We start from the raw sequence: 42610 nt of genomic DNA on the forward strand, positions 1-42610 counted from the left end.
AGTCGATGAGGCTGCGTGTAATGCTGGCTTTTCCTGTTTTCCTTATATATACTCATTCGATCCTAGTACTTCTGTTACGATCGTCTTCGGAGATACTGGCCTAAGGCAAAATAGTTAAATAGTGTTCTATAGTACAGACTTAAAAAGTGGTTTTATGAGTCAACAAGGCAATGAACCTTCAAAGGAGCCTTCAAAGGTGCAAAAGGGGGGACGGACAAAGTGGATAGCCGTAGCTGTTGTAATTGTGGTCATCGTTGCGGCTGGCGGAGTTGCAGCCTATTATCTCACTTTACCAAAGAAGACTACGACCACCACCGTGACCGTAGCAGCACCTATCTATGGTTCCAGTGCTACAGTGTGGGAAAACTGGATCAATAACGCAACTGTCGCCTGGAAAGCTGATCATCCGGGTGTAAAAATCAAGTTTGTCGGTCCGTTTGGTGCAAGCAATGAAGGTGATTATTATACGAAATTGGATCTTATGACGTCATCGCCTTCGACGGCACCCAGTGTGATGCTGGAAGATATGTTTTATACTGCGACTTATGCAAGTTCGCATGTTCTTCTTCCGCTCAACAGCTATGTTAACAGCAGCGTAATTTCAAATGAATTCCCTTCAGCCCTTAACCAGATGTCAATAAACAATACCTACTACGGGCTCCCTGCTCAGGTTACTGACACGCTGATATATTACAACATGACACTTTTCAAGGAAGCTGGTTTGCCGGTTCCTTGGCAACCCACCAACTGGTCGGACATAATCAGTGCTGCGGAGACAATACACTCCCTTTCCAATATGTCGTCCGTCATTCCGCTGAACGCATATGAGGGCATCAAGGCCGATGAAGCATCGTCTTTTACCGGTTTTGAGGGTCTTCTCTACGGAACAGGCTGGGGACTTTACAATTTCACTGCGCACAAGTGGTATGGAGAAAACCCAGGTCTGCTTCAAACGCTTGATTTCTATCAGCAGGCATTTGTCAACAAAAGCCTTGCCTCCGCCTCTTTAAGCGCTGTTCCATATGTGACAGTCGGTCAGTATCTGCAGGAAGGCAAACTTGCAATTGCGATCGATGGCAGCTGGATGTATGGATATCAGTGGGGACCAGGCGCACAGCATCCGGTAACAAATTTCCCTAGCTACATCGGTGTTGCAAAGATACCGACAGAATTCGGCCAGTCGCCAGGTTACTCTACCATGGTCGGTGGATGGGGATGGGCCGTCTATAATCATACCTCCAATCCCTCTCTGGCTGTTTCATTCGCTGAAGCTCTGGCAAACACAACTAATTCGATTACAATAAATCTTCCGGGCAGTGCTCTTGCAGGAGGTCTTCCGACAACAAAGACTGCAGTAAACAATCCTCTTTTCGCCAAACTCATGCCAACCGATCCGTCGCTGGATGCGTTTTACACCAACCTTCTCCAGTACGGTAATTACAGGCCACCCGTTGCGGGATACCCAAAAGTTTCATACCAGCTCGATGTAGCGATGTCCGCAGTAGTCCATTCTACAGCATCACCAGCCGCAGCTCTGTCTGCCTATAACAGCGCTTTGATATCCACTTTCGGCTCGTCGGATGTTCAGGCAATTTCATCTGTTGCCGGCGTCTCTGTCGCCCACAACATTGTAAATTTAAACGGCATTCAGGTTGTTTCAGACTTTGGCCTCAGCGGCACTTCACACTACTCTTCTCTGCTGTCCTACGGTTTTATGGAGCAATCTTTAAGTGAACTGTCCGCCGTTCCTCTAAGCAGACTCTGATGGATTTTTCCTGGCATCCTGTTGCAGAAAACCATCGCAGGAAAAAATGACCGTATTCCATGGATGGCTGTTCAGGGGACATGCGTTGTTTCGGGAAACCGGTAAAACCTTTTTGTTTTCTTCAAATTGCGTTTCTAATAATTTATTTAACATCGCCTGAAATATGAGGGTATGTTGCTGTAACTGAAGATGACGGTCCTGTTTATGAAAATCAAAGCGCGCAGTGAAGGAAACTCAAATTTATTCATCCATGTTTATCTCATAGCATCTTTCGGTTTTCTCGCGGCCTTTTTTATTTTCCCTATTGCCCTCTCAATATATTACTCATTCACGAATCTCAGTCTCTACAACATATATCAGTTTTCATTTGTTGGACTCAGAAACTATATTTCGCTTTTTACCAGCAGATCGTTCCTGAACTCGTTTTACATAACCATGCTCTTCCTGTTTCTATCCGCAATTGTTGGTCAGGCAATGCTAGGCCTCGTGCTCGCATATATGCTTAACACTGTCAGATCCTACTTTCGCACCGTTGTAACAACCTCGCTTCTGCTTGCATGGGCAACCCCGCAGGTGACAGCAGGCATACTCTGGTACACAACATTAAGCATACAACCGCCTGGTGTTGTCAATCTGATTCTCTCCTCATTTGGTCTGCATGCAGTGAATTTTCTCGGAATCCGATATGCCATATTTTCGATAATTGTGGCAAACATATGGCTCGGTCTTGCCTTCTCTGTGCTGATTTATATGGCAGGCATTCAGAATATTAATCCGTCAACTATAAAATCATCAATAGTAGACGGTGCCGGACCGGTGAGCAGATTCATTCATATTGTGGTTCCGCAGCTTAAAAACAGCATATTGATGGATGTCATACTCATCACCCTCTTTACTCTTGGCACATTTACGATGGTTTTCACACTTACTGGAGGGGGACCCGCCGAGACTACCAACCTTCTGACAATCTATCAGTATTACACAGCATTCTCTTTTTTTGATATCGGATTGGGCAGTGCCATTGGAACGATCGTGATATGTGTTGCAATAGTACTCTCGTTCCTCTACATCCGCATTATGAGGGTGGGAGTATGAAGATACTCGCAGCTGCCAATTACGTAATACTCGCCGCAATAGCTGTCCTTTTTGTTGTGCCCTTTACCTGGCTGGTCGTGGAGAGTTTCAGCCCGCTGAATAATATTGGCGTAACTGCTCCCCCCTATCTCACGCTCAATAACTTTGTGGCCGTTACGGCCAACGGCTCGTTCGTGCTTTCCATACTTAATGGCCTGTTACTGTCTCTGGGAGGCACAGCGATATCGCTGCTGTTTGCCATTGGCCCGGCATATGTTTTCTCACGAAGGAAGTTCAGATTGAGGAACGGTCTCCTGCTCGCGATCCTCTTTCTGACCGGTTTTCCCACATTCGCTCTTCTTGTTCCCACATATGCGTACTTCATCCACATCGGGCTGTACAATTCCATCGGGGGTGTGATTCTCTTTCTGGCAGCACTCAATCTTCCCATTACGATATGGATATTGAAAAATGCGTTCGATCAGATACCCCTGAATGTGGAGAAGGCTGCAATGGTTGACGGTTCGTCAACTGCTCAGACAATTCTGCATATATTCCTGCCACTGGCATTTCCGAGCATTGCAGTTGTCGTCATACTTAACTTTGTGCTTAACTGGGGTAATTTCTATGTACCCTTTATATTAATCAGCTCTGGCAATGAGCTTCCGATTGCTGTTAAAATATACTCATTTTTCGGCGCATACAATGTGAAATATAATGAACTGGCGGCATTATCCTTCGTTTATACAGTCCCTGCGATCGTGATGTATATATTTGCACAAAAGTACCTGATAAAGGCGTTTTCCTTCGGCGGGAGCAAGGGGTGATTGCAAACGGCAAGCATAAGTGTGAGAAATCTGAGCAGAACCTTTGGGACCGTAAAGGCTCTCAACGATGTCAATTTTGACATCGCCGATGGTGAATTCTGCGTCATACTTGGCGCTTCGGGCTCTGGAAAAACAACACTTCTTAATCTTCTTGCCGGCCTTGAAAAACAGACAACCGGCGATGTCCTGATTGACGGCAAAGTAGTCAATGATAAAGATCCGAAGAGCAGGGGGATAGCGATGGTTTTCCAAGACTACGCACTCTATCCGCACATGACGGTCTATGGCAATATGGCATTCCCGCTGAAAATGGCCAGGATGCAGAAAAACGTCATTGACTCCAAAGTCAAAAATGTCGCGAGCCAGTTGTCGATTGAGCAACTTCTCCAGAGAAAACCGCGTGAACTTTCCGGTGGGCAGGCCCAGAGAGTCGCTGTCGGCAGAGCTCTGGTGCGTGATCCTTCCGTCTTCCTGATGGATGAACCACTCAGTAACCTTGATGCCAAGATAAGATCGCAGGTGAGAACAGACCTGAAGGTCCTCCACAGGGAGCTGAAGAAGACATTTGTGTACGTCACTCACGACCAGCAGGAAGCGATGTCACTGTCGGACAAAATTATACTTATAGACAATGGCAGTGTTTCGCAGATAGGAAGCCCTCTTGATGTATATAATTCGCCAGCGAACATAACTGTCGCCACATTCCTCGGCGATCCTCCAACCAACATATTCAAAGCACATGCTGAAAAAGGTGTTTTTATCAGCGATCTTTCCCCGCTTAAAATAGCTACAGACAGGGAACGTATCAAGATAGGCATCAGGCCGGAGGCATTTCAGCTTGAGGGAGGCCCTAACTGCGCCTATGCCGATCTCAGCGTGATAACAGTTGAGTCGTTCGGTTCCCATATGATTGTCACTTGCGAAACTGAAAGCAAAGCCACCGTGAAAATAAGGATTTCGAATAGACCCTTCAAGGAAAACAGATTAAGGGTATATGTTCAACCGCCATTCATGCATCTGTTTGATGACAGCGACGGAAAGAGACTTCTGGACGTCGATATAACACCGGCAGCAGCCCCCCGGTAGTCTGGTGGTCGGTTGCGTTCAGTGAAGTTTATATCTGTTTTGCTGACACTGGTTGTAGTGTCGGTTGCGGTTGCATCTATAAGTGCGAGCAGGCATACAGAGGAAGCAAAAGTCACAATAACGAATCTTGAAATCGGTTTCTTCGGAATATCTCCTGCCACGAACATTTCCTATCCACGCAGTGTCCTGGCCAATTCATCTTTCAGTATTTCCATGAATGTCGTTGAAAATGTCACGCGGGTGTATATAACAACTCCAGGGTTTGAAGTCATCAACTGGCATCTTTCGTATACCGATCTGACGGTTTCCGTAATTTACAGGCAGGCTGCATATATCGGTATTCTATCAATGCATGTCGTGGGCAATATTCCCTTTCCGGTAATATACTGAGGTGAGTTAATGAATTCTGTCGATGGCATTTATGAGACTGTTCGGGAATTGAAGAAGAGGGCGTCATATTTCATACTTGCCAGTGTAGTAGAACCAGAGCAAATTCGGAACTGGAAAAGAAAAAAGATGCCCCTTGAGGAAGCCGAAGCATTCAGATGTGATTACTATTCGCTTGAAAGCGAATATTCAACCGAAGGAGAATCCTTCGTCTATTTTGGCGTTCCGGGAAGTGCGATGATGCTTATCGACGGAAAGGTATACTTCGGCATCGATGCCTTCCATAGAATCGTGGATGTCCCGGAAGGAAGCCATCAAATTCGACTGGAAGCAACACATAGAGGACTTTTTGGAAACAAAACTTTTTCTTCCATACCATTCAACGCAGTGCTGTTCAAAAAAAATATTCTTTATGAAAAGATATACTACAAACTGATTACGCTGCTCGATTTCATACTGATTTCCCGGGATGAAACTAAACTGAACACTCTTCTGGAAATGTACGAAAGTTTCCCCCTTCTAAATGTCAGCGCTCTCGCTTACATCGTGCATGGAGACCTTTTTTCAGACGACTTCACATTTTCTGATGCGGCCTTAAAGATTCTGAAACTGAAAGAGAGGAACGAGAGCATCCTGGAAGATGTAAAATCGGCGAACAAACTGTCCGAGGAAATAGACATCCTCCTTCGTGACTGCCGCCTGTCTGTGGAATGCACCATTATGCCTCTGGGGCATGCACACACAGATCTCGCATGGTTGTGGCCTGTAGCCGAAACCACCAGAAAATCATTGCGCACTTTTGCCAGTGTGCTTCATCTGCTGGAGAAATTTGATTTTTTGTTTGTCCAGTCCATGGCATGGCATTACAAGCTTGTGGAAGATGCCGGATCTGATTATGCTATCGACATCTTTGACCGAATAAGGAAAATGGTGTCACAGGGGAAATGGGTGCCAATTGGAGGCATGATGGTTGAACCGGACTGCAACCTTACATCAGGTGAGTCGATTGTGAGGCAGGCGCTGTATGGCCAGCTTTATTTCCAGGAAAAATTTGGAACAAAGAGCAGCATTGCTTGGCTTCCGGACACATTTGGCTTCTCCCCGCAGCTGCCGCAAATTCTTCGGCTTTCCGGTTTCGACCTTTTTCTGACAACAAAACTCTCCTGGAACGACACAAACAGATTCCCGCATGATATGTTCACTTGGACTGGTATTGATGGAACAGCAATAGCTGCTCATTCCCACATGAGAACTTACAACTCAGATCTCTCTCCCGTTGATCTTGCAGAATCGCTTGAACTCCATCCGGAGACGAAAATAACAGGAATTATGCCGGTAATCTTTGGAAAGGGAGATGGCGGCGGCGGTCCAACAGGTGAAATGCTGGAACAGCTGGATGTTATTCGAAAGACAAAAAGCGCCGTAACAACCGGGAATACACTCTATGCCTGGCTGGAATCGATTAAGCACAATATGGAGAAGCTGCCACGCTTTAACGGCGAACTGTATCTGGAATACCATAGAGGCACCTATACGACGCATGCGGACATCAAGAAACTGAACAGGAAGACAGAAAGCCTTCTTTTCCTCGCGGAGGCTCATGCTGTTGCGGCGTCGGTACATTCTCGCAGCACACCCAGCAGATTCAGAGCGGAATGGGAAGTATTGCTTAAAAATCAGTTTCATGACATCCTTCCTGGCTCATCCGTCAGGCAGGTCTACATCGACTCAGTATCGGAGCTTTCCGAACTGGATGAAAAACTCAACCGCCTGATAGCGGATAATACCGGGGAAGCTGAAAATTTTTCAATCTTCTGTCCCTATTCGTGGCCGACTTCATACTTGATGGAACTCGGAGATAAATTTTCAGATGGCGATATCCTTGTATCGGAAAGCGGCACATGGTATCCTGTTTTTACTGCTTGTCACAGAAAGTTTGTCGAACTGAAATTTGAAGAAGGCATGGGTTTTTATGGATACACGAAGAAAAAGGGCAGTCAAACCCGGCCTGCTGTCATTCACCGGAAGGATTTTGTTGCAGGGAATTGGCATGTCCGTATAGAAAAGAACAGAATTTGCAGTCTCTCATTCTCTGACAGGGAGATGCCGCCTCCCGATTTCCGTCTGTTTCAGGATTTCCCGTCGGCATTCGACGCGTGGGAACTCGACAGGAAAAAAATTGAAAGCGGCCGCAGTCTCGATCCCCATGATATCAGAATCTCGGCTCCGGAAAACGGCTGCGTGGCGATCAGGCAACGTTATGATCTATTTCCCGGATCAATGACGGTTGAATATCTGTTTTTCTCTGATGGATTATGCAGAATGTTTTTCAACGTCGATTGGAGGGGAAACAACCGGCTCCTTCGCATGTATTTCAAAACTGGCGGCAACCGCTGTCACGGTGAGGTTGCCTACGGGCACGTGGTAAGGAAATCAGAAGGGGCAGTTTTTGAGTTCCCTGCCCAACGTTTTATCTGTGTGGAAACTGCCGCAGGCCTGTTTGCACTTTTCAACGATGGAAAATACGGTAACTCCTTTGAGGATGGAATGCTGGGAACGAGTCTTCTTCGTTCTCCTGTTTATCCGGACATTCATTCAGATCGCGGTAATAACCTTTTTTCATTTGCATTTGGTTTCATTGGAGACTTGCAACAGTGCCATCAGGAAGGTTTCAAGTTTAACGTGCCCCCATCCGTCTGCTCGCACACCGGCAGATCCAAATTCCGACTGGAAGGAGCGATGCTCGGTGCTCTGAAGGCTGCGGAACACGATAACACAATAATTGCAAGACTCTACAACCCTTCGGAGAAAACGATGAAGTTCAGGCTTGCAGTTCCATTCGAACTGTCTGACTGCCGCATGTGTGATCTGCTTGAAAACAACCGTGAAGGGACCTCACTGGAAATTGCCGGCACCGAGATAAAGGGAAGCATTCATAAGTTTGGAATAATCACACTCAAGTTAACACCAAAATAAGCTCTGCGGTTGTGTTTTTGTCAGAGCCTTGCTGCCGTATCGGTTTTGTTTATACGGGATCACCGCCTGTCAATGACGGTTTTTTCCTACATGGCCCTCATACTGAAAACAGAGTAGCCCCGGGCAGATTCGAACTGCCGTCGCAAGATCCAGAGTCTCGCATGATTGACCGCTACACTACGGGGCTGAAACGCAACGACATGACAACGGCGATAGTAGATAAATTTAATCAGCGTCTGCAGCCGGACAAACAGACAGATATGCAGAGCACGGCGATTCAGGTGATAACGGCGTTCCGGCACTTTGAATATACGCCGAATTGAGCGAAGATTCCGATGAATCTTTAAGATATCGGCAAGCGATATACCGGCGTGGAGCGTGAGGATCTGGAAATATCGGTTGTTGACCTGGGGAGCAGAGACGGGGTTAACATAATACTGGCGCAGTCGCACTTCATAAAGACGGCAGAAGACGTATATGAAGTGCTGAAGACGGCAGTGCCCGGGATGAAATTCGGGATTGCGTTCAATGAGGCTTCGGGACCGAAGCTAGTAAGGACGGAAGGTAATGACGGCCCGCTGGTAAGCCTTGCGGCAGAGAATGCAATGAAGGTCGGCGCCGGACATCTGCTTGTCATTGCCATTAAAGACGCTTTCCCGATCAACATCCTCAATGCATTGAAGAATGTAAGCGAAATCACACACATCTACTGTGCGACTTCCAACAAACTCAGGGTTGTTGTCTGCTCGGACGGCATGGCAAGATCAGTGCTCGGCGTGATGGACGGGGAAATGCCTGAGAGAGTGGAAGGGGAGAAGGAAAAACAGGAAAGAAGGGAATTCCTGAGGCGCATAGGGTACAAACTGTAATTAACAGCGTGCCCGTCAAAAACTGTTCGGTAAATACTTCCCCCTGTTCCGGCGTTTCATGCTCCGCCGAGCATCTGAACCACGGAGTCGGAAACATTGCCGCCGGAAATTATCAGTGCGACGGACAGGGCACCTTCCGGCAGAGAGGTACGGTACCTGAGCAGCGCCGCGACGGTCGAAGCGCTCGCCGGCTCCATCAGGATTCTGGAATTGACCCACATCTCCCTGACGGCCGACAGTATCTCTTCGTCAGAAACCAGAAGAATTCGTCTCACCCTTTTTGAAAGTATTGAAACATTCATTTTCCCGGGCGTGGTTACAGCTATACCGTCTGCGACGGTTGCAGAAGGCGAAACCACCGGTTTTCCCTCTTTCAGCGACTCATACATAGATCGGGAGTTTTCGGACTGAACCCCTATCACCTCTGTTCCTGGAACACCGTCATATGAAAGGGCAATACCGGATATCAGGCCGCCGCCGCCCACGGGGCTCAGGACAAAATCGCAGCGCTGACCTGACTGCATTTCGAGACCGATTGTTCCCTGGCCGGCTATAATCTCCGGATCGTCGAAAGGCGGTATCATCCGCAGCCCCCGCGATGAGCTGATCTCCCTCGCCTTTGCCATCCGCTCGTCCGAGCTGGTTCCGCAAAAAACGACCTCTGCCCCGTAGGAACTGATTATCTTCAGCTTTGACCGGTTGACATTCTCCGGCAGCACTATTGTCGCCTTTTTGTTAAGCCGCCTCGCCATGTATGCAACGGCCATCCCGTGATTGCCTGAGGATGCTGTTATTACGCCATCCTCCCGGACGCGCAGCATCTTGTTTGCCGTCCCCCTGATTTTGAATGAACGGACTGGCTGGAATGTTTCCATCTTCAGGTACACATCGGTCCGGGTCTTCGATGAAAGATAGTAATCGTATTGCAGCGGTGTCCTGACGCAATAGCCGTATATCACACGGCCTGCATCAATGACGTTCTTCCGGCTCAACTCGCCCGCGGACATATCAGCACACTGTCCTTTCAAACATACCAGTCCACTCCTATGGTCCTTATACCGATCTTCGGAACGGGAGCAGCCCTGCGCTTATGATAGCTGGATTTTACCATAGCGGAGACGCGTTCTACAACAGCAATGTCCTCGCCGGTGAGAGATGCAATCTGTTCCTCCCGGTATCCCGTCTCCATGCAGAACAGTATCCTGTCCAGCTGATCGTAGGTAAGACCCATCTCCTCTTCATCCGTCTGCCCCTCCCAGAGGCCTGCCGTCGGTTTCTTGTCGAGGAAGGCATGCGGAAGATGGAGTGCTTCAGCGAGCTGGCGTACCTCAGTTTTGTACAGGTCGCCTATCGGAAGCAAATCTGCGGCACCGTCCCCGTACTTTGTAAAATAGCCTGTAAGCAGCTCACTCTTGTTTCCTGTTCCGGCAACGAGCAGCCTGTGGCTGTTTGCATAGCCGTAGAGGAAAATCATCCTTGTCCTTGCCTTGATGTTTCCGATGTACTTCACGCCCGTGATGCCTGCCGTGCCTGCGATGATACCCACTGCAGGCGATATCACCATTCGCCTTACCGCTGCTCCCAGGGATTGTGCATATTCCCTGGCATCGTTCTCGTCCGCCGATGTCTCCTCCCTGTCCGGAAGGAGCAGGCCCGTGACTGCCTTTGCACCAACAGCGTCGGCGCAGAGCCTGAGTGTCAGTGCGGAATCGATGCCGCCGCTCAGACCTATCACCATTCCCTTTGCACCGCTCTCCTCGAACTCCTGCCTTATGAATGATATGATTGCATCGTATGAATAGTCCCTTAATTCAATTTTCACGCGGCGCGATATGTTGAGTCAATATGTAAAATTGTCGAAACAGCGGCATGTGCCGGGCACAATCTTAACAACGGGAACCGATGAACCTGAGGAAAACAAATCAATCACGATTAAATAGAGTTTGCAGATTACAAGGCAGTCAGCCGAGGTGGCCCAGCCCGGTAAGGCGCGAGCCTGGAGAGTCATTCACCGACAGCTCGTGTCGCTCTGCGACTCGGGAGTTCAAATCTCCCCCTCGGCGTACCGGTTTCCCGGCTGTTTCATCTCGCGCCGCTGATGCTGATTTCATGTTTTGCGGCTATGGCAGCCGAGGCAGGCTTGAACTGCTTTTCGTCCAGCCTGTAATGCCTCCATCCGTCCAGTGCCTGCGCACCCATTCCGTCATAGAAGGAAATCGCTGGCTCGTTCCAGTTGAGCACCATCCACTCGATTCTTCCGCATCCCTTTTTCGCTGCAATGTCTATGATCTTCAGGAACATCCTGGAGCCCACTCCGCTTCTCCTTTCATCCGCTGAGACAAATATGTCCTCCACGTACAGTGTGGGCCGCGCAAGGAATGTGGAATATGTCATGAAATAAACGCAGTAACCTACAGCCTCCTCCCCCCTGAATGCCATCAGCAGGCTGTATCTGCGATTCTTGCCGAAACCGTCCCTGACCAGTTTCCTGGTCTCACTCACACCTGGAGGCTCAAGTTTTTCGTAGGCTGCCAGTTCCCTGACAAGATGGACAAAATACCTGGCATCCGACTTTCTGGCACTCCTCACGACGAGTTTTTCGTTCGATTTCAGTTTACCACTTTCCACCGTTCAGAACGCGCAGTATTGATCAGGAACAGCGGCATCAGGAGCGTCAGCCGTAATGATATGCTATACCCTTTCCGCCTTCCGGATAGCTCCACCGTATTGCACCTTTTCCGATGTGTCTGCACACTATGACGCATGCACCAAGCTCCATGCACCCTTCCGGATTGTAGACAAGTTTTCCATTTTCATCCAGTTTGTAGACCTTTGCGGGACAAACGTAGAGGCACGGTTTCGGCACGCACTTCTCACATATCGCGGTATCCACCCGTATGAAATCGTTGTTGCCGAAATCATACGAATCGAGGCCCGTCCTGTCCTCAACGGAAAGCGCCCGTTCCTCCTCAGCCTTTTCACCGCCCATCTGTGAAACACCCGCGCCAGAGCATTCTGATTCTCCAGAAACAACTGATTATTTAAAACTGTCAGAGTCTCCTCAGGCGATACGCCGCAAGCAGTGTTGCGACAACCGTCCAGGACATGAGTTTCTCGTCCGCAATGGATATCATGCCTGCCGTGCATTCCGATACATCTGACAGAAAGCCGCCATGCGGGAAGCCTCCGACAATCAGAGTCATGTCATTGTACTGTCCGAGGAATGAAAGTGAATAATCAGCCTTGCCCTCCTCGCTGAATGCAATTGCCGGCGGACCAAGTTCGCGAACAAGATCTCCCAGCGTCTGCCGCGACGAGGATGCAAGCCGCTGCCCGGAAGGCGAAACAAGTTCACCTTTCGAAAGAAGGTCTTCCATCAGTCCGGTGAACCTGCTGTAGTTCCTTGGAAGACGAATCTCCGGATCAAATCTCAGTACGATATTGTTTCTGGTATGCACTAACACCCTCAGTCCGTTCTTTGCACTGTTGACCGGCGAGTCCATTGCAAGAAGCAGGCAGAAGTGGACGATGTCCGGCCTTCCCCTCCTGCCTGCGTCCTGAAGAGAGTTCATCGCGGAATGATGTAGACTGGAGTCCAGCAAACACTCCTCTGCCCTTTTTCTCTTCTTCGAAGAAGTGGCGCGAACAGACGGGTGGCCTGCCAGTTTCTGTGGAATGAGTTCGAGTTCCGCGTCCGCAATAACGATATTAATCATGTTCCTGTCTTTTCCTGTCCTCCCGTCCGTTCGTGCGCTGCGATATTAATCAGGAAACTATCTCCAGCAGTCTCCCCTTCTCAAATCCGAGCTTGATCTCCTGCGCTATCCTTCTTCCGGTGGAGAGGCCAGGCTCAATCATTTCAGAATACGGCGAGCCGGCGACAAAGGGATTTGTTCCTGCCACAATCCTGGATGAGATTTCGAACACCTTGATTTCCAGCTTGTCTGTGACTATCGTCTCGAGGGCGAACGGACCAATCAGCCCGCCAAAAAGCTCCTTGGAGCGGTTGATTGTCGCTTCCCCCATTTCAAACACCTTCGGAAGCAGGCTCTCGCGCACGACAATCGAATAGTTTCCGGTGACCACAAAAGTGGGAAAGAATCCGAGACGCTTCAGCTCCTCCACGGAACCCAGCTTATAAAGTTCGTCTATGTTTGCCTCATCCCTCCGGTCGATGGAAAGCATTTCGAGCGATCCGCCGGATTTGACCCTGTAGCCCTCATCCCTGAGCGGTGAATAGAAGTAATGGAAGTAATAACGCGTTCCCAGCACGTACTCCTGGATTGTGTACTGTTTGCTGTAGTCTATACCCATTTTGAATTCCATGTAGTCCTTTGCGATGAATGCACCCCTGCCGCCCTTGGCCCCGGAGTATTTGACAAGGACCGGTCTGTCTATATTTCTGGCATCCTTGATCTCTTCAGGCATTGAGATGCCTGCGGATGTCAGCCATTTCCTCTGTGTTGAACGGTCCGATTCCCATTTCAGAACCTCCCGGTTTCCGAAGCTCGGAACATTGAATCTGCTGAAATTATCGGCACCCATGTACTCCACAAAAGAGCCATGAGGGACGATTATTGCGTTGCGGGAGACAAGCTCGTCTTCCAGATCCTTTATGTCGGCATAGCTCTTTACCTTAAGAAACTCATCCGGCTTTGCAAGTGGAAATGCATCATAAAAGCGTATATCCCTGTCAACGGCTATGCCTATTGTCCTGAGCCCTTCCTTCCTTGCACCATGAAATATCTGAAGGGAGGAATGCGAACACAGTGTTGCTACCGAAACATCCTTCGGGCTGTAGCCTTCGACAATCTTCTTTATTTTCGGGGAGACCATACGATTATATTCATAGGATAGCTTTAAACATTTCCTTGTCGCTCATTTCCACGCCGTTTCAGGATGACGGGAGTTTAAAAAACAGAGCGTTAAAGACCGGATAGTGCAGAACCGGTTCGTTCCCCAATCAGTGCAGAAATGAAAATGCGGACTCCCCGATTTGGGAACAGCTGCTGAGATTGGTCTGACTGATGCAGAACTGCATTTATGGCGTTGGCAAAATGACTGATCAAAAGTTTGTGCTATATTTATCGGCAAATCATACTCCACTATTATCTCAACGGAAAATATCAGATGCGTTTCAAACTCCATCGCCTTCCAGAATTCAGCGAAGGAGCCATTGTTTGAACATGCGACAGAGCGGGGATTTGGAATACAAACAGGTTACAGGATTGCTTCAAAACAGAAAGTCAGCAGACATAACACTGTCAGAAGTTTCAATTGGGCAGACAGCCTGCCACGCAAAGCATCTGAACTTAGGCAACTCACTTCAGCTGCTGCCTGCACATAGTCCCTATCCATGTCATAGCCGGAGGCTCGACATCCTGCTGCCAGAGAGCACCAATTATTTCACCGAGATGATGCGCCTCTTCCAATGTTGTCTGCATGAGTGCGTCTGAAAGAACATAATCTCCACGCATCCAGAATGCATGGACAGGCCTAGACATGTCCTTCTCCCTGAGACTGTCAATGAAAGTGCCGACTGATGACCACACATGTCTCGAGTAGACGCCGAAATCGCGCCAGTCTTCCGGATGGCGTCGCCTGTCGCTGAAAAGCTTGTCCAGCTCACTGTCCGAGTTCCGTCCCTGGAGGATGTAACATATCCAGACCTCATGAACATTGAGAATGTGGATGAGCGTTTCAAACAGCGACCTGTGTCCTGTTTCCCTGTTCCTGATTGCCTCGTTCCAGCCGAGCCGGCGAATACGCCGGACGTAACGTTCGAACACGCGCCGGTTGTACTCGAACAGGCGGCGTGACTGTTCCGGAGACAGTAAAGTGTTTTTTGCACCTCTGGCTTTTCGCTGCATGGCAGGCGTCAGGCAATGCTGTGATTAAAAAATTGTTGAAGCCGGCTGTATGATATCACATCCTAAAGGCCGAGGATGTGTGGCAGGCAGCCTGCAGTTGTGTGCCGTCGTCCGCCTTTATCTGTAGAAGCACCGTAAAACCGTAAAGCGTCTTAAATACACAAAACCAATTCAGTTGCGAGAGATGCGGATGCCGAACAGGTCGAAACCAAAGGATGAAGACTGGTTCAAAGCGCTGGAAGCGGAACTTGACAGGGAAGCTTCTTCGATAAAGGATGATATCGTCGAACTCAACACACTGAAATCGGGCATAAACAGGGAAGTGCTGCAGGACTTCTGGAGGATCTGGCTGCGTTTCAACAAATCAAACATACACTTTTCACTGCAGCCGGAGTACAGCGAGTATCTGCGATTCACCGAATTTCCGGACAGCTGGTCCCTCAGGGATGATTTCAGATATACATCTGTGAATGCGATCGAGCTCATTGACAGAACAAGCGACGAGGGGAGGATGGGTGACAGGCTCAAACTCTTCTATTACACACAGGACGGAAAGCACTATGTCAGGATGACATTCGAATACTTTGAGGGCGAACACTATTACAAATATTCAGGCTGGAAAAGACTGTTCGGGCAGTACGTGCTGTATGACGTTCCTGTGAAATCCTTCGACGCGAAGAAATTCCACGAAATAATCGGCGACATAGTAAAGTCATGGTTCGAATCGCACATGAGGAAGAGCAGGGACAGTTTCCTGGAACATCTGAAAGCACACTATCCCGCCGGTAACTCGTACAGCGAATAGATGCTTTCGGCCATCCTCCAGTCCCATTTAAATAACTAATTTGCCTTTTCAGCACAAAGGAGTGATTTGCGTGGAATCGGATATTGAAAAACATGTCGAAGACATGTACGGCGTGCTTGGCGGGAAGATTGAGAAGAATGTCCTGAGAAGCGACTTGGAACTTTATGTGAACCAGTACCGTGTCTCCATCCCCTCCGCGAAGAGAAGCATTGTGAAGAGATATGGGGGCGACCCTGATGCCCTTTCCGTCGGCGTCGAAAAGAGTATAGCTGAAATCGCAGCCGGCGAGAACGGCATAGACACCACCGGAAGGGTAGTTTATGCGGAGAAGAGGGAGATCGAAATAGACGGAAAAAAGAGAGTGCTTCTTTCCGGTATGCTTGAGGACGCCACGGGCGGCATACCGTTCACCATATGGGATTTTGCCGGTCCAGACATAGCGAGGGGCGATCTCATTTCAGTAAGGAACGCATATGCGACAGTTTACCGCGAGAGGCCGCAGCTCAATATTTCGTCCCGTTCCAGAGTATGGGTCAGGGAGAGGATAGAGCAGTGGACAAAAGAGCCGAAGAAAATTTCAGAAGTATCCGGAAATGAAATGGATGCCGCCTTTGTCGGCAAGATCGTTTCGTGGAATCAGAAGAGGATTGTAAGCAAGGGAAAGGAGATTGAGATTGGTTACGGACTCGTGGGAGACGAGACAAAAACCGTACGCTTCACTGCCTGGAAGGATTTCGGTCTTGCGAAGGGTGATGTCATAAGTGTTTCGGGCGCCTACACGCGCGAGAGGGAAGGAGAGGTCCAGATAAACCTGAGCGAAAGGACCGAAGTGCGGAAGATGGAGGGGCACGCCATACCCAGCGTTGCACGTTTCGGCGAGCCGAGAAAGTGCACCATTTCAGAGCTCAGGGACGGAATGGGCAACGTCACCGTCAGCGGCAGAGTTGTCAGGGTTGAGAAGAAGGAGATCATGCACAACGGACAGAGTGTCACAATGTTTTCCGGTCTCCTGGCGGACGGGACAGGCAAAATAGCATTCACCGGCTGGAGGGAATTCGCATTCATCGGCGGACAGGATGTGCGCATTTCCGGCGCATATGTACGCGCGTGGAAGGGTATTCCTCAGCTCAAATTTGATGAAAAATCGGAAGTGACGGCTGCCGGGGAGGAGATAAAACTGCAGGAGGACGGCTCCGCTGCACAGGAAATAGGTGCCCTGGCGGAGAGGGGAGGTGCAATGGAGGTAAATGTGCGCTCCACTGTAATTGAGGTGAGGCAGGGAACTGGTCTTGTGTTCCGGTGCCCGCAGTGCGGCAGAACACTCAGGTCTGGAGAATGCAGGACGCACGGTGCGGTGCAGGGGATTCCAGACTTCCGGATAAGGCTGATAGTGGATGACGGTACCGGCTCAATGACAGTAAACATGCCCAGGGAAATATCGGAGAAGATTACCGGACTGACACTTGAGGAAGTGAGGAAGAGGGCCGAGGCGACGCTTAACCAGGATGCAGTCGTTGCAGATGTGTCCTCAAAGCTGCTCTTTTCAAGACTGAAACTCTCCGGAAACGTGTTTGCTGACGATTTCGGTCTGAGCATGTCGTGCAAATCTGCTGAGATGGACAGCGGTGAAATCAATGAGGAGGCGGCGGCCCTGTATCAGGGGGTGATACAATCACTGGGGATGTAAGGATGAGGGAAATGGCCCACAGGATATTTGCGGCCGAATTCAATTCTTCAAACTACGAGATCAGGGAGGGAGAGGAGAAGAGCACCGTTTATGTGGTGACACCACTCGGAGCGCGTGTCAGCAGGCTCATGATAGCCGGCGTTCTGACGGAGAAGGACGAGAACCAGGGCGAGAACTGGAAAATGTATTCGGCCCAGATAGCTGACCCGACCGGCACATTCAGAGTGACTGCGGGACAGTATCAGGAGAGTGCGTCCCGGACGCTGCAGTCGCTTGAGCCGCCAGCATTTGTGGCGGTGGTCGGAAAGGCAAAGACATTCACTACCGAGGAGGGGGCGGTATACGTTTCCGTCAGGGCAGAATCAATAGCGAAAATAGATCAGAGGCAGAGGGATATCTGGGTGTTTGAAACATGCCGTGAGACGCTGAGGAGGATTGAAGCCGTCGCCGCTGCCGCCGAACTTTCGCCTCCGACTGCCGGTGGACTGGTAAAGCTCGGCGTAAGCGCGCGATATGCCGAAGGGGCAGTCATTGCCAGGCAGCATTACGGCAGCGTGGATCTGGATGCATACAGAGGGGTGGTTGTCGAGGCACTCCGCTCAATTCCCGGCATAGAGGAAAAGACGCACGAGATCGACGGTGCTGTCATGGAGAGAGCACAGAACGGAGAAGACGAGGAACTCACCGAACTCGAGAAAACGCTGCTGATAATAATCGGTTCGCTCGACAACAACACCCCCAGGGGGGCGGAATGGAAGGACATAGAGCGGAAAGCGCAGGAGAAGAAGATGACACCCGAGCAGTTAAGCGAGGCGGTGAGCGGCCTGCTTGACAAGGGAATGGTTTACGAACCTGTGATCGGGAAAATGAAGAGAATCTGAGGTGTGCAGGCAAAGTGACCCGATATCAGCGGATCTCGGGCCGGTTTGGTCCGTTTAGCAGCACATACGGACAGTTCTGCGCAATCTATAATTAGATCGCATGGATGCAGATTTCCGGTAGATATATTGGAAAAGATACTTTTCACCGCCGGACCGGTAGAGGTTAGGCGGGAAGTGCTCAATGCAATGAGCAGGCCGATGATAACACACCGCGGAAGCGATTACAAAAAACTTCACAGCGGAATTGTCGACAAGCTGAAGGATCTCCTTGAAACAGAGAATGATGTTTTCCTCATTCCCTCCTCATCTACCGGCGCAATGGAAGCGGCTGTGAGAAGCTCCGTCAGAGAGAGCATTCTCCACATGAGCTGCGGTGCATTCGGAGACAGATGGATTGAGATTTCAAGAAGCAACGGGAAGAGGGTGAAGACAATTTCGACTGACTGGGGCAGGGGATTCACGTCCTCCGTCATCGACAGCGTTGTCGACAGCGGCGAAGAGGCGATAGCCATCACCCACAATGAGACATCCACCGGCGTCATGAATCCGCTCGCGGAAATAGCCGAACGCATCCATGGCGCCAGCGATGCGCTTCTGTTTGTGGACGCAGTCACATCGGCATTCGGGACACCCGTGGACATGAAAAGGGTGAAGCCGGACATACTTATATTCGGAACACAGAAAGCGCTCGCGCTTCCACCCGGGCTTGCGGTGGCTGTTGTCTCGGACCGGGCGCTTGAGGCGGCGAAGCGGGTTGAGAACAGGGGAAGATATCTGGATCTTGTCGAAATAAAGGAGTTCGCAGACAGGAATCTTGTTCCGACAACACCGCCCATATCGCTTATGTACGCGCTTGACTTCCAGCTCGACAGAATCGTTGAAGAGGGAATGGCGGCGAGGACCGGACGGCACAGAAAGCTCGGCGAAATGGCAAGAAAGTGGGCATCCGAATGCATGTCGGTCTTCACCGAGGACGGCTTCTACTCAGACACGGTAACGTGCGTGAGGAACACATCCGGAAAGGAGTACGGGTTCATAGATGCGGAGCTCGGAAAGCGTGGCTACCAGATTTCAGAGGGGTACGGAAAACTCAAGGGGGGGACATTCAGGATAGGTCACATGGGTGACCTGACAGCAGATGAGATGGGTGGACTTCTCGACGCACTGACGGAGGTTGTGACATGACGAAAATAATAATCACGGATGCAGTCGACGAAAAGCATGTGAACAGGCTGAAGTCGATGGCTGGATTTGAAGTCGATTTCAGGAACGGCATAAACTCCAAGGAACTCTCTGAAATCGTAGGCAACTACGAATGCATTGTGGTCAGGAGCAGGACAAAACTGACGCATGAACTGATATCGAAGGCTGAAAGGGCAAAACTCATCGTCAGGGCCGGCGTCGGCACAGACAATATAGACGTCGAGGCGGCGAGCACCTTCGGCATACCGGTCGCAAACACGCCGTGGGCCAATGTGGTTTCGGCAGCGGAACTTGCATTTGCATTGATGCTCGCACTCAGCAGGAGGGTCCACCTGGCGAACAGCTCCATGCACGAAGGGAAATGGGAAACACTGAAGTTCACCGGTTCCGAGCTGAGCGGAAAGACGCTGGGCATAATAGGGCTCGGAAGAGTGGGCAGGGAAGTCGCCAGGAGAGCAAGGGCATTCCAGATGGAAATCGTCGCCACGGACCCGTTTATCGGCAGGGATGTCGCTGAAGCTGCAGGAGTGCATCTGGTGAGCAAGGAAAAACTCCTGGCTGAGGCAGATATTGTTACACTGCATGCATCAATGATGCCCGGGAATGTGCATCTCATTGGCATGAAGGAAATGGAGCTCATGAAGAAGAATTCGCTGCTCATCAACACGGCAAGGGGCGAGATGGTCGACAGCGGTGCACTGGTGCATTTCATAAAAGAAGGAAAGATCGCGGGTGCCGGCCTCGATGTGTTCGAGAAAGAGCAGACGGTGGATCCGAGGCTTGCGGAACTCCCGAACGTTGTCATGACGCCGCACATTGGTGCGCAGACGAGGGAGGCGCAGAACAGGGTTGGCGGCGAGGTTGTTGAAGTCATAGAGGCGTTCTTCAACAGAGGGGAGATGATGAACGTGGTAAACGCGGGGCGTATTGAGAAACTGCGACAGAAATGAATCCGGCGTTGTGCGGTAAGACACAGAGCATTTCAACTATTTCTACCGCTTCCGGCATATAAGAATCGCCGGTCCGCAGTCATATCCTGTCATCTCGGGAGACAGCGGATGCTGTTGACTGACCGCGAATCGGCTTTAGCCGAAGGAAGTGAAATTCAAAAGTTATTTATTCAGGATGAAGGTCGAATCACTACCCTGAGAAGAGGAAAAACAGTTTATGAAATACCTGACCAAGGTTATTGTTGTGGCGGCGGTTGCGGCTTCCGTCGCGCTGCCTGCGGGCTATTTCGCCTATACGGCATCAGTTCCGGCTGCTCCGGCGCCTGCGGAATTTGTGCCGTCCAATGTACAGTATGTCATGAGGGCTTCATTGAACAATTCGAGCGCTTACGCATTCGTTTCAAACGGGTCTGCATCACTCGTGCTCGAATATACAATAAGCGCATTCGACGCAAGGCTCTCGGCAGCCGGGAACTTTTCCCGCGGAACCGGCTTCAAGGGAAATATCACGCCTGTTCGCTGGGGCGAATACAGGGGCTACACGATATACAGACTGGAAAACACCACTTTCAGCACGGATGCACTTCTTGGTTCTCTTGCGAATATAACCGGGCTCGGTACCTTCTTTGATTTTGGAGCGCTTAACAGCAGCGGAAGCGTGTACGTCTCGCAGGTCAGGCCGCAGATAATGGCAGTCGGCGGAACTGCCGGCATTCAGGCATCAGTGAATGCATACCTCTCGGGAAAAAATTTTGCAAAACAGGAAAAACAGCTCTTTTCGCCTGCTGCGGATCTCTCAGCCTATGTAAATTCCAGCACGACGCCGTTTGCATCGGCGACACTGAACATATTCGCTGATTCCGGCTATCTGAACCTCACATTCTCCACTACCACCTCGGCCCAGAGATTCTATTCAGTGGCTGAAAATTATTCATCCAATGTTTCTTCCGTCGCAACGCTCAGCGGGAGTTCGGTCAGCATCAGGTTTGACGCAGGGCTGACGGGTCTCGGCAGCTACGTCTACCTGCTCAGGGAAATAGAGGCGCATCTCTGAATGGGCGAAAAGACCGGGAACGGCGGAATGAGGCTGCTCGGAACAGTCACATGGTACTACTTCAGGAATTATTACAGATCAAAAAGCTTCTATTTCATGGTAGTGATAACACTTCTTGTTTCGGCCCTCCTGAGCTATTTCTCGTTCAACTACGTCAACAGGATAGGAAGCATTTTTCCCGGTGCGAACCTGACGGACATAGGTACGTTCGCCAGGGAACAGATATTCGGGTACCTGTGGTCGTTTGTTCTGCTGGATCTGCCCGTTTTTGCCTCCGTTTTCTTCGGTTCCCCCGCAATATCGTCCGAGATTGAGTCAAAGACGGCCTACCATATATTCACTCTGCCCATCGGGAGGACAAAACTGTTCGTCTCAAAGTATCTTGCGGCTGTGGCCGCAACCTTGCTGACTGTCCTGATCTACGTGGCGGTCCAGGCTGCCGTTTTCATCTCCCTTTTCCACGGACTGCTCATTTATCCTTTCTACGAATCGATCGGACTGCTCATTGTTTTCATCTTTGCAATCGTCGCATTTACCTTCCTGATAAGCGGCATATTCGACAGGAACACATATGCCTACATCACCGTCTTCCTGATATATTTCCTGGTCTTCAGCGCATTCCAGATTATTGTCGAATTTCTGTACAGGGAGACACCTTTCTATCTCCTGAATGTCGCAGCAAGCATAGTTGAACGTGTCTACATAAACATAAACCCCGATCCGTTCCGTACTTCATTCACATTTGCGCCTGCCGGGCAGGCGGACATACTCCTTTCTCTGGCTGTCATCGCCGTATACTGGATTATTTCCTTGAGCGCAGGCATAATAATGTTTGAAAGGAAGGAGGTGAAATGACGCCCTCCATCAGGCTCGAAGCCATATCCAAGGCATACGGCGGGACGCTTGCCCTGGACAGGATAGATCTCCGGGTGGATGGCCCGGTCTGCCTTGGAATCCTCGGCCCCAACGGCGCTGGGAAGACCACGATGCTGAAGATCATTACTAACATTTCCAGGCCGACCGGCGGCGTTGCGCTTGTCAACGGAATAAACGTTTCGGAGGATCCGCAGAAGGCGCTTTCAGCCGTCGGGTCACTCATCGAACAGCCCGAGTTCTATCCGTACCTCAGGGGAAGGGAGATACTCGAGTTCGTCGCGAAGGTGAGGGGGCTGGAGGAACGGGAGATTGATGCAGACATCGGAAAAATTGCCCAAAGGACAGGATGCACTGAATATCTTGACAAAAAGTCCGGCATACTCTCAAGGGGGATGAAGCAGCGCCTAGGGCTTGCGGCTGCGCTGATCGGAGATCCGGAGATACTCATCCTTGATGAGCCGACATTCGGCCTGGATCCAAGGGGCATGAGGGATATCAGAGAAATCATCAGGGAACTCAGTTCAGAGAGAAGGCGGATAATCATGCTCAGTACTCACCTCACGTACGAGGCAAGCGAAATATGTGAGCGTGTGATCATAGTGAACAGGGGGAGGATCGTCCACGATACGGGACTGAGGTCGGAGGCTGAAGAAGTAAAAGTCGTCCTGGAGGAGACGCCTGCAAATCTGGAACTGCCGCCGGCCCTCTCTTCGAATTTCAGGGTGGAGGGGAGCACCGTGATAATAAGAAAAAGTGACGGTGTGGCAAACAGCGAGCTGATTTCGTACCTTGCCGCAAGGGGTATGAGAATCAAATACATCCTTCCCGGAGACAGTGTGGAGGATATGTATGTCAGGGTTGTGGATTAAGACCTGCTCCTGCCCGGTCTGCGCGCTGAACGCTGCAGGGGTGCCGCCTTACAGGTAGATGATACGCCGGCATGCCCACAGGAATATGAGCTGCGGACCGGCAGCCTTGCCGGAAAATGCAGATTGACCTCAATTTATATATGTTACCCTGCAATGTCCATGCAGGGGTAGTTAATTGTCTTCGGGAGAAAGTTCGGGCAGTCCGCAGCCGGCCCAGAGCCATGCGACCATCGAGAGTGAAGTTGCCACGATGATAGAAACAGCAACCCATACGACTATAATAGTTGCAATAGTTCTCTTCGGCCTGGTTCTGGATTTCATTGCACAGATCATAATCGTCGTTTCGTCCGGACCCGGGACATCGGGATATTCGGCGGGACTTGTGCTTTCCATATTCGGAAATTTCATCATACTGGCGATACTCTTCATTGCCGGAATACTCAAGAGGGATGCGACTGACTATGTCAGGATAGGCTACCTCGTGGCAGCCGGCCTGGTGTTCATAGCCACGATGAGGCTTATCTGAATCACTGTGCATGGGCTGCTCAGCGCAGCCGCTCCCTTGCTTCCTGTACGATGGTCTATCTGTAATTCGGCAGCCGTCGATGAATTGATTGACAATATTTAAATACAAACAGTTCGTAGAATTAATACTGCGGTTCTGTATCCATGTACGCAGTTTGTAGCCCACCAGGAGTGTTTTAATGCCGGCAGCGAAAACCAGTGATTCGTTCAGGGCAAGGACACTGACCGTCGACCATCTGAGTCTGGCTATAAGGAACAGCATAGACAGGGAGGATATGCCTGCCGAGGAGGCCATGTCGCTTGCCCAGCATGTGATGAATTTCTTCGGCTACAGCGAACGGATCATAGACAACATGCTGGAACCTGAGGACAGGGATGCTTTTTACATGCTTGAGGACAGCGGCATCCTGACGACCGAGAGGGAGGAAACGACGCTCTATGACGGCAGGGAATGGCGTATCCACTACTGGCTCTTCCAGAAGGAAAGGATATGGGAGCTTATCAACGGCATCGAGGGAGAGGATGTTTCCGAAACGAGCGACAACTCCGTTTACGACGATGTGCCGGAAGATGTCTGGGACATGCTAAAACAGACACACAGCCGCAGATAGTGCCGCCGCCTGCCTTTCAGCCAACCCTTCAATAGTTTTTTAACCTGCAGCCGGGAATGGGATTGTCCGGCAGAGACTGGAAACACATGGAAGAGGAAGAAAACGGTGAGGGGCGCAGGGAAACCGGCGGAAGCTTTTTCCCCTACAGCCCGAGAAGGGGACAGATGCGCATAATGAAAGCTGTCTTTGAGTGCATCACAGCGTCACGCCATCTTGTCGTCGAGAGTCCGACGGGAAGCGGCAAGACTGCGAGCGTCCTTTCGGCAGTGATCGACAGCAGCGGTGAAAAAAAAATACTCTATCTCACGCGAACGAATTCGCAACAGCGCCAGGTGATGGATGAATTGCGCAGGATATCCTCCAGGAAGAGGATATTCGGGCTGGCGGTGCAGGGAAGAAACAGCAGCTGTCTACTTGCGAGAGACGACGGGGAGATAGGTTCAGGCAGCGCCGAGGAGCTGTCGTCGTACTGCAACTACCTCAAGGAGAAGACGAGGAACGGAATGGACGGATGCCGCTACTATCGCAGACTGCTTGATTCGGATCAGCATGAAATCATAGAGTGGCTCAGGGATGAAATGCCTGACGCAGAGGCAGTCATAAAATGGGCCGGGGAAAGGAGTGTCTGCCCGTATGAGCTTTCGAAGTCGTTCCTTGCCGAAGCAGATATTGTCATGGCGCCGTACATCTACTTCTTCGATCCGTTCATAAGGAGGAGGCTCTTCGAATGGATGGGCGTCCAGCCCAGGGACATCATACTCATACTGGACGAGGCGCACAACCTCCCCGATTACCTGAGGGAGGTCCAGAGCATCAGATTCGGGGTGAGGGCCGCACAGGGGATGAAAACGGAGGCGGAAGAGTTCGGCGACCCCGAAATAATTCCGGGCGTGAGCGTCAGGGATCTTTCAGAAGTTGTGGAGGATGCCATAAGGGCCATAGCCGAGGATTTTGTGCTCGACGATGACGGCCTGGTCCCGGAAGACGAGTTTGAAACACAGATAATGGAGGAACTTGGCGTCAATTCCAGCTCCTTCCACACCATATCCACCATACTTTCGAACCAGGGGGATATCGTCAGGGACGCTAAGCTGAAACAGGGGAGGCTTCCCAGGTCGTATATCCGCTCATTCAGCGATTTTCTCCGCTTCTGGACTGAAATCGAGCCGCAGCACTATGTCAAGCTCGTCAACGGGGGGGAAACACCCTCCCTGGAAGCGTACTGTCTCGACCCTGCCATAGCCGCTGCGCCGGTAATGGATACACACGCGAGCATTCACATGTCCGGGACGCTCGGCAAACTCGAGGACTACAGGACGCTACTCCAGCTTCCGGAAGACACTGTGCTGCTGTCCGTCCCTTCCGACTTTCCGGTATCGAACAGGAGGCTTGTCTATGTGGACGACATAACCACAAGATACGAAATACTGGTAAGGGACGCAGGCATGCTGGCCGCCATATGCGGCAGAATTGCCGGTATCTGCAACGCTGTCAGAAGAAATACGATGGTGTTTCTGCCTTCGTTCGGGATGCTCGATTCACTCCTGTCGCTCAACATTGAGAAGAGGATAAACGGGAACGTAATCGTGGAAAGGAAGGAGATGCGGCAGGAAGAACTCATGAACGCCGTGGATCGTTTCAAGCATGCGCCCGGTTCCGTATTCCTGTCGGTCATCGGCGGAAGGATTTCGGAAGGACTTGATTTTCCCGACAGGACACTTGAGATGGTCATCATCGTTGGCATCCCGTACCCGAAACCGACTGCCAGGCAGAGAGCGCTTGTCAACTACTACGACATACTGTACGGCAAGGGATGGGACTACGCAGTCAGGGGGCCGGCACTCAGAAGGCTGCTTCAGGCTGCCGGCCGCATGATAAGGAGCGAGACCGACAGGGGCATTGCCATCGTCCTTGACAAGAGACTTTCGTATTTTTCAGGCGTGGATGCGGAACGGGTAGATGACGCGGCCGGCGCAGCAGTGAGCTTCTTTTCCTGCCCGCCGGAGGATATCTCAAAGCGGTGACAGGACAGCGGTGAATGCATCCGCGGCCATGCAGGCAGGCACGGGCTCATCCGCGATACAGTTAACTAACACGATTATCATTGGCTGCCGTGGATTTGCTCTCATCAATAGCCGACGCGGTATGGTTCTTCCTTCCGGCCATGCTGCCGAATACGGGTGCAGCAATATTCGGCGGAGGTAAACCGATAGACATGGGGAGGATGTGGAGAGGAAACAGACTGCTAGGAGACGGAAAGACCTGGCGTGGTCTTTTCACGGGCATTCTCTCCGGGGTGCTGCTCGGCTACCTCGAGAGTCTGATCGGTGCTTTCATCGGCGGACCGGTTTCGGCGGTTTACAGGATTTCGCCTTACATACTGCCCGTGCTCCTCTCGCTTTCCGCCGGCTCGATGCTCGGCGACATATGCGGCGCGTTTGTAAAAAGGAGGATGGGGCTCGAAAAGGGCGCGAGCGTCCCAATCCTGGACCAGTACGATTTTGCCGCAGGCGCCTTTCTCCTTGCACTGCTTGTATCGGCAGGCAGCGTGATGCGTTTCCTCATCGACGGTTATGCGCTTGCGGGTTTTGCGGTTGCGCTGATAATAATTTATCCGCTGCACAGAATAATCAACTACATCGGATACAGGAGAGGGCTGAAGAGCGTTCCCTGGTAAGCATTTTACTATGATTGCAGCATTGCATGGGCTGATTGAATGGAACTGATGCAAAAACTGATTGAATCGGGCGCGCTGATGTTCGGGGAATTCAGGCTGACTTCCGGCGCAACAAGCAGCTACTACGTCAATATCAAGAAAGCATACACGCAGCCTGCCGTGCTCAGAATGATTGCCGGTGCGATGGCACCGCATGTTCAGGGCAGCAGGGTCGCCGGAATGGAGCTTGGAGCAATACCCATCGTTGTCGCGGTCTCACTTGAGACAGGGAAGCCTTTCTCAATGATCAGGAAGGAGGGCAGGGAACACGGCACGAAAAGCCTGATCGAGGGGGAAATAGCCGCGGGCGAAACAGTCGACATACTGGAGGATGTCAGCACAACGGGCAGATCCATACTGAAATCAGCAGACCAGGTCAGGGATGCCGGCGGAAGGGTGGAGCGTGCGATAGTGGTTGTGGACAGGGGAGAGGGGGCGGAGGAACTTCTGAAGGCAGAGAGAATAAGACTTGTGCCTCTCATCGACGCGCAGACGCTCCTGAAAGGGGGAAAATAAGACTGGTGCCCGGTACCCGTTCCTTGCTGTCCGTCTTTGGTCCCCTCCCTATCCCGCTGCACATCGTCGTACACCGTGTTTGTGCAGAAAAATGACGGGGCCTGTATACCGAATACTATATATATAAATCACCATTAGCATTGAATTACCGGACGAGATTGGACATGCCCCCTTTTAATATTTTAAATCATGAAATGGTACCTGAGCACCGTCTTTTGACCGATGCTGAAACTGTAAAAATTTTGAAGAAACTGGGAATAACAAGAGAGCAGCTGCCAAAGATCAAACTGGGAGACCCTGCGATAAGGGTTCTCGAGGCGACCTCCAAGGAGAAGGGCAGCATACAGGAGGGCAGGGTCGTCGAAATCAGGCGGAAGAGCAAGACAGCGGATATATTTGTCGCTTACAGGCTGATAACGAGATAAACGGATGAAGCCGATCAATCTATTCGGAGTGTGTTTTGATTGAAGGAACTGGTATTTTCGTATTTCAAAGAGAGAAGCATTGTAAACCACCATATCGCGTCGTTTGATGATTTCCTGAGCACGTACATGAATGCGAACAGCAGAATGCAGAGGATCGTCGACAACGCAAGGGTAAGCCCGGAGGACATGGAGCGCGGAGTGATCCGCCTCGATCCGGAAAAGACGGACGGAAAGCTGATTGAGATAAGATTCGGCAGGAGAAGGGACGATAAGACGGGGCAGATAGATCCCGTCGCGAAGCCTACGATTACAGTGAAGAAGCCGATTGTGAGGGAGGCGAACGGCGCCAGCCATGAACTCAAGCCGATGGAGGCAAGACTCAGAAATCTCAACTACCAGGCTCCGATATTCCTGGAGTTCACAGTCATAGAGGATGGCATTGAAAGAGAGTCGGACAGCGTGCATATCGGCGATCTGCCCATAATGGTGAAGAGCAGGGCGTGCAACCTGACCAGAGACAACATACTTGAGGAGGGCGCGGAGAGGGAGCTCACGCCGCAGGAATACATATCGAGGCTTCAGCAGGAGGGCGAGGACCCGCTTGACCCCGGCGGATACTTCGTGATCGGCGGAACCGAACGCGTGCTGATAACGCTCGAAGATCTTGCGCCGAACAGGATACTCGTCGAGTACAACGAGCGCTACGGAACAAGGATACAGGTGGCGAAGGTCTTTTCGCAGAAGGAGGGCTACAGGGCTCTCACCGTTGTCGAGAAAAAGAAGGACGGCGTGCTGATGGTTTCTGTTCCTGCTGCATCCGGACAGATACCGCTCATCATACTGATGAAGGCGCTGGGCATGGAAAAGGACAACGAAATATTCGAATCCATTGTCAGCGATCCGAGGATGGAGGAGATTGTCTACGCCAACATAGAGGATGCGCAGGACAAGAAAAATTTTCCGCCCAACGGCATATACACGACAGAGGATGCGCTGGGCTACCTCGAGAAGAAATTCGCGACCGGGCAGGCAAAGGAATTCAGGGTCAAGAAGATCGAGTCGATAATAGACAGATCACTGCTTCCGCATCTCGGCGACACGGCCGAGGACAGGCTGAAGAAGGCGGTGTTCCTCGGCAGGATAGCAAGGAACGTGCTCGAACTCTCCCTGGGAATACGCAGGGAGGATGACAAGGACCACTATGCGAACAAGAGGCTCAAGCTTGCAGGTGACCTGATGGAGGATCTTTTCAGGGTTGCGTTTACGAACCTCATCAAGGATCTCAAGTACCAGCTCGAGAGGAGCGTTGCGCGCAAGAAGGATATCAAAATACAGAGTGCCATAAGACCCGATCTGCTGACACACAGGCTGCTGCATGCACTGGCAACAGGCAACTGGGTGGGCGGAAGGGCGGGCGTGAGCCAGCTGCTCGACAGAACCTCAAACATGTCCACCGCAAGCCATCTGAGGAGGGTAACCAGTCCGCTGACGAGGAGTCAGCCGCACTTTGAGGCAAGGGATTTGCACCCCACACAGTGGGGAAGGCTGTGCCCCAATGAAACGCCCGAAGGGCAGAACTGCGGCCTTGTCAAGAACGCAGCGCTCATCGTTGATGTGTCCGAGGGCATACCCGAATCCGAGGTTATCATACAGCTGCGCGATCTCGGCGTCCGGGAAGCGAAATTTTCGGAGATGATGGAGCAGACGAGGGTCTACGTGAACGGCGACCTCATAGGCGTGGTAAGGGACGGCGAAAAGCTCGTAGGCGAGATCAGGGAGAGAAGGAGGACAGGCAAGATATACGGGCAGCGTTCCCATGAACTCAATGTCCATTTTGACCGCACGACCAACGATGTGTACATCAACTGCGACGAAGGCAGACTCAGGAGACCGCTTGTCGTCGCCAGGAACGGCACCACTTTGCTCAACTACCACGTGCTCAGGGAGGTCGGAGAGGGAAGGAGGGGGTGGGGCGAACTCATAAGAGGCGGCCTGGTTGAGTGGATTGACGCCGAGGAGGAAGAGGACAGCTACATCTGCGTCGAGCCGTTCACCATTCCGGAGAAATGCCCGCACTGTTCATCCATTCTTTCATCGGGCGACGTCAGATGGATAAACATGGGCATGCAGGAAAGCGATGCAAAGCTCGAATGCGTAAGATGCAGCGGCACTTTTTCCTCCACGCTTCTTCTCTCAAAGGACCATACGCACCTTGAGGTCGACCCCATGGTCATACTCGGTGTCTGCGCCGGTCTTGTTCCCTACCCCGAGCATAACGCTTCACCAAGGGTGACCATGGGTGCCGGCATGGCAAAGCAGTCTCTGGGACTCGGCGCATCGAACTACAGGCTGAGACCCGATACGAGAGGGCACCTGCTCCACTATCCGCAGAAACCGCTTGTCCAGACCACCCAGATGAACTTCACCGGTTTCAACGAGCGCCCGGCAGGACAGAATTTCGTTGTCGCAATCATATCGCACTACGGCTACAACATGCAGGATGCCGTCATAATGAACAGAGGCTCCATAGAACGCGGCCTGGGCCGATCAAGCTTTTTGAGGAGCTACAGAGCGGAGGAGCGCCGCTATCCCGGCGGGCAGGAGGATCACTTCGAGATACCAAGTCCCGATGTCAGGGGCGCAAGGGCGGATGTCGCCTACAGCAACCTTGGCGAGGACGGACTCATATCGCCCGAGACGTTTGTCAACGGCGGCGATGTGCTCATAGGCAAGACCTCGCCTCCCCGTTTCCTTGAGGAGGAGACAGATTTTCTGACACCGCAGAAGAGAAGGGAGACCTCAATAACGGTCAGGGCAGGCGAGTCCGGATATGTGGACAGCGTCATACTCACTGAATCGGAAAACGGCTCGAGACTCGTCCGCGTCAAGGTGAGGGATGAAAGAATACCCGAGCTGGGGGACAAATTCGCTTCCAGGCATGGCCAGAAGGGAGTGGTCGGCCTTCTCGTTCCGCAGGAATCGATGCCGTTCACATGCGACGGTTCCGTCCCTGACCTGATCATCAATCCGCACAGCATTCCGTCGAGAATGACGGTCGCGCATGTGCTCGAGATGGTCGGCGGCAAGGTTGCATCCCTTTCGGGCAGGTTCGTTGACGGAACGGCGTTTTCCGGGGAGAAGGAGGAATCGCTCAGGAGCGAACTGCTGAAGATGGGCTTCCGCAACAACGGCAAGGAAGTGATGTATGACGGCACCACGGGCAGGATGATACAGGCTGAGATATTCATCGGTGTAATCTACTACCAGAAACTTCACCACATGGTCTCAGGAAAACTGCATGTCAGGAGCAGGGGACCCGTCCAGATACTGACCAGGCAGCCGACGGAGGGAAGGTCGAGGCAGGGCGGACTGAGGTTCGGTGAAATGGAGAGGGATACGCTGATTGCACATGGCGCGGCCATGGTAATCAAGGACAGGCTGCTTGACGAGTCGGACGGCACATACCAGTATGTGTGCGGCAACCCGGACTGCGGCCACATCGCATACGTGGACAGGAGGGGACTGGTACGCTGTCCTGCGTGCGGCAACACATCAAACATACATCTCATACAGACGAGCTACGCCTTCCTTCTTCTCATGTATGAACTCATGTCGCTTGGTGTTGTGATGCGCCTGCAGCTGGAGGATTTGAAATGATTGCCAGAGGTGTTTCCAAGAGAATTTCGTCTATCAGGTTTGCCCTCCTTTCTCCGGACGAGATAAGGAAGATGTCGGCAGTGAAGGTCATAACGGCCGACACGTATGATGATGACGGCTTCCCCATCGAGATGGGCCTGATGGATCTCCATCTCGGTGTCATCGAGCCCGGCCTCAGGTGCAAGACATGCGGAAGAAAGGTCGATGAGTGCCCCGGCCATTTCGGCCACATAGACCTTGCGATGAATGTCATACATGTAGGCTACGTCAAGGAAATCAAGAGACTACTTGAGGCGACCTGCAGGAAATGCGGAAGGCTTCTTCTCACAAGGGAGCAGGCGGACGAATTCAAAAAGAGCATGGAGCGGGTGGAGGAATTCGGCGGCGATGTTGCAGACATGGGAATGGTGACAAAGGAAACTGTCAGGGAGGCTGCCTCGACTGCAGTCTGCCCCCACTGCGGCGCCACGAGGGCCAAGATAGCGCTTGACAAGCCCACCAGCTTCAGGGAGGAAGGGCACAAACTCACTCCAAAGGAGGTGAGGGAACGGCTGGAACGGATACCCGATTCGGACCTCGAACCGCTCGGACTGGACGCGCGTGTCTGCAGGCCCGAGTGGATGGTTCTCACGGTACTTCCGGTTCCGCCTGTCACCGTCAGACCGTCAATCACACTGGAATCCGGCGATCGCTCCGAGGACGATCTTACACACAAGCTCGTCGACGTGCTGAGGATAAACCAGAGGCTCCGCGAAAACAGGGATGCGGGAGCGCCCCAGCTCATAGTCGAGGATCTGTGGGAACTGCTGCAGTATCATGTGACAACATATTTCGACAACCAGACTTCAGGACTCCCGCCCGCAAGGCACAGGAGCGGGAGACCGCTGAAAACGCTTGTCCAGAGGCTCAAGGGGAAGGAAGGGAGGTTCAGGTCCAACCTGAGCGGCAAGAGGGTGAACTTTTCAGCAAGGACGGTCATATCACCGGATCCGCTGCTTTCAATCAACGAGGTCGGCGTTCCCGTGGAGGCCGCCAAGGAGCTCACTATACCGATGACAGTCAATCCGTACAATATCGAGGCGCTCAGGGAGATGGTCAAGAGGGGACCTGAGCCGCTGCCATTCCGCGGGGAGGGGAAGGCAACCTATCTTCCCGGCGTCAACTACGTCATCAGGCCGGACGGCAGGAGAATCAAAATCACTGACAAGAATGCGGAACAGGCTGCAGACCTGCTCGAATTCGGTTTCATAGTCGAAAGGCATCTTGCAGACGGCGACATAGTCCTGTTCAACAGGCAGCCGTCGCTCCACAGGATGTCCATGATGGGCCACGAGGTAAGGGTCATGCCGAGCAGGACATTCAGGCTCAGCCTGAGCGTATGCCCGCCCTACAATGCGGATTTCGACGGCGACGAGATGAACATGCACGCGCTGCAGAGCGAGGAGGCCAGGGCGGAGGCAAAGGTGCTCATGCGCGTCCAGGAGCATGTGCTCTCGCCCCGTTTCGGCGGACCGGTCATAGGCGCCATCCACGACCACATCACAGGATCGTTCCTTCTGACCTACATGAATTCCATGTTCACGAAGGAGGAAGTCATGATCATGCTGTCCATGATACGTCACCACAGGGAACTGCCCAGGCCGGTTATGAATGACAGGCACGGCAGGGAGCTGTGGAGCGGAAAGCAGCTCTTCTCCACAATACTGCCTGAAACGCTCAACATGGCATTCAAGTCGTCGATATGCATCAACTGCGAGCCGTGCCTCTACGAGAAATGCCAGTATGATGCCTATGTCAGAGTGAAAGACGGCAATTTCGAGGTAGGCACCATGGACGAGAAGGCCATAGGCGCCTTCAAGGGGAAGATCATAGACAAGCTCGCACGCGACTACGGCCCGGACACCGTCCGGGAGTTCATAGACAATTCCACAAAACTCGGCATCGGCGCAATAATGATCCGCGGTTTCTCCACCGGCCTCGCCGACGAGGACATTCCTGCGGATGCAAAGAAGCGCATAGCAGATTCGCTCGACGCCGCAGTGAAGAGGGTGGAGGAACTGGTCTCGATGTACAAAAAGGGCGAGCTCGAGCAGATGCCCGGAAGGTCCATGGAGGAAACACTGGAAGTCGAGGTGATGAAGGTGCTGGGAAGGGCCAGGGACGAGGCGGGCAATATCGCAGGGCAGTATCTCGGAATGGAGAACTCTGCCGTCATAATGGCAAAATGCGGCGCGAGAGGTTCGATGCTCAACCTTTCGCAGATGGCCGGATGCATAGGGCAGCAGGCTGTCAGGGGGGAAAGGCTTTCCAGGGGCTACTGGAACAGAACACTTCCGCATTTCAGGCAGGGGGATCTCGGTGCACAGGCAAAGGGGTTTGTCAAGCACAGCTACAAGGATGGCCTGACGCCGACAGAATTCTTTTTCCACAGCATGGGCGGAAGGGAGGGACTCGTGGACACGGCCGTCAGGACTTCTAGGTCCGGGTACATGCAGAGAAGACTCATAAATGCGCTCGAGGACATAAAAGTGACAGAGGACAGGACAGTGAGGAACACTGCCGATTCCATTGTGCAGCTTTTCTACGGTGAGGACGGTGTCGATCCGTCAAGAAGCGTCCAGGGCGATGCTGTCGACATAGACGGCATACTGATAGAGGCGCTCGGCGACGAGGCGCAGATACTCGCCAAGATAGAGGAGAAGAGGACGGGCGAATACGCAACGCTGGAAACAGATCTCATGGAAGGGCAGACGGAGGACGAGGCGGAGGAAGTCGACTACGACATCGAGGAGGGGGATGAGCAGTGAAGGAGAAGAAGACGGCAGCAAAAGGAAGGAAAGGCAGGAAACCGCCCGTAAGCGCCGATATTGAAAGCTATGTGGAGAGGAAGCACAAGGAGGGGAGCGCACTGGAGAAGAGGCTGAACAGGCTTCTTGGCGAGATGGAACATTCGCTGCCCGAAAGTGTCATCGAGAAGATTGCAGACAGGCTGGATGGCATAGAGGTCAGGGATTCGACGCTGAAGAAGATACTGCAGAAGGCATGCGACAGGTATGATCAGCATCTAATCGATCCCAATGAGTCCGCAGGCATAGTCGCCGCGCAGAGCATAGGGGAACCGGGAACGCAGATGACGATGAGAACATTCCACTACGCCGGTGTGGCAGAAATCAACGTCACGCTGGGACTGCCGCGCCTCATAGAGATAGTCGACGCGAGGAGGGCGCCCAGCACGCCCATGATGGAAATACACCTCAACAGGGAATTCGCGGCCGACAGGGATGTCGCCATGTGGGTGAGCAACATGATAGAGACGGCAACCCTGCTCGATGTTGCCTCGCTTGAGACTGACCTTGCGGCAATGAAGGTGCATGTGCTTCCGGATGCCGAAAGAATGAAGAAGAAGATGATCACGGCAGAGAAAATATTCGAGTCGCTGCAGCAGACGAGAGGTCTCAGGGATATTGTCTCATTCGGGCAGTCGAAGGGCATCACAATCGAGGTGCAGGAGCCTTCCTTCAGGCTGCTTCACCAGAAATCGGAGATTGCAAAGGAGACACGGATCAAGGGGATAACAAACATAACGCGCGCAGTCCTCCGCAAGGAGGCTGATGAGTACGTCCTCTACACCGAAGGGTCCAACCTGGAGGAGGTGCTGTCGCTTGACCTCACATACGGACAGTACGTTGAATTCACGGACAGGGCGCTTCTGGAAGAACTCAGGGAGGGCAATCCCGCGAAGCTCGCAATGCCTGTCATAGACAAGACAAGGGTGAGCACCAACAACATAGAGGAAATCTACTCGGTCCTCGGTGTGGAGGCAGCCAGGAATGCGATTATCAGCGAGGCGTCCAGCACACTCGAGGAACAGGGGCTCGTCGTGGACATCAGGCACATAATGCTCGTTGCAGACATGATGACGAACGACGGCAGCGTCAAGGCCATTGGCAGGCACGGCATATCAGGCAGGAAGTCGAGCGTTCTCGCAAGGGCGGCGTTCGAGATAACTTCGACACACCTTTTGCGGGCTGCAATAATCGGCGAGGAGGATCATCTTGACGGCGTGGCGGAAAATATTATAGTCGGACAGCCTGTTACACTTGGAACGGGTGCGGTGAACATAGAGTACGTGCCTTCAAAGAAGTGATACGAATGGATATGGACAATGCAATCAGGCTCGCGGTGGCAGACGGCAAGGTGGTCATTGGCGAAAGGGAAGTCGCGCGCTGTCTCGAGAAGAAGAAGGCCAAAGCGCTCGTTTACGCGTCAAACGCGCCGGAAGCGCTGCACTATTCAAGGCTCAGGAGCGTAAAGACGTACAGGTACTCCGGCGGGAGCGTTGAACTTGGAGTGGCCTGCGGAAAACCGTTCACCGTGTCCGTGGTTGCCATCACGGACGATGCTTCCGCATCGCTGCTCGGAGCGTAATCTTCTTGCAGAAGATGAAATTCAATTCGGAAACACTCCGCTACATATCACTGTTCGAAAGCGTGACGCACTGCCAGGTCAAGGACTGCCTCGACACGCCTGACAAGCTTGTTTTCGTTGTCGTGCCTGGACAGGCGCAGAGGGCTGTGGGCGCGAAGGGCGCAAACGCCATCAAGATGAAGCAGCTTACAGGCAAGGACATACAGATCATAGAGTTTTCCGACGAGCCGATACAGTTCGTAAAGAATGTTTTCCACAGCTACGGCGTAAAGGACGTAGTGCTTGAGGAAAGGGGAAACATCGTCCACGCAACAGTGACGGTCGATCCGGCTGTCAAGGGAAGGGCCATAGGCAAGGACGGCAAGAACCTGAGGATTGCCAGGGACATCGTCAACAGGCACCACAACATACAGAGCGTCAGCGTTGCGTAATTTCTCTCCTCTCGACTTCAGTTCTCTCGGCAGTGGGGTATTCCTCGACGATAAAAATCCTTTCGCCGGCCTCGGGCGCGATCTCCTCGGCTATCCATGGTGCTATTTCCACCCTGTTCCGCTCGCTGTCCAGCCTTATGAATCTGTCAGGAATGCCGAATCTCTTCTTGAGATCCGCAAGCGACCTCCCGGGACTGCTGTTTTCTATGACTGCCCTGAGCAGCGTTCCGTCCTGCGTCACAACATCGCCGCTCCATCTGACCACCGAAGCCATGCGCTTTATGCGCTCCCTGAGCTGCACTGAATCCTTGAATCTGGAAGGGCAGTAATGGACCGGAATCGGGAAGGTGCGGCGCACTGTCATCTCGGCCATTTCGTCGCTCCCTCTGATTGAGTTGGAATAATCGTTCGCGAGTTCGAAACCCCTGGCCCTGAGGTTTGATGCGTTGCTCTCTGACATTTCGAGCTCGTTGAGGTTAGCAAACTGGGCGCCCGCCAGTGCAGCGCTTTCTATCAGGGCGGAAAGTTCCTTTTCGTATCCTGGTATGGCCGGCACTTCGAGTCCGACCCTCATACCGAGCCTCCTTCCCTCCGAAATCATGCGCTCGAAGTTTGTCCCATGGAACCTCTGCCATGTAGATTCGGGCGGATGGACCCTCAGTTCATCGAGACCCGCATCGGCAACGGCCGGCAGTGCGGAAACGGTGGGCCTTCCCGTGTAGAGATGGATATGGTGGGAGTGCCCGAAATTTTCTTTCAGCAGCCTGATGTAATGTGCCGTTCTCTCCGGAACAATGAGCGGATCGCCCCCCGTGATCCCGGTACCAAGCGCGTTCATCTTTCTTGCTTCGTCGATAATATCGCCGTCTTCATGGACGACACGCTCGTTTGCATACACAACGTCGTGGTTGGCCCTCCTGAACGAAACTGGACAGTAGAAGCAGCCTACATCGCAGACGCCGGTGACGAACAGCACCATCTTTGCTCCCCTGATGCACTGCGTGCAGCCTCTCGTGAGCGTTCCTGAATAGAGACCGTCTCCCGGTGTCTTCCTCATGACAGGGATGGTAAAATGAGGAGATATATCTACATTCACAATGCACACACGGCAGTGCTTCCACTTCCGGAAGTAAACGGAACGGCGGATGGAGGTCGGACGCGTGCTGCTGTTGCGCATCGGTTATTAGGGAAATCATCAATCCAGGGCATCATGAAGAAGGGAGTCAGATATCTCGTGAGGCTTGCCAATTCCGATCTCATCGACGTTTCCAGATACGCGATGGTAAGGGAAAGACTGCGCAGGATCCTGGAAACTGAAGAGTGCAGAATCAACAGCTCACGCATCTCAGGCACCGCAATCGAGGTTGATTATTTCGCACCCGACAGGAAAACGGCTGAAAAGTCGGCCGGCATCCTTTCCAGAATCGACAGGGTGCTGACAGTTAAGTGCCTGTCGGACGAAAACAGGGCGGATCGGAAAAGGGAGGATGTCATGGAGGAGGCAAGGGCACTGTTCAATGAGGAGAGATTCTGGGAGGTACACGAGGTCGTGGAAGGGGAATGGAAAAAGGCCGAGGGAGAGGAGAAGGAGATACTTCAGGGCATAATACTCTACGCTGCGGCGTATGTGCACCATCAGAAAAACGAAAAGGAGACAGCGCTGAGAATGCTCAGGAGGGCAGTGGAAAAACTCGGCGTTTCCTCCGACATATACTTCTGTTTTGACCTCGGGAAAATGAGGGAAATGGAACGGACAATTGCGGCAAAAAAGAACATCGAAATATTCAGACTCTGAGCGCCGGAAAGGATCCTGCCGGCAGCGAGGCAATCATGTCAGGATTTGTCACTCATTGGTTATCCAGAACGCCTGTGTGGCGGCGGATGCTGTTTTTGCATCCGGCAATTTGGATTAATAATAAATACAGCGATCCGTTTTCCACTCACTATGACGGGTAAAACAGTTGCTTTCAGTATAGCTGTTGCGCTTGTCCTGGTGATCTCCGGCGCGTTTGCTTTCGCAGTAACCGCCGTTCATCCGGCCAGCGCAGGAACAAACGCGGTTGCATATTCGCAGCAGGGCAGCGGAATTTCCTCTGCAGGCGGGACGGCATTATCCAGTTCTTCTTCATCGCCCCAGACGACGGGTTCCGGCGTGTCATCCGGCGCAGGACCATATCCCAAATCCGCTGCGGCGACTTCTCCGTACATAACGGCGGCGAAGAATGCTGGAGTGCCGCTTCAGTATGTCTACATACCGGCACCGAAAAGGGCACCGATAATCAACGGTAATGTAGTAATGCCGGGCTATGCACAGGGACCGGCACCGTTCGGTATCGGCGCATATGGAATAAGGAATGTTTCCGGAACGCTCGAGCCGTTTATGTACACGACAACTGCATTCAATTCAAGCTTCAACGCAACACAGCTGAATGCGTTTGATGTTAATTCCTTTGATCCGAACGGCCTGACTGTACAGCTCAACGCAGTCCTCACTGGAACGACTGTCGACGGTGTAACAGGCTACACATACTGGACGCAGAACGTGATGTTCTACGACAGTTATGCACATCAGTTCGAAATGGTTGACAACATATGGAATTTCAGTTCTCCCAGAGCAACTATGCCTTCTTCAACCATCTACAGCCACACCGCTTCGCAGCAAGCGTATCCTTACGCCTACATCGGCGTCGGGCCGGTAATCAATAACGTGAGCACGCCCTTTGTCGCAAACCTGTCGCTGCAGTCCGCGGTGGTCGACGGAATGAGCGCCGTTTTCTTCAACTACACATTAACGTTCACCAACTCCAGCACGGGTAAAATGCAGCAGATTGGCGGCGTCTTCGACGAAGTTCTTTTCAATTCACTCAACGGCGTCCTCGGCTATTCCGCACCCCTTCCGGTATACAGGGTTGACGGCGGAAACCTCACGCCGACCGGATACATCCCCTACGATGCCGAAGTAGGCATTATAGGCCCGGGCGGCGGAAGCCAGATCAACATACAGACGATAAGCGGAACACTCAACCTGGATTACAAAAATGCTGCCGGCAAGATGGTGAACGTTCCGAGCGCATACGACATTGGCTCAGAAACAGGCGAAACCTCGACCGGAATTGCGGAAGCGTGGCAACCGTCCGGAACGGTGACACTTTCCTCGGGCCCGTCGCTTGTCTACGGCATGTGGGACATTGCACCGTTCAGCGGCGTGACGCATTACACCGGGACAATCAGCCCTGCCAATGCATTCATGTTCGTGAGCCCCGGCAGTTCCCTTTCGCTGGGGCAGTATGGATATGTCACGACTTCGACCGGAGGCAAATACAGCTTCTGGCTGCCTACGGGGACGTACTCGCAGGGAGTGATGATGAGCTACCGCAACCCTGAATCCGGCCCTCTTTCGCAGTCCGAGAACATCGTTCTCACCATGAACTCAGCAATGGGCGTCTACACGCCGCTGTACGCCATGGGCAATGCTGAAGCTGCAAACATATCGCTCTCCGGGAACGGGACGCTCGGGAATCCCTATCTCGCATACAGCAACCAGCCGGGATACATCAGCCCGTATTTCGGCATGATGAATGTTTACGGCTTCCCCGTATTTTCAGGCATACAGATTGCAGACACGGACGTTTACATCAATTTCAACAATTCACCTTCATTCAGCATCCTGTACGAGCAGCCGCAGACCTCTCTTTACCTCGGGCTGCTGTACTTCGTTCCCTCCGTAAACAATCTCGGCTATGTATTCTACAACACATCGAACCTTTCGGTATACGGTGCGAAACTCATAACAGGCACCATCCCCGCCGACTATGCGGCGGGCTTCTACGGCGCAAATATAATGATGTGGAATTCAACGCACGATCTCATTGCGAACTCAACCTTCGTGGGCAATGTCTTCTTGCCATTTCAGATCTCCGTCCTTATCTATGATACGGGTACAATGAACGGCACCAACGTACTGTTCGGCAACCACTTCCTGGACAGCTCGCTCAGCTTTGGTCTGGGAATTGCAAGCTCAGGCAATCTCATATTCAACAACTACTTTGCAGACCAAGCAGCGAATGTCATTCAGTTCCCGTTTAATCTTTACACGCTTACCTCCATCCTTTACGTAGATACCTGGAATGTCACTCCTGCACTTACCAGCACATTCGTCTACCATTTCAACGGCTACAACCTCAAGGGAAACATAGTAGGGAATGCAACAATGGGCGGCAACTTCTGGAATGACTTTGTCCCCGGCGTGAGCACCTTACCCTTTAACGACAACGGCAACATATTTGTCGGCGGGGATTATGCTCCTGTCACGTACTCCGGCGCTTCGTATGCGCCATATGTCCCGCTCATATTCTTCGAAACTGGGCTTGCGGCCGGCCAGTCATGGTCTGTAAATCTGTCAGGTTATGTACAGACAACCACATCCAACATGATGACTTTCTATGTTCTTCCGAATGCAGTCTACAGCTATATCGTCGGGAACGTGTCGGGATACATTGATTTCTTCGGAAACCCCGGTTCGGTATTCGCATCGTCCGGTGCAAACGTGGTCAGTCTGCTGTTTCTGCCGTACTACACAATAACGCTGAAGGAAACAGGCCTGCCCGCGGGATACAGCTGGGAAGGGGCTATCCTTTATCGCGGGATTTTCCCAGTCACAAGCAACACGAGCAGTACTGACGTGATGACATTCGAATGGGTGCCCGGTACATGGTACCTCGGTGTATCGCCAACAGGCTACTACTACAATTTCCCGGAGTACTACTCATATTCATTCAACATCACGTATGTTTCGCTCTTCAGCAACGTATCAGGTACTATGAACATGGCACCGATATACAACAACTTCACGTTCACACCGATAGGCATTGCAACCGGCACGCCGTGGAGCGTAACAGTCTGGACAATGCTGCAAGGAGGGGTGACTGTACCGGTGGGCACATTCTCCTCGACAAACACGAGTCTTACGGTACCGCTCATCGAGGCCGTCTATGGTTTCAGCTTCAGTTCGGGCAGCTACTACATGTCCGGAAGCAACCCTTCGTCGTTTGAATTCTCACCTTACTGTTACCCGGGTATCGGGTTCTCTGTATACACCGGGTATGCGGTGACATTCGATGTCAGCAACCTGCCTTCCGGAACCGAGTGGAATCTTGAGGCCAGTGCTTTCAACGTCTATTTCTATCTGAGCGCTTCCACATCTTCCAGCACCCTTACTGTCACACTACCCGCCGATGGCGTTTACTACGCCATCATACCTGCAAACAGCTCGTTCCAGACATACTCCAACGATCTACTTGTGAATGCACCTACAACAGTCAATGTAGCCATGCAGCTTAATCCTGGTTCACAGGTCACGGTGACATTCAGCGAAAGCGGCCTGTCCTCCGGTACATCGTGGCAGGTCACATTCAACGGACAGACACAGTCTTCAACGGCCTCAACGATATCCTTCACAACAACTCCGGGAACATACTACTACCAGGCATATTCAAACGGCAGCGTATCCCCGCAGAGCCCGGGTTCGCTGAACGTGCAGCACTCGATGACAGTGGATGTGTCGTTCTACGCACAGACATACACAGTGACCTTCATTGCGGCCGGCATCCCGTCAGGAGCGGCAATGACGCTGACCTTCAACGGCAGGACGGTGACGACCACAAGCCAGATTGCAGGCTTCATCGTTCCATCTGGCACATACGGCTTCACAGCGAGTGTAAAGGGATACACGCTCTCCTCCTCGACGACCACCGTCAAAGTCGGGCAGAACACAATCGTTCTGCTCCAGTTCAAACCGACCACGACGCCGAGCAAGACGAGTTCCATCCCCTCACTGCTTGTTGACAGCGGCCTCCTCATCCTGGGACTTGTGGTGGGCGCAGTCGTCGCCTATGCAGTCATCAGGCATGAAGCGTCCAGGAAGAAGGGCAAAGGAAACACCTGATCCGACGCGCGAAACAGACCGGAACACAAATCTTTTTCAGCTCAAATCCCTTAATTCTCTTTTATTTTAAGCGCTGCAGCAGTATCTCCGATCCTTTTTATGTTGCCGATAGGCATGTCTGACTGGATACTTTTGCAGGATACGAAGTAAACGCCATCCGCTTCGCATTTCAAACAAC

General features: G+C 52.0%; 36 protein-coding genes and 2 tRNA genes. 29 read left to right on the forward strand and 9 right to left on the reverse strand.

Annotation, left to right across the window (positions count from 1 at the left end; all coding sequences use genetic code 11):
* Positions 1 to 154: 154 nt before the first annotated feature.
* The 6 genes from KIS29_09070 to KIS29_09095 all read left to right on the forward strand — a co-directional run bounded on the left by KIS29_09070 (position 155) and on the right by KIS29_09095 (position 8115).
* Positions 155 to 1765, forward strand: coding sequence for an extracellular solute-binding protein (locus tag KIS29_09070; GenBank protein ID MBX8640471.1), 1611 nt, complete (start codon positions 155 to 157; stop codon positions 1763 to 1765).
* A 204-nt stretch (positions 1766 to 1969) separates the two neighbouring features.
* Positions 1970 to 2860: a sugar ABC transporter permease gene (locus KIS29_09075; GenBank protein ID MBX8640472.1), complete on the forward strand. Its 891-nt coding sequence runs from the start codon at positions 1970 to 1972 to the stop codon at positions 2858 to 2860.
* Complete coding sequence (locus KIS29_09080) at positions 2857 to 3666, forward strand: carbohydrate ABC transporter permease (protein MBX8640473.1); 810 nt, start codon at positions 2857 to 2859, stop codon at positions 3664 to 3666. Before KIS29_09075 ends, KIS29_09080 begins: the two co-directional genes overlap by 4 nt.
* The gene (locus KIS29_09085; GenBank protein ID MBX8640474.1) at positions 3667 to 4752 is read left to right on the forward strand and encodes an ABC transporter ATP-binding protein; all 1086 of its coding nucleotides are present in this window, start codon (positions 3667 to 3669) and stop codon (positions 4750 to 4752) included.
* 12 nt (positions 4753 to 4764) lie between these two features.
* The gene (locus KIS29_09090) at positions 4765 to 5142 is read left to right on the forward strand and encodes a hypothetical protein (protein MBX8640475.1); all 378 of its coding nucleotides are present in this window, start codon (positions 4765 to 4767) and stop codon (positions 5140 to 5142) included.
* A gap of 9 nt (positions 5143 to 5151) precedes the next feature.
* Positions 5152 to 8115, forward strand: coding sequence for a hypothetical protein (locus tag KIS29_09095; GenBank protein MBX8640476.1), 2964 nt, complete (start codon positions 5152 to 5154; stop codon positions 8113 to 8115).
* Between the two features lie 114 nt (positions 8116 to 8229).
* On the opposite strand, the gene KIS29_09100 is transcribed toward KIS29_09095, so the two are convergent.
* Positions 8230 to 8302, reverse strand: a tRNA-Gln gene (locus KIS29_09100).
* 199 nt (positions 8303 to 8501) lie between these two features.
* Here KIS29_09100 and KIS29_09105 point away from each other — a divergent pair.
* The gene (locus KIS29_09105; GenBank protein ID MBX8640477.1) at positions 8502 to 8984 is read left to right on the forward strand and encodes an adenosine monophosphate-protein transferase; all 483 of its coding nucleotides are present in this window, start codon (positions 8502 to 8504) and stop codon (positions 8982 to 8984) included.
* A gap of 56 nt (positions 8985 to 9040) precedes the next feature.
* Here KIS29_09105 and KIS29_09110 read toward each other — a convergent pair whose 3' ends face one another.
* Together KIS29_09110 and KIS29_09115 are read right to left on the reverse strand one after the other, a co-directional pair.
* Positions 9041 to 9991 carry a threonine/serine dehydratase gene (locus tag KIS29_09110; protein MBX8640478.1) on the reverse strand — a complete coding sequence of 317 codons (951 nt, stop codon included), beginning with the start codon at positions 9989 to 9991 and terminating at the stop codon, positions 9041 to 9043.
* A gap of 17 nt (positions 9992 to 10008) precedes the next feature.
* Positions 10009 to 10806, reverse strand: a complete 798-nt coding sequence (locus KIS29_09115; protein MBX8640479.1) for an NAD+ synthase — start codon at positions 10804 to 10806, stop codon at positions 10009 to 10011.
* Positions 10807 to 10948: 142 nt separating this feature from the next.
* On the opposite strand from KIS29_09115, the gene KIS29_09120 reads away from it, so the two are divergent.
* A tRNA-Ser gene (locus KIS29_09120) sits at positions 10949 to 11047 on the forward strand.
* Between the two features lie 19 nt (positions 11048 to 11066).
* On the opposite strand, the gene KIS29_09125 is transcribed toward KIS29_09120, so the two are convergent.
* From KIS29_09125 to KIS29_09145, 5 genes are all read right to left on the reverse strand, one after another.
* Positions 11067 to 11612, reverse strand: a complete 546-nt coding sequence (locus KIS29_09125) for a GNAT family N-acetyltransferase (protein ID MBX8640480.1) — start codon at positions 11610 to 11612, stop codon at positions 11067 to 11069.
* Positions 11613 to 11658: 46 nt separating this feature from the next.
* Entirely contained in the window at positions 11659 to 11973 is a 315-nt protein-coding gene (locus KIS29_09130) for a 4Fe-4S dicluster domain-containing protein (GenBank protein ID MBX8640481.1), read from the reverse strand.
* Positions 11974 to 12034: 61 nt separating this feature from the next.
* Positions 12035 to 12700, reverse strand: coding sequence for a 16S rRNA methyltransferase (locus KIS29_09135; protein ID MBX8640482.1), 666 nt, complete (start codon positions 12698 to 12700; stop codon positions 12035 to 12037).
* Positions 12701 to 12749: 49 nt separating this feature from the next.
* The gene (locus tag KIS29_09140; GenBank protein ID MBX8640483.1) at positions 12750 to 13820 is read right to left on the reverse strand and encodes a formate--phosphoribosylaminoimidazolecarboxamide ligase; all 1071 of its coding nucleotides are present in this window, start codon (positions 13818 to 13820) and stop codon (positions 12750 to 12752) included.
* A gap of 485 nt (positions 13821 to 14305) precedes the next feature.
* Positions 14306 to 14854: a DinB family protein gene (locus KIS29_09145; GenBank protein MBX8640484.1), complete on the reverse strand. Its 549-nt coding sequence runs from the start codon at positions 14852 to 14854 to the stop codon at positions 14306 to 14308.
* Between the two features lie 190 nt (positions 14855 to 15044).
* On the opposite strand from KIS29_09145, the gene KIS29_09150 reads away from it, so the two are divergent.
* The 19 genes from KIS29_09150 (at position 15045) to KIS29_09240 (ending at position 36488) form a co-directional block, all read left to right on the forward strand.
* Positions 15045 to 15659 carry a hypothetical protein gene (locus tag KIS29_09150; GenBank protein MBX8640485.1) on the forward strand — a complete coding sequence of 205 codons (615 nt, stop codon included), beginning with the start codon at positions 15045 to 15047 and terminating at the stop codon, positions 15657 to 15659.
* A gap of 70 nt (positions 15660 to 15729) precedes the next feature.
* Positions 15730 to 17346, forward strand: coding sequence for a hypothetical protein (locus tag KIS29_09155; GenBank protein MBX8640486.1), 1617 nt, complete (start codon positions 15730 to 15732; stop codon positions 17344 to 17346).
* A gap of 2 nt (positions 17347 to 17348) precedes the next feature.
* Positions 17349 to 18227 (forward strand): hypothetical protein, encoded by an 879-nt coding sequence (locus KIS29_09160; protein MBX8640487.1) that lies wholly within the window; start codon positions 17349 to 17351, stop codon positions 18225 to 18227.
* Positions 18228 to 18353: 126 nt separating this feature from the next.
* On the forward strand, positions 18354 to 19412 hold the full coding sequence (locus tag KIS29_09165; GenBank protein ID MBX8640488.1) for an alanine--glyoxylate aminotransferase family protein: 1059 nt from the start codon (positions 18354 to 18356) through the stop codon (positions 19410 to 19412).
* Positions 19409 to 20380 (forward strand): hydroxyacid dehydrogenase, encoded by a 972-nt coding sequence (locus tag KIS29_09170; GenBank protein MBX8640489.1) that lies wholly within the window; start codon positions 19409 to 19411, stop codon positions 20378 to 20380. The genes KIS29_09165 and KIS29_09170 overlap by 4 nt, the downstream gene beginning before the upstream one ends.
* 217 nt (positions 20381 to 20597) lie before the next feature.
* The gene (locus KIS29_09175; GenBank protein MBX8640490.1) at positions 20598 to 21434 is read left to right on the forward strand and encodes a hypothetical protein; all 837 of its coding nucleotides are present in this window, start codon (positions 20598 to 20600) and stop codon (positions 21432 to 21434) included.
* A gap of 27 nt (positions 21435 to 21461) precedes the next feature.
* Entirely contained in the window at positions 21462 to 22289 is an 828-nt protein-coding gene (locus KIS29_09180; protein MBX8640491.1) for an ABC transporter permease, read from the forward strand.
* Positions 22286 to 23179, forward strand: coding sequence for an ABC transporter ATP-binding protein (locus KIS29_09185; protein MBX8640492.1), 894 nt, complete (start codon positions 22286 to 22288; stop codon positions 23177 to 23179). The genes KIS29_09180 and KIS29_09185 overlap by 4 nt, the downstream gene beginning before the upstream one ends.
* A 175-nt stretch (positions 23180 to 23354) precedes the next feature.
* Positions 23355 to 23705, forward strand: a complete 351-nt coding sequence (locus tag KIS29_09190) for a hypothetical protein (GenBank protein MBX8640493.1) — start codon at positions 23355 to 23357, stop codon at positions 23703 to 23705.
* 178 nt (positions 23706 to 23883) lie between these two features.
* A complete protein-coding gene (locus KIS29_09195; GenBank protein ID MBX8640494.1) occupies positions 23884 to 24315 on the forward strand; it encodes a hypothetical protein in 432 nt (143 codons plus the stop codon).
* Between the two features lie 56 nt (positions 24316 to 24371).
* A complete protein-coding gene (locus KIS29_09200) occupies positions 24372 to 26339 on the forward strand; it encodes an ATP-dependent DNA helicase (GenBank protein ID MBX8640495.1) in 1968 nt (655 codons plus the stop codon).
* A gap of 140 nt (positions 26340 to 26479) precedes the next feature.
* Complete coding sequence (locus KIS29_09205) at positions 26480 to 26992, forward strand: CDP-2,3-bis-(O-geranylgeranyl)-sn-glycerol synthase (protein ID MBX8640496.1); 513 nt, start codon at positions 26480 to 26482, stop codon at positions 26990 to 26992.
* Between the two features lie 39 nt (positions 26993 to 27031).
* Positions 27032 to 27547 carry an orotate phosphoribosyltransferase gene (locus KIS29_09210; GenBank protein ID MBX8640497.1) on the forward strand — a complete coding sequence of 172 codons (516 nt, stop codon included), beginning with the start codon at positions 27032 to 27034 and terminating at the stop codon, positions 27545 to 27547.
* Positions 27548 to 27711: 164 nt separating this feature from the next.
* Positions 27712 to 27972, forward strand: coding sequence for a DNA-directed RNA polymerase subunit H (locus KIS29_09215; GenBank protein MBX8640498.1), 261 nt, complete (start codon positions 27712 to 27714; stop codon positions 27970 to 27972).
* 39 nt (positions 27973 to 28011) lie between these two features.
* A complete protein-coding gene (locus KIS29_09220; protein ID MBX8640499.1) occupies positions 28012 to 31629 on the forward strand; it encodes a DNA-directed RNA polymerase subunit B in 3618 nt (1205 codons plus the stop codon).
* The gene (locus KIS29_09225) at positions 31626 to 34436 is read left to right on the forward strand and encodes a DNA-directed RNA polymerase subunit A' (GenBank protein MBX8640500.1); all 2811 of its coding nucleotides are present in this window, start codon (positions 31626 to 31628) and stop codon (positions 34434 to 34436) included. Before KIS29_09220 ends, KIS29_09225 begins: the two co-directional genes overlap by 4 nt.
* Before the next feature lie 134 nt (positions 34437 to 34570).
* A complete protein-coding gene (locus tag KIS29_09230) occupies positions 34571 to 35776 on the forward strand; it encodes a DNA-directed RNA polymerase subunit A'' (GenBank protein MBX8640501.1) in 1206 nt (401 codons plus the stop codon).
* Positions 35777 to 35781: 5 nt separating this feature from the next.
* Positions 35782 to 36057 (forward strand): ribosomal L7Ae/L30e/S12e/Gadd45 family protein, encoded by a 276-nt coding sequence (locus tag KIS29_09235; GenBank protein MBX8640502.1) that lies wholly within the window; start codon positions 35782 to 35784, stop codon positions 36055 to 36057.
* Between the two features lie 14 nt (positions 36058 to 36071).
* Positions 36072 to 36488 carry a NusA-like transcription termination signal-binding factor gene (locus KIS29_09240; GenBank protein MBX8640503.1) on the forward strand — a complete coding sequence of 139 codons (417 nt, stop codon included), beginning with the start codon at positions 36072 to 36074 and terminating at the stop codon, positions 36486 to 36488.
* On the opposite strand, the gene KIS29_09245 is transcribed toward KIS29_09240, so the two are convergent.
* Positions 36475 to 37545, reverse strand: a complete 1071-nt coding sequence (locus tag KIS29_09245) for a radical SAM protein (protein ID MBX8640504.1) — start codon at positions 37543 to 37545, stop codon at positions 36475 to 36477. The two genes, KIS29_09240 and KIS29_09245, sit on opposite strands and share 14 nt — an antisense overlap.
* A 222-nt stretch (positions 37546 to 37767) precedes the next feature.
* Between KIS29_09245 and KIS29_09250 the strand changes: the two genes are divergently transcribed.
* A complete protein-coding gene (locus KIS29_09250; protein MBX8640505.1) occupies positions 37768 to 38283 on the forward strand; it encodes a DUF309 domain-containing protein in 516 nt (171 codons plus the stop codon).
* Positions 38284 to 38433: 150 nt separating this feature from the next.
* A complete protein-coding gene (locus KIS29_09255) occupies positions 38434 to 42432 on the forward strand; it encodes a thermopsin (protein ID MBX8640506.1) in 3999 nt (1332 codons plus the stop codon).
* Positions 42433 to 42610 lie beyond the last annotated feature (178 nt).

Origin of the sequence: Candidatus Sysuiplasma jiujiangense (assembly GCA_019721075.1) — an archaeon.
In the GTDB taxonomy this organism is placed as follows: Archaea; Thermoplasmatota; Thermoplasmata; order Sysuiplasmatales; family Sysuiplasmataceae; genus Sysuiplasma; species Sysuiplasma jiujiangense.

What these genes read in the sequence shown, in the direction of transcription:
- KIS29_09180 (MBX8640491.1), top strand. Translation starts at nt 21,462, where the DNA reads ATGAGGCTGCTCGGAACAGTCACATGGTACTACTTCAGGAATTATTAC.
- KIS29_09160 (MBX8640487.1), top strand. Translation starts at nt 17,349, where the DNA reads ATGAGGGAAATGGCCCACAGGATATTTGCGGCCGAATTCAATTCTTCA.
- KIS29_09240 (MBX8640503.1), top strand. Translation starts at nt 36,072, where the DNA reads ATGAAATTCAATTCGGAAACACTCCGCTACATATCACTGTTCGAAAGC.
- KIS29_09110 (MBX8640478.1), bottom strand. Translation starts at nt 9,991, where the DNA reads ATGTCCGCGGGCGAGTTGAGCCGGAAGAACGTCATTGATGCAGGCCGT.
- KIS29_09070 (MBX8640471.1), top strand. Translation starts at nt 155, where the DNA reads ATGAGTCAACAAGGCAATGAACCTTCAAAGGAGCCTTCAAAGGTGCAA.
- KIS29_09250 (MBX8640505.1), top strand. Translation starts at nt 37,768, where the DNA reads ATGGTAAGGGAAAGACTGCGCAGGATCCTGGAAACTGAAGAGTGCAGA.
- KIS29_09245 (MBX8640504.1), bottom strand. Translation starts at nt 37,545, where the DNA reads ATGAGGAAGACACCGGGAGACGGTCTCTATTCAGGAACGCTCACGAGA.
- KIS29_09225 (MBX8640500.1), top strand. Translation starts at nt 31,626, where the DNA reads ATGATTGCCAGAGGTGTTTCCAAGAGAATTTCGTCTATCAGGTTTGCC.
- KIS29_09145 (MBX8640484.1), bottom strand. Translation starts at nt 14,854, where the DNA reads ATGCAGCGAAAAGCCAGAGGTGCAAAAAACACTTTACTGTCTCCGGAA.
- KIS29_09135 (MBX8640482.1), bottom strand. Translation starts at nt 12,700, where the DNA reads ATGATTAATATCGTTATTGCGGACGCGGAACTCGAACTCATTCCACAG.
- KIS29_09185 (MBX8640492.1), top strand. Translation starts at nt 22,286, where the DNA reads ATGACGCCCTCCATCAGGCTCGAAGCCATATCCAAGGCATACGGCGGG.
- KIS29_09170 (MBX8640489.1), top strand. Translation starts at nt 19,409, where the DNA reads ATGACGAAAATAATAATCACGGATGCAGTCGACGAAAAGCATGTGAAC.
- KIS29_09210 (MBX8640497.1), top strand. Translation starts at nt 27,032, where the DNA reads ATGGAACTGATGCAAAAACTGATTGAATCGGGCGCGCTGATGTTCGGG.
- KIS29_09095 (MBX8640476.1), top strand. Translation starts at nt 5,152, where the DNA reads ATGAATTCTGTCGATGGCATTTATGAGACTGTTCGGGAATTGAAGAAG.
- KIS29_09195 (MBX8640494.1), top strand. Translation starts at nt 23,884, where the DNA reads ATGCCGGCAGCGAAAACCAGTGATTCGTTCAGGGCAAGGACACTGACC.
- KIS29_09080 (MBX8640473.1), top strand. Translation starts at nt 2,857, where the DNA reads ATGAAGATACTCGCAGCTGCCAATTACGTAATACTCGCCGCAATAGCT.
- KIS29_09130 (MBX8640481.1), bottom strand. Translation starts at nt 11,973, where the DNA reads ATGGGCGGTGAAAAGGCTGAGGAGGAACGGGCGCTTTCCGTTGAGGAC.
- KIS29_09230 (MBX8640501.1), top strand. Translation starts at nt 34,571, where the DNA reads ATGGAACATTCGCTGCCCGAAAGTGTCATCGAGAAGATTGCAGACAGG.
- KIS29_09140 (MBX8640483.1), bottom strand. Translation starts at nt 13,820, where the DNA reads ATGGTCTCCCCGAAAATAAAGAAGATTGTCGAAGGCTACAGCCCGAAG.
- KIS29_09175 (MBX8640490.1), top strand. Translation starts at nt 20,598, where the DNA reads ATGAAATACCTGACCAAGGTTATTGTTGTGGCGGCGGTTGCGGCTTCC.
- KIS29_09215 (MBX8640498.1), top strand. Translation starts at nt 27,712, where the DNA reads ATGCCCCCTTTTAATATTTTAAATCATGAAATGGTACCTGAGCACCGT.
- KIS29_09205 (MBX8640496.1), top strand. Translation starts at nt 26,480, where the DNA reads ATGCTGCCGAATACGGGTGCAGCAATATTCGGCGGAGGTAAACCGATA.
- KIS29_09255 (MBX8640506.1), top strand. Translation starts at nt 38,434, where the DNA reads ATGACGGGTAAAACAGTTGCTTTCAGTATAGCTGTTGCGCTTGTCCTG.
- KIS29_09235 (MBX8640502.1), top strand. Translation starts at nt 35,782, where the DNA reads ATGGATATGGACAATGCAATCAGGCTCGCGGTGGCAGACGGCAAGGTG.
- KIS29_09075 (MBX8640472.1), top strand. Translation starts at nt 1,970, where the DNA reads ATGAAAATCAAAGCGCGCAGTGAAGGAAACTCAAATTTATTCATCCAT.
- KIS29_09200 (MBX8640495.1), top strand. Translation starts at nt 24,372, where the DNA reads ATGGGATTGTCCGGCAGAGACTGGAAACACATGGAAGAGGAAGAAAAC.
- KIS29_09150 (MBX8640485.1), top strand. Translation starts at nt 15,045, where the DNA reads ATGCCGAACAGGTCGAAACCAAAGGATGAAGACTGGTTCAAAGCGCTG.